Source organism: Kitasatospora humi, from assembly GCF_020907985.1.
Classification (GTDB): Bacteria; Actinomycetota; Actinomycetes; order Streptomycetales; family Streptomycetaceae; genus Kitasatospora; species Kitasatospora humi.
The window spans coordinates 223,599-281,128 of the sequence record NZ_JAJJPA010000004.1; the positions used below are offsets into that span (position 1 = coordinate 223,599).

50 protein-coding genes and 1 tRNA gene (2 of these 51 cut by a window edge) are annotated in these 57,530 nt (G+C 72.0%); 32 read left to right on the top strand and 19 right to left on the bottom strand.

The window, feature by feature from the left end:
• A protein-coding gene (locus tag LN042_RS06735) for a MerR family transcriptional regulator (protein ID WP_230049380.1) crosses the window boundary here: on the bottom strand, positions 1-261 show its beginning. The gene continues 561 nt to the left of window position 1, outside the view; the window shows 261 of its 822 coding nt (coding positions 1-261); it begins with the start codon at positions 259-261; the stop codon falls past the left edge of the window.
• Positions 262-442: 181 nt separating this feature from the next.
• Between LN042_RS06735 and LN042_RS06740 the strand changes: the two genes are divergently transcribed.
• Positions 443-655, top strand: coding sequence for a hypothetical protein (locus LN042_RS06740; RefSeq protein ID WP_230049382.1), 213 nt, complete (start codon positions 443-445; stop codon positions 653-655).
• 75 nt (positions 656-730) lie between these two features.
• Here the strand turns inward: LN042_RS06740 and LN042_RS06745 are convergent, their stop codons facing one another.
• The 4 genes from LN042_RS06745 to LN042_RS06760 all read right to left on the bottom strand — a co-directional run bounded on the left by LN042_RS06745 (position 731) and on the right by LN042_RS06760 (position 4,863).
• Positions 731-1,024 (bottom strand): hypothetical protein, encoded by a 294-nt coding sequence (locus LN042_RS06745; RefSeq protein WP_230049384.1) that lies wholly within the window; start codon positions 1,022-1,024, stop codon positions 731-733.
• Positions 1,025-1,333: 309 nt separating this feature from the next.
• Positions 1,334-1,663 carry an FmdB family zinc ribbon protein gene (locus tag LN042_RS06750; protein WP_230049386.1) on the bottom strand — a complete coding sequence of 110 codons (330 nt, stop codon included), beginning with the start codon at positions 1,661-1,663 and terminating at the stop codon, positions 1,334-1,336.
• A 142-nt stretch (positions 1,664-1,805) separates the two neighbouring features.
• Positions 1,806-3,104, bottom strand: a complete 1,299-nt coding sequence (locus LN042_RS06755; protein WP_230049388.1) for an MFS transporter — start codon at positions 3,102-3,104, stop codon at positions 1,806-1,808.
• Between the two features lie 274 nt (positions 3,105-3,378).
• The gene (locus LN042_RS06760) at positions 3,379-4,863 is read right to left on the bottom strand and encodes a potassium/proton antiporter (protein ID WP_230049390.1); all 1,485 of its coding nucleotides are present in this window, start codon (positions 4,861-4,863) and stop codon (positions 3,379-3,381) included.
• 309 nt (positions 4,864-5,172) lie between these two features.
• On the opposite strand from LN042_RS06760, the gene LN042_RS06765 reads away from it, so the two are divergent.
• The gene (locus LN042_RS06765) at positions 5,173-7,908 is read left to right on the top strand and encodes a penicillin acylase family protein (protein WP_230049392.1); all 2,736 of its coding nucleotides are present in this window, start codon (positions 5,173-5,175) and stop codon (positions 7,906-7,908) included.
• 67 nt (positions 7,909-7,975) lie between these two features.
• Here the strand turns inward: LN042_RS06765 and LN042_RS06770 are convergent, their stop codons facing one another.
• Positions 7,976-8,563, bottom strand: coding sequence for a 5-formyltetrahydrofolate cyclo-ligase (locus LN042_RS06770; protein WP_230049394.1), 588 nt, complete (start codon positions 8,561-8,563; stop codon positions 7,976-7,978).
• A gap of 38 nt (positions 8,564-8,601) precedes the next feature.
• Between LN042_RS06770 and LN042_RS06775 the strand changes: the two genes are divergently transcribed.
• From LN042_RS06775 to LN042_RS06820, 10 genes are all read left to right on the top strand, one after another.
• A complete protein-coding gene (locus LN042_RS06775) occupies positions 8,602-9,429 on the top strand; it encodes a GGDEF domain-containing protein (RefSeq protein WP_230049396.1) in 828 nt (275 codons plus the stop codon).
• 55 nt (positions 9,430-9,484) lie between these two features.
• Complete coding sequence (gene galU / locus LN042_RS06780) at positions 9,485-10,402, top strand: UTP--glucose-1-phosphate uridylyltransferase GalU (RefSeq protein WP_230049398.1); 918 nt, start codon at positions 9,485-9,487, stop codon at positions 10,400-10,402.
• A gap of 52 nt (positions 10,403-10,454) precedes the next feature.
• Entirely contained in the window at positions 10,455-11,792 is a 1,338-nt protein-coding gene (glp, locus tag LN042_RS06785) for a molybdotransferase-like divisome protein Glp (protein ID WP_230049400.1), read from the top strand.
• 173 nt (positions 11,793-11,965) lie between these two features.
• Entirely contained in the window at positions 11,966-12,403 is a 438-nt protein-coding gene (gene moaC, locus LN042_RS06790) for a cyclic pyranopterin monophosphate synthase MoaC (RefSeq protein ID WP_230049506.1), read from the top strand.
• On the top strand, positions 12,400-12,903 hold the full coding sequence (locus LN042_RS06795; RefSeq protein WP_230049401.1) for a MogA/MoaB family molybdenum cofactor biosynthesis protein: 504 nt from the start codon (positions 12,400-12,402) through the stop codon (positions 12,901-12,903). Before moaC ends, LN042_RS06795 begins: the two co-directional genes overlap by 4 nt.
• 14 nt (positions 12,904-12,917) lie before the next feature.
• Positions 12,918-13,502, top strand: a complete 585-nt coding sequence (locus tag LN042_RS06800; protein WP_372495679.1) for a GNAT family N-acetyltransferase — start codon at positions 12,918-12,920, stop codon at positions 13,500-13,502.
• A 153-nt stretch (positions 13,503-13,655) separates the two neighbouring features.
• Positions 13,656-14,633 carry a divisome protein SepX/GlpR gene (gene sepX / locus LN042_RS06805; RefSeq protein WP_230049403.1) on the top strand — a complete coding sequence of 326 codons (978 nt, stop codon included), beginning with the start codon at positions 13,656-13,658 and terminating at the stop codon, positions 14,631-14,633.
• 76 nt (positions 14,634-14,709) lie between these two features.
• Positions 14,710-14,783, top strand: a tRNA-Ala gene (locus tag LN042_RS06810).
• A gap of 382 nt (positions 14,784-15,165) precedes the next feature.
• Entirely contained in the window at positions 15,166-16,116 is a 951-nt protein-coding gene (locus LN042_RS06815) for an SDR family NAD(P)-dependent oxidoreductase (protein WP_230049405.1), read from the top strand.
• 49 nt (positions 16,117-16,165) lie between these two features.
• Complete coding sequence (locus tag LN042_RS06820; protein WP_230049407.1) at positions 16,166-16,453, top strand: hypothetical protein; 288 nt, start codon at positions 16,166-16,168, stop codon at positions 16,451-16,453.
• 91 nt (positions 16,454-16,544) lie between these two features.
• Here LN042_RS06820 and LN042_RS06825 read toward each other — a convergent pair whose 3' ends face one another.
• Positions 16,545-17,720 (bottom strand): oxygenase MpaB family protein, encoded by a 1,176-nt coding sequence (locus LN042_RS06825; protein WP_230049409.1) that lies wholly within the window; start codon positions 17,718-17,720, stop codon positions 16,545-16,547.
• Positions 17,721-17,780: 60 nt separating this feature from the next.
• Between LN042_RS06825 and LN042_RS06830 the strand changes: the two genes are divergently transcribed.
• A complete protein-coding gene (locus LN042_RS06830) occupies positions 17,781-18,359 on the top strand; it encodes a hypothetical protein (RefSeq protein ID WP_230049411.1) in 579 nt (192 codons plus the stop codon).
• On the opposite strand, the gene LN042_RS06835 is transcribed toward LN042_RS06830, so the two are convergent.
• The 3 genes from LN042_RS06835 to LN042_RS06845 form a co-directional block, all read right to left on the bottom strand.
• Positions 18,347-19,510: an LpqB family beta-propeller domain-containing protein gene (locus LN042_RS06835; RefSeq protein WP_230049413.1), complete on the bottom strand. Its 1,164-nt coding sequence runs from the start codon at positions 19,508-19,510 to the stop codon at positions 18,347-18,349. The genes LN042_RS06830 and LN042_RS06835 overlap by 13 nt on opposite strands.
• Before the next feature lie 106 nt (positions 19,511-19,616).
• The gene (locus LN042_RS06840; protein ID WP_230049416.1) at positions 19,617-20,159 is read right to left on the bottom strand and encodes a DUF6197 family protein; all 543 of its coding nucleotides are present in this window, start codon (positions 20,157-20,159) and stop codon (positions 19,617-19,619) included.
• A 98-nt stretch (positions 20,160-20,257) separates the two neighbouring features.
• Positions 20,258-21,472 (bottom strand): aminoglycoside phosphotransferase family protein, encoded by a 1,215-nt coding sequence (locus LN042_RS06845; protein ID WP_230049418.1) that lies wholly within the window; start codon positions 21,470-21,472, stop codon positions 20,258-20,260.
• A gap of 94 nt (positions 21,473-21,566) precedes the next feature.
• Here LN042_RS06845 and LN042_RS06850 point away from each other — a divergent pair, with 94 nt between their 5' ends.
• From LN042_RS06850 to LN042_RS06880, 7 genes are all read left to right on the top strand, one after another.
• Complete coding sequence (locus LN042_RS06850; RefSeq protein ID WP_230049510.1) at positions 21,567-22,553, top strand: ABC transporter ATP-binding protein; 987 nt, start codon at positions 21,567-21,569, stop codon at positions 22,551-22,553.
• Positions 22,550-23,272 carry an ABC transporter gene (locus LN042_RS06855; RefSeq protein WP_230049420.1) on the top strand — a complete coding sequence of 241 codons (723 nt, stop codon included), beginning with the start codon at positions 22,550-22,552 and terminating at the stop codon, positions 23,270-23,272. Before LN042_RS06850 ends, LN042_RS06855 begins: the two co-directional genes overlap by 4 nt.
• Before the next feature lie 57 nt (positions 23,273-23,329).
• Positions 23,330-24,682 carry an FtsW/RodA/SpoVE family cell cycle protein gene (locus tag LN042_RS06860; RefSeq protein WP_230049422.1) on the top strand — a complete coding sequence of 451 codons (1,353 nt, stop codon included), beginning with the start codon at positions 23,330-23,332 and terminating at the stop codon, positions 24,680-24,682.
• Positions 24,679-26,172, top strand: coding sequence for a penicillin-binding transpeptidase domain-containing protein (locus LN042_RS06865; RefSeq protein ID WP_230049424.1), 1,494 nt, complete (start codon positions 24,679-24,681; stop codon positions 26,170-26,172). The genes LN042_RS06860 and LN042_RS06865 overlap by 4 nt, the downstream gene beginning before the upstream one ends.
• A gap of 132 nt (positions 26,173-26,304) precedes the next feature.
• Complete coding sequence (locus LN042_RS06870; protein ID WP_230049425.1) at positions 26,305-27,792, top strand: APC family permease; 1,488 nt, start codon at positions 26,305-26,307, stop codon at positions 27,790-27,792.
• Between the two features lie 229 nt (positions 27,793-28,021).
• A complete protein-coding gene (locus tag LN042_RS06875) occupies positions 28,022-29,332 on the top strand; it encodes a glycosyltransferase 87 family protein (RefSeq protein ID WP_230049427.1) in 1,311 nt (436 codons plus the stop codon).
• Between the two features lie 105 nt (positions 29,333-29,437).
• Positions 29,438-31,072, top strand: coding sequence for a N,N-dimethylformamidase beta subunit family domain-containing protein (locus tag LN042_RS06880; protein ID WP_230049429.1), 1,635 nt, complete (start codon positions 29,438-29,440; stop codon positions 31,070-31,072).
• A 56-nt stretch (positions 31,073-31,128) separates the two neighbouring features.
• Here the strand turns inward: LN042_RS06880 and LN042_RS06885 are convergent, their stop codons facing one another.
• Positions 31,129-32,892 carry a penicillin-binding transpeptidase domain-containing protein gene (locus tag LN042_RS06885; RefSeq protein ID WP_230049431.1) on the bottom strand — a complete coding sequence of 588 codons (1,764 nt, stop codon included), beginning with the start codon at positions 32,890-32,892 and terminating at the stop codon, positions 31,129-31,131.
• 138 nt (positions 32,893-33,030) lie between these two features.
• A complete protein-coding gene (locus LN042_RS06890; RefSeq protein ID WP_372495680.1) occupies positions 33,031-34,887 on the bottom strand; it encodes a dolichyl-phosphate-mannose--protein mannosyltransferase in 1,857 nt (618 codons plus the stop codon).
• 102 nt (positions 34,888-34,989) lie between these two features.
• On the opposite strand from LN042_RS06890, the gene rsmI reads away from it, so the two are divergent.
• The 6 genes from rsmI (at position 34,990) to LN042_RS06920 (ending at position 41,694) form a co-directional block, all read left to right on the top strand.
• A complete protein-coding gene (gene rsmI, locus LN042_RS06895) occupies positions 34,990-35,835 on the top strand; it encodes a 16S rRNA (cytidine(1402)-2'-O)-methyltransferase (protein WP_230049433.1) in 846 nt (281 codons plus the stop codon).
• A gap of 270 nt (positions 35,836-36,105) precedes the next feature.
• Complete coding sequence (locus LN042_RS06900) at positions 36,106-36,594, top strand: hypothetical protein (protein ID WP_230049435.1); 489 nt, start codon at positions 36,106-36,108, stop codon at positions 36,592-36,594.
• Between the two features lie 69 nt (positions 36,595-36,663).
• The gene (locus tag LN042_RS06905; RefSeq protein WP_230049437.1) at positions 36,664-37,539 is read left to right on the top strand and encodes a TatD family hydrolase; all 876 of its coding nucleotides are present in this window, start codon (positions 36,664-36,666) and stop codon (positions 37,537-37,539) included.
• A 130-nt stretch (positions 37,540-37,669) separates the two neighbouring features.
• Entirely contained in the window at positions 37,670-38,554 is an 885-nt protein-coding gene (rsmA, locus tag LN042_RS06910) for a 16S rRNA (adenine(1518)-N(6)/adenine(1519)-N(6))-dimethyltransferase RsmA (RefSeq protein WP_230049438.1), read from the top strand.
• Positions 38,551-39,468 carry a 4-(cytidine 5'-diphospho)-2-C-methyl-D-erythritol kinase gene (locus LN042_RS06915; RefSeq protein WP_230049440.1) on the top strand — a complete coding sequence of 306 codons (918 nt, stop codon included), beginning with the start codon at positions 38,551-38,553 and terminating at the stop codon, positions 39,466-39,468. Before rsmA ends, LN042_RS06915 begins: the two co-directional genes overlap by 4 nt.
• A 411-nt stretch (positions 39,469-39,879) precedes the next feature.
• Positions 39,880-41,694 (top strand): ABC-F family ATP-binding cassette domain-containing protein, encoded by a 1,815-nt coding sequence (locus LN042_RS06920; RefSeq protein ID WP_230049442.1) that lies wholly within the window; start codon positions 39,880-39,882, stop codon positions 41,692-41,694.
• 185 nt (positions 41,695-41,879) lie between these two features.
• On the opposite strand, the gene LN042_RS06925 is transcribed toward LN042_RS06920, so the two are convergent.
• Complete coding sequence (locus tag LN042_RS06925) at positions 41,880-43,799, bottom strand: FUSC family protein (RefSeq protein WP_308191772.1); 1,920 nt, start codon at positions 43,797-43,799, stop codon at positions 41,880-41,882.
• 304 nt (positions 43,800-44,103) lie between these two features.
• Here LN042_RS06925 and LN042_RS06930 point away from each other — a divergent pair, with 304 nt between their 5' ends.
• The 4 genes from LN042_RS06930 (at position 44,104) to LN042_RS06945 (ending at position 49,690) form a co-directional block, all read left to right on the top strand.
• Positions 44,104-44,667: a DUF2563 family protein gene (locus tag LN042_RS06930; RefSeq protein WP_230049444.1), complete on the top strand. Its 564-nt coding sequence runs from the start codon at positions 44,104-44,106 to the stop codon at positions 44,665-44,667.
• Between the two features lie 58 nt (positions 44,668-44,725).
• A complete protein-coding gene (locus tag LN042_RS06935; RefSeq protein ID WP_230049516.1) occupies positions 44,726-46,378 on the top strand; it encodes a WXG100 family type VII secretion target in 1,653 nt (550 codons plus the stop codon).
• Between the two features lie 171 nt (positions 46,379-46,549).
• Positions 46,550-47,986, top strand: coding sequence for a S8 family serine peptidase (locus LN042_RS06940; protein WP_230049447.1), 1,437 nt, complete (start codon positions 46,550-46,552; stop codon positions 47,984-47,986).
• A gap of 303 nt (positions 47,987-48,289) precedes the next feature.
• Positions 48,290-49,690, top strand: a complete 1,401-nt coding sequence (locus LN042_RS06945; RefSeq protein ID WP_230049448.1) for a S8 family peptidase — start codon at positions 48,290-48,292, stop codon at positions 49,688-49,690.
• A gap of 104 nt (positions 49,691-49,794) precedes the next feature.
• On the opposite strand, the gene LN042_RS06950 is transcribed toward LN042_RS06945, so the two are convergent.
• The 5 genes from LN042_RS06950 to LN042_RS06975 form a co-directional block, all read right to left on the bottom strand.
• Positions 49,795-50,088 (bottom strand): GntR family transcriptional regulator, encoded by a 294-nt coding sequence (locus tag LN042_RS06950; protein WP_230049450.1) that lies wholly within the window; start codon positions 50,086-50,088, stop codon positions 49,795-49,797.
• A 282-nt stretch (positions 50,089-50,370) separates the two neighbouring features.
• Positions 50,371-51,434, bottom strand: a protein-coding gene (locus LN042_RS38225; protein ID WP_443667699.1) for an IS630 family transposase whose coding sequence is annotated in 2 segments (ribosomal slippage) — positions 50,371-50,987 and positions 50,987-51,434 — 1,065 coding nt in all. Because the reading frame shifts where the segments join, the coding sequence is not laid out codon by codon here.
• A gap of 206 nt (positions 51,435-51,640) precedes the next feature.
• On the bottom strand, positions 51,641-52,327 hold the full coding sequence (locus LN042_RS06965; RefSeq protein WP_230049456.1) for a hypothetical protein: 687 nt from the start codon (positions 52,325-52,327) through the stop codon (positions 51,641-51,643).
• A gap of 1 nt (position 52,328) precedes the next feature.
• On the bottom strand, positions 52,329-54,581 hold the full coding sequence (locus LN042_RS06970; RefSeq protein ID WP_230049458.1) for a DUF6571 family protein: 2,253 nt from the start codon (positions 54,579-54,581) through the stop codon (positions 52,329-52,331).
• A 9-nt stretch (positions 54,582-54,590) separates the two neighbouring features.
• Positions 54,591-55,031, bottom strand: coding sequence for a WXG100 family type VII secretion target (locus LN042_RS06975; protein WP_230049460.1), 441 nt, complete (start codon positions 55,029-55,031; stop codon positions 54,591-54,593).
• 649 nt (positions 55,032-55,680) lie between these two features.
• Between LN042_RS06975 and LN042_RS06980 the strand changes: the two genes are divergently transcribed.
• Complete coding sequence (locus LN042_RS06980) at positions 55,681-56,088, top strand: DUF6083 domain-containing protein (RefSeq protein ID WP_230049462.1); 408 nt, start codon at positions 55,681-55,683, stop codon at positions 56,086-56,088.
• Here the strand turns inward: LN042_RS06980 and LN042_RS06985 are convergent.
• Entirely contained in the window at positions 56,013-56,636 is a 624-nt protein-coding gene (locus LN042_RS06985) for a hypothetical protein (RefSeq protein WP_230049463.1), read from the bottom strand. The genes LN042_RS06980 and LN042_RS06985 overlap by 76 nt on opposite strands.
• Before the next feature lie 220 nt (positions 56,637-56,856).
• On the opposite strand from LN042_RS06985, the gene LN042_RS06990 reads away from it, so the two are divergent.
• Positions 56,857-57,530: the 5' end (the start) of an MFS transporter gene (locus LN042_RS06990; RefSeq protein ID WP_230049465.1), read on the top strand. 829 nt of this gene lie beyond the right edge of the window; the window shows 674 of its 1,503 coding nt (coding positions 1-674); its start codon is at positions 56,857-56,859; its stop codon lies beyond the right edge, outside the window.

The following is a 57,530-nucleotide window of genomic DNA, read 5'->3' on the forward strand; positions in this document are numbered from 1 at the left end:
GGCCCGCCGCAGCCGCAGCATGCCGCGCAGTTCCTCGGGGGCGATCTTCTCCTCCACGATGTCCCGCACCTGCTGGAGGGTGAAGCCGAGGTCCTTGAGCGCGATGACGCGGTTGAGCTGGGCGAGTTGGGCGGCGGCGTAGTAGCGGTAGCCGGTGGCGGGGTCGACATGGGCAGGTCGCAGCAACCCGGTCGCGTCGTAGTGACGCAGCATCCGGATCGAGACGCGGCCGTGCCGGGCGAAGTCTCCGATGGTGAACATGATGGCTCCGAGTTCAGCGCCTGACACGGTGTGAGGGTCAAGAAGCTATTGATGGGCGCGGCCGAGGGAGCCGTCGCGATCCCTCCGCCCCGAGCAGTCGGCCAGGCTTGCCCGGTTGTCGGCCGCGACCACCGGAGTCCCGTCGGTCCGGGCACGACGGTCGCCGCCCTACCCTGGAGGGGTGACCGAGCAGCCCAGCACCCCCGACCAGCCGGCCGACGACGACGAGCAGACCGCAGCCGGGAAGCCCGAGCCCGCCGCTGCGAAGATCGTCTTCGGGGACCCCTTCGACCGGCAGACCAGCGACGACACCGACGCGGCATGGGGGGAGTCTTCGGGGGCCCGGGGCCTGGACTGGTACCTGAGCCAGCGCCCGCCGCACCACGGCGGCTGAGCGCGCACCACGGCGGCTGAGCGCGCATCACGCGGGGCAGCACGCATCACGCGAGGCAGCGCGCATCACGAGAGGTCACGGCGGTCGCGCCGGGCAGTCGGTACGGACCGAGAAGTACTGCAGCTGGCGAGGTGCCAGCGCGGCCAGCGGGAGGGAGCCCGTGGCCAGCGCGGCCGTCGCGCAGACGACCAGGCCGGTGAGCATCGCGCCGGGGCGGTAGCAGGCCACCTGGCGCAGGCGGTGGCGACCGCCGCCGCCCCGGCGGATCGGGCGGAAGTCGGGCACCGGGCGGCGCGGCGGCAGCGGGGCGGGCTCGGGGGCGGGCGGCCGGTGGGTCCGGCGGTGGCGGGGAGTGGTCGATCCGGTCATGGGACCAGGTTCGGCGTGCCCCGGGCCAGTCGGTAGCGGCACCCCGCAGCCTGTGGACAACCCCGGGCCTGTGGACAACCCGGAACGCCCGCCAGGAGCCGCCAGGAGCCGTCAGCAGCCATCAGGAGCGACCAGGCCCAAGGACGCCGGCCCGTCCCGGTGGGACGCGTGCGGCCCCGACGATGAGTGCGGCGCCGTCGACGCCCACCGCGCCCACCGCGCCCACCGCGCCGACAAGGGCCGTCAGGCCCCCGGGCGCGACGAAGGCCTCCCGGGCAGTCCCGGGAGGCCTTCGGAAAGCGTGGAGCGTCAGCCGGCCGACGAGGACGCCGAGGCGGTCGACGCGGCGCCCGCGCTGCTGGAGCTCGACGAGGAGGACGGCGACGACGACGAGGACGACGAGGACGACGACGAGGAGTCGCCGGACGACGACGTCGACGACGACACCGAGCTGCTCGACGAGGAGCGGCTGTCCGTCCGGTAGAAGCCCGAGCCCTTGAAGACGACGCCCACCGCCGAGAAGACCTTGCGCAGGCGGCCCTGGCAGTTCGGGCAGACGGTCAGAGCCTCGTCGGTGAACTTCTGCACCACCTCAAGGCCGTTGCCGCACTCGGTGCACTGGTACTGGTACGTGGGCACTGTGTCTTCCTCCTGGCACTCTCGCCTGATGAGTGCTAACGACGGTCCATGATGCGGCATTCCGCAGGATCAGTCCAGTGTGGCCGGCCCGGCGCGGCCTGCCACGTGCGTTCGACGCCCGGTCACGGCCACCGGTGCCCGGTCACCCGGCCGCCGGCTCCGCCACCGGGGCAGCCGCTTCGCCGCCCCTGGCAACGGTACGGCTCGCCGCGCCCGGACCCGTCAGGAGCCGCCGCAACGTGACCAGCGCCACCAGCCCGGCACCCGCCCCGGCCACCGGCACCAGGAAGCCCAGCGACGGCCCGCCCAGGTCGATCAGCTGGCCGGCCACCGTGGAGCCGACCGCCAGGCCGAGGCCGATCGCCCCGGTCAGCCAGGTGAACGCCTCCGTCTTGGCGCCGTCCGCGACCAGCGCCTCCACCAGCGTGTAGCCGGTGATCAGGGTCGGCGCGATCGCCAGACCGCAGAACAGCCCGGCGATCGTCAGCGCGGTCAGGTCGGGCATCGCCCAGAGCGTCGAGCAGCCCAGCACCAGCAGGCCGTAGCCGGCCAGCATCCGCTGCTGCGGGGAGCGCCGCCAGGCGATCAGGCCGTAGAGCACTCCGGCGGTCATCGAGCCGCCGGCGAAGACGCCGTAGACGACGCCGCTGAGGTCGCCCTGTCCGACGTGCTCGGCGAAGGCGGTGACCGAGACCTGCATGGCGCCGAAGACCGAGCCGACGCCCAGGAAGGCGCCGACCAGCAGCCGCACGCCCGGCGAGGCCAGCGCGGACACCCGCTGCGCCCCGGGCTCGGGCAGGTGCCGGGTCGGCGCGGTGGCCCGCTGGGCGGCGAAGAGCAGCCCGCCGAGCACGGTCAGCACGGCCTCCGCGACCAGTGCGGCGGCCGGGGCGACGGTGGTGGCGATGGCGCCGGCCAGCACCGGGCCGACCACGAAGGTGAACTCGTCGGTGACCGACTCGAAGGCGAAGGCGGTGGTCAGGTAGACCGGACGGTCGGCCAGTTTGGTCACCCACCGGGCCCGGACCATCGCGCCGATCTGCGGCACCGTGGCACCGGCCGGCGCGGCGGCCGGGAAGAGCGTCCAGACCGGCGCGTGGCCCAGTGCCAGGGCGATCAGCGCACCGACCGAGACGGCGTGCACCAGCACCACCGGCACCAGCACGGCGGCCTGGCCGAGCCGGTCGGCGAGCCGGCCGGTCTGCGGGCCGACCAGCGCCTGCGCGGTGGCGGCGGTGGCCGCGACGGCACCGGCGATGCCGTAGGAGCCGTTGGTGTCGAGCACCAGCAGCACGATGCCCAGGCTGAGCATCGCGTAGGGGAGCCGGGCCACGAAGGCGGGGAGCAGGAACGTCCAGGCACCGGGGGTGCGCAGCAGTGCGGTGTAGCCCACGCGGGTGGGGGCTTCGGTGGTGTCGTCGACCGTTGGGCGGGCCGCCACGGTCGGTCCTTCCTGCTGCCTGGTAGCGACCGCCGGGGCGGCGGAAAGCGAAAACCCCGACGGCGCCGAGAGTCGTCCTCTCGTGCGTCGACCGGGGTTGATACCGGGTCCGAGCCGCGGCCCTCCGACGAGGGCCGCACGCCCCGAGAAGGGGGGCCGCCGGACCGCGGCCGCCGAGCGGTCGCGCCAACTCTGCATCAGGCAGAAAGTTGCGGGTGGATCTGGTAGTACGTCCGGCCCATGGTACGGGACCGTCAACCGGTGCCGGGAAGGATCACTTCCCGTTCAGCCATCCTGCCAGCTTGCCGCCCCGGTCGACGGCCCGCAGCCGCCGCTCGGTGGCCTCGCCCACCGCGTCGGTGGTGACCACCAGCAGCTCGTCGCCCGACCGCAGCACCGTGCTGCGGTCCGGCACGAAGCTCTTGTCGTCGCGGACCACCAGGGTGACCGCGGCGCCGGCGGGCAGCCGCAGCTCGGCGACCTCCACGCCGGATATTCGGGAGCCCGGCGCCAGCGCCACCGAGAGCAGGTGCCCGCGCAGCCGCTCCAGCGGTGCCGACTCGACGTCCAGGTCGTGGCCGAGCGCACCGGCCCCGATCCGCAGCCGGCGGGCCAGCCAGGGCAGCGTGGGGCCCTGCACCAGGGTGAAGACCACCACCAGGACGAAGACGATGTCGAAGGCCTCCCGGGCGTTCGGCACACCGCCCACCAGCGGGATGGTGGCCAGCACGATCGGCACCGCCCCGCGCAGCCCGGCCCAGCTGAGCAGCGCCTGCTCGCGCCAGGGCAGCCGGAACGGGGTGAGGGTGAGCAGCACCGAGAGCGGCCGGGCGAGCAGCACCAGCACCGCGCCGATGACCAGCGCGGGCAGCACCGCCGAGCCCATGGTGGCGGGCGTGCAGAGCAGGCCGAGCAGGACGAACATGCCGATCTGCCCGATCCAGGCCAGGCCGTCGGCGAAACCGCGCACCGCCGGGCCGTGCGGCAGCTTGGCGTTGCCGAGCAGCACCGCGCTGACGTAGACGGCCAGGAAGCCGGAGCCGTGCAGCAGCGCCCCGGCCGCGTAGGCGAGCGAGGTGAGGGCGAGCACGGCGATGGGGTAGAGGCCGGAGGCGGGCAGCGCGAGCTGCCGCAGGGCGTACGCGCCCAGCTTGCCGACGGCCAGGCCGACGGCGGCGCCGATCGCCAGCTCCATGAGGATGGTGCCGAGCAGCACGTACCAGGTGTCGAGCGGCCCGGTGCCGGCGAAGGCGACCACCAGGATGACCACGGGGGCGTCGTTGAAGCCGGACTCGGCCTCCAGCAGGCCGCTGAGCCGGGCCGGCAGCGGCACGGTGCGCAGCACCGAGAAGACGGCGGCGGCGTCGGTGGAGGAGACCACCGCGCCGAGCAGCAGCGACAGCCGCCAGTCCAGCCCGACCAGCAGGTGGGCCCCCGCGGCGGTGACGAAGACGCTGATCCCGACGCCGACGGTGGCCAGCGCGGTGGCCGCCGGCAGCACCGGCCGGATCTCGCGCCAGTTGGTCTTCAGGCCGCCCTCGGCCAGGATGACCACCAGGGCGGCGTAGCCCAGCACTTGGGTGAGTTCGGCGTCGTCGAAGGTGACGCCCAGTCCGTTCTGCCCGATCGCCATGCCGATGCCCAGGTAGAGCAGCAGGCTGGGCAGTCCGGATCTGCTGGCCAGGCGCACCGCGACCACGGCGACCAGGAGGATTGCGGAGCCTTCGAGCAGCAGCTTGTTCAGGTGGTCAACGGTCACGCAGGGGCACCTCGACGTCTCGGGCGTCCGTCGGGCAGCGCGGTCGGGCAGCCGTGACGGGCGGGGGCGGGGAGGGTCACTGTGGTGGGCGACGGGGTGAACGGGCCCGGTGGGGCTGTGGACGGGCAGGGTGACACATGGTTAGCCGCGGGATCGTTACCCTGACTAACATTTTACGCGATCTTTGCACTGGCCCTGACGGTGGGTCGGCACGCGGTGGCCCACGGGCCAACCCGGACGGAGCGCCTCACCCGCGCCGGGTAGGGTCCCTGTGGTTACGTTGCCCCGCTCCCTGCACCTAGGACCGAGATGCCCCGCTCGCGACGCTCCAAGAAGTTTCGGCGCGCCCGACTGCTAGTGCTATTGCTCGTCGTGCTGCTGGTGGCCGGTGCGTCGGCCGGCGGATGGTACGCGGTGAACACCGTGCGCGCCTCTTTCCCGCAGGTCAGCGGCACGGTCCAGGTGCCGGGCCTGAGCAGCTCGGTGCAGGTCAAGCGGGACGCCCAGGGGATCCCGCAGATCTACGCCGACACGCCCGAGGACCTGTTCAAGGCCCAGGGCTACGTCCAGGCGCAGGACCGGTTCTGGGAGATGGACGTGCGCCGGCACATCACGGCCGGCCGGCTGTCGGAGATGTTCGGCTCCAGCCAGGTCGACAACGACGCGTTCATCCGCACCATGGGCTGGCGCGAGGTGGCGCAGAAGGAGTACGACACCGTCCTCAGCCCGGACACCAAGAAGGACCTGCAGGCCTACTCGGACGGTGTGAACGCCTGGCTCTCCAAGCACCCCGGCGGGGCCGCCGCCTCGCTGGAGTACACCCTCCTCGGCACCGTCAACAGCGGTTACAAGCCGGAGCAGTGGACGCCGGTGGACTCGGTCGCCTGGCTGAAGGCGATGGCCTGGAACCTCTCCGGCAACGTGCAGGACGAGATCGACCGCTCGCTGCTGAGCCAGACCTTCACCCAGGACCAGATCAACCAGCTCTACCCGGACTACCCCTACGACCGGAACCCCACCATCACCCAGGGCGGCACGGTCGGCGCGGACGGCACCTACAAGCCCGCGGGGTCCACCGGCACCACCGGCGCGGTCCAGCAGGGCTCCGCGGTGACCAAGGGCCTGCAGGACGTCTCCGGCAAGATGGGCAAGCTGCCGCAGCTGCTCGGCCCGCAGGGGCAGGGCATCGGCTCCAACTCCTGGGTGGTCTCCGGCAGCCACACGGTCAGCGGCAAGCCGCTGCTGGCCAACGATCCGCACCTGGGTCCCGGTCTGCCGAACGTCTGGTACCAGATGGGCCTGCACTGCCGGACCGTCAGCCCGAGCTGCCAGTACGACACCACCGGCTTCACCTTCGCCGGCATGCCGGGCGTGGTGATCGGCCACAACCAGTCGATCAGCTGGGGCTTCACCAACATGGGCGCCGACGTGGCCGACCTCTACCTGGAGAAGATCACCGGTCCCGACACCTACCTGAAGGACAACCAGGACCAGAAGTTCGCCACCCACCAGGAGACCATCAAGGTGGCCAACGGGGCGGACCGCACCATCACGGTGCGCGCCACCACCAACGGACTCGGCAACCAGTGCCCGCTGATCTCCGATCAGAGCACCGAGGACCAGAACGTCGGCACCTACGCGCCGGTCGGCAACTCGGCACCCGACCGCGGCACCTCCGGCTACGGCGTGGCGCTGTGCTGGACCGCGCTCAATCCGGGCAGGACCATGGACGCGGTCTTCGAGATGGACCGGGCCACCGACTTCACCGCGTTCCGCGCGGCGGCCAAGGACTTCGCCGTCCCCGCGCAGAACCTGATCTACGCCGACACCCAGAACCACATCGGCTACCAGGCGCCGGGCGTCATCCCGGTCCGCGGCAAGGGCGACGGCCGCTACCCGGCCCCGGGCTGGGACTCCGGCTACGACTGGAAGGGCTACCTGGACTTCAAGTCCCTGCCCTGGGTGGAGGACCCGCCGTCCGGCTACATCGTCACCGCCAACCAGCCGGTGGCCGACCAGAGCTACAAGCCGCTGATCACCAACGACTGGGAGTACGGCACCCGGGCCAAGGAGATCGACGACCAGATCAAGGCCCGACTGGCCAACGGCGGCAAGATCTCGCCGGACGACATGCAGTCGATCCAGCTGGACAACGCCAGCGTGATGGCCAAGACCCTGGTGCCGCTGCTGCTCAAGGAGCAGGTCACCGACCCGTACGTGCGCCAGGCCCAGGACCTGCTCAAGGACTGGAACTACAACCAGGACGCCGACTCGGCCGCCGCCGCCTACTACAACGGCGTCTGGCGCCAGCTGCTCACCCTGGCCTTCGGGCAGAAGTTCCCGGCCTCGGTGCGCGCCCAGGGCGACTGCCTGCTGGTCGCGCAGAAGGTGGACGCCAATCAGCCGGCCGGCTCGGTCGGCGGTGAGACGAAGATCGTCACCCAGTGCGGCACCCGCAAGCCCAGCCAGGCTCAGCCGGACGGCGGCGACCGCTGGATGGAGGTCGTCCGGCAGCAGCTGGCCGACCCGAACAGCTCGTGGTGGGACTACGTCGACTCCAACCACGTGCAGCAGCACGGCCTGGACAACCTGCTGAAGGAGGCGATGAAGGACGCCCGCCAGGACCTCACCGCCCACCTCGGCAAGGACATCTCCACCTGGAGCTGGGGCCGGCTGCACGAGCTGAGCCTCAACGAGCAGACCCTCGGCGTCGACAACTCCTCGATCGCCTCGGGGCTGATCCACCGGCTGCTCAACCGCGGCCCGTTCCAGCTGTCCGGCGGCTCGGCGGCGGTCGACGCCACCGGCTGGACCGCCGCGGCCGGCTACGACGTGGACTGGGTCCCGTCGATGCGGATGGTGGTCGACCTGAACGACTTCAACGCCTCCCGTTGGATCAACGTGGGCGGTGAGTCCGGGCACGCCTTCGACGACAACTACGACGACCAGACCGGCCTGTGGGCCCAGGGCAAGATGCTGACCTGGGCGTACTCCAGCCAGGCAGTGGACCAGGCGACCAGGAACACGCTGACCCTGCAGCCCTGAGCCACCCCGCCCGAGGCCCGCCCCGACTCCTGGAACCCAGGCTCCGTCAGGGCGGGCCTTCGCGCGGTCAGAACCGGTGCACGCCGTCCGACGTCACCACCGCGTGCACGGGGTGGTCGTGCGGCTCCACGGGCACGCGCTCCAGCAGCTCCTCCGGGTAGAGCAGGGTGACCAGCAGCGGCGTGGCACCGGCGGCGGTCAGCCGGGCCAGCACCCGGTCGTAGGAGCCGCCACCGCGGCCCAGCCGCAGCCCGCGCCGGTCCACCGCCAGGCCCGGCAGCAGCACCACGTCGGCAGCGGTGACCGCGTCCGGGCCCAGCCGCTCGCCGGTCGGCTCCAGCAGGCCGCGCGCCGCCGGGGCGAGCCGGTCCGGGCCCTGGTAGGCGGCCCAGTCCAGGTCGTTGTCCGGCAGCAGCACCGGCAGCAGCACCCGGGTGCCGCGCCGGTGCAGCCGGTCGAGCAGCGGGCGGGTGCCGGGCTCCGCGCCCACCGAGACGTAGGCGGCCACCACGGCGCCCGCCGGCAGCAGGGTCAGCGCCCGCTCGGCGATGGCCGCGGCCGCCGTCGACCGCCGTTCGGGGGACAGGGCGCGCCGGGCGGCGAGCAGCCGTGACCGCAGCGCGGCCTTGTCGTTGTACAAGAGATCGTCGGACACGGCTCCGATCCTCCCCCAGCCCGCCCCCAGGGAGTCCCATGTCCCTCCTGATGCCTGCCACAGCCCTGCTCAGCGTGGTGTCCGCCGGGACCGGCTGGGTGCTGTGGGCCCGCCTGCGCCGCCTGCGACAGGCCACCGCCGGCGAGGCGGCGGGGTTGCGCCGGCGGCTGGCCGAGCTCCAGGAGCGCTGCGACGAGCTGGCCCGGCTGGCGGCCCGCGACCCGGTCACCGGGGTGTGGAACCACCGCCACCTGCAGCAGACCCTGGAGCGCGAGGTGGAGCGCTGCGCCCGCCGCCGGAAGCCGGGGGAGCGGGGGCCGGAGCTGGCCGTGGTGCTGCTGGAGGTCGAGGGCTTCGACGCGGTCACCGCCGAGCACGGCCGGGGCCGGGCCCGGGCCGTGCTGCGCGACCTGGCCCAGCGGCTCACCGTCGAGGTGCGGCGCACCGATGTGCTCGGGCTGGTCGGCGGCACCGAGTTCCTGGTGGTGCTGCCGGACACCGGCGCGGCCGGGGCGGCCAAGGTGGCCGAGCGGCTCTGCTGGGCGGTCCGGCGGCACCGGCTGCTGGACTTCGCGGTCGACCCGGTGGACTCCCGGGAGCGGCCGCGGCCCACCGCCAACGGCCTGCTGGCCACCGCCGGCATCGCGGTGCTGCCGGACGACGGCGGTCACCCGGTGCCGCTGCTGCGGGCCGCCGACCGCGCCCTGGCCGCGGCCAAGCAGCAGGGGGGTGGACAACGGCGCGTATCCGGTTCAGGACGGCACGGTAGTGTGTCGGCCTGTGCCGCGCCGGGCCCCAGCGCCCGGTCCGGCCCTACCCGCAGTGTCGCGGCCGTGGTTGTCCCCGGCGAGGTTCGTCGTTCATAGCCGACCGACCCCTCCGGCGGTCAGCTCGGCCCTCCGCCCTCAGTAAGGTCAACGCATGACGACGAACTCCCGTATGCCCGTCACCAAGGCGGTTGTGCCCGCTGCCGGCCTCGGAACCCGCTTCCTCCCGGCCACCAAGGCCACGCCCAAGGAGATGCTGCCGGTCGTCGACAAGCCCGCGATCCAGTACGTCGTCGAGGAGGCCGCCGCGGCCGGACTCTCCGACATACTCATGGTCACCGGCCGCAACAAGCGCGCCCTGGAGGACCACTTCGACCGGGCTTACGAGCTGGAGGAGCTGCTCGCCCGCAAGGGCGACGAGGACAAGCTGCGCCGGGTCCAGGAGTCCGTCTCGCTGGCCAACATGCACTACGTCCGCCAGGGCGACCCCAAGGGCCTGGGCCACGCGGTGCTGGTGGCCGAGCAGCACGTGGCCGGCCAGCCCTTCGCGGTGCTGCTCGGTGACGACCTGATCGACCCGCGCGACCCGCTGCTGGCCCGGATGATCGAGGTCCAGCAGGAGCTGGGCGGCTCGGTGGTGGCCCTGATGGAGGTCGACCCGAAGCAGATCCACCTCTACGGCTGCGCCGCGGTCGAGGCCAACGGCCTCGGCGACGACGTCTTCCACGTCACCGACCTGGTGGAGAAGCCGGACCCGGCCGAGGCGCCCTCGAACTACGCCGTGATCGGCCGCTACGTGCTCGACCCCGCGGTCTTCGAGGTGCTGAAGAAGACCGAGCCGGGCCGCGGCGGTGAGATCCAGCTCACCGACGCGCTGCGCACCCTGGCTACGCTGAACGCCGAGGAGGGCGGTCAGGTGCACGGCGTGCTCTTCTCCGGCCGCCGCTACGACACCGGTGACCGAGCCGACTACCTGCGCGCGATCGTCCGGCTGGCCTGCGAGCGCGAGGACCTCGGCCCGGAGTTCCGCGGCTGGCTGAAGCAGTTCGTGGGGAGCGAGATGCAGGCCTGAGCGCCTGCCTCCAGCGAGTGCAGGCTCGGGCCTGCCGGAAGGCGGTAGCGGGATGACGACCGATCAGCACGGCCACCACCAGGAGCGCCGGCAGCAGGCGGACGCCTGTGCCACCGAGGCCCCCGGCCGACGGTACTGGACGGTCGACGAGCACCTGGCGGACGTGCTGGCCGCGGTCACCCCGCTGCCCCCGATCGAGCTGCGGCTGCTGGACGCCCAGGGCTGCCGGCTGGCCGAGGACGTGCCGGCCGGCAGCGACCTGCCGCCGTTCGACAACAGCTCGATGGACGGATACGCGGTGCGCACCGCCGACACCGTCAACGCCACCGAGCGGTACCCCTCGGTGCTGACCGTGGTCGGCGAGGTGGCCGCCGGCGCCGGCCGGCTGCCCGCGGTCGGCCCCGGCCAAGCCGTGCGGATCATGACCGGCGCCCCGGTGCCGCCCGGCGCCGAGGCGGTGGTCCCGGTGGAGTGGACCGACGGCGGCACCGGCACCGGCGAGGCCGCCCGGGCCATGGCCCCGGCCCGCGCCGACGAGGAGGTGCGGATCCGTCAGGAGGTCCGCGGGGGCGCGCACATCCGCCGCCGGGGCAGCGACATCGCGGCCGGCAGCACGGTGCTCCCGGCCGGCACCATGCTCGGCCCCACCCAGCTCGGCCTGCTGGCGGCGATCGGCCGCGGCAGCGTCAAGGCGCGGCCGCGCCCCCGGGTGGTGGTGCTCTCCACCGGCAGCGAGCTGGTGCCGCCCGGCGAGCCGGTCGGACCGGGTCAGATCTGGGACTCCAACAGCTTCACCCTGACCGCCGCCGCCCAGCAGGCCGGCGCGATCGCCTACCGGGTCGGCGGGGTGCCGGACGACGCCGAGCGGCTGCGCGCGGTGCTGGACGAGCAGCTGGGCCGGGCCGATCTGATCATCACCTCGGGCGGGGTCAGCGTCGGCGCCCACGACGTGGTCAAGGAGACCCTCCAGGACCACGCGGGCATGGACTTCCGGACCCTGCGGATGCAGCCCGGCAAGCCGCAGGGCTTCGGCCGGCTCGGCGGCCCGGACGGCGTGCCGCTGCTGGCCCTGCCCGGCAACCCGGTGAGCGCCTACATCTCGTTCGAGCTGTTCGTGCGGCCGGTGATCCGCACCATGCTGGGCGCCGCGGACGTGCACCGGCCCCGGGTGCTGGCGGTCTGCACGGCCGCGCTGCGCTCCCCGGCCGGGCGGCGGCAGTTCCTGCGCGGCCGCTACCTGGCCGACCAGGGCGCGGTGGAGCCGGTCGGCGGCGCCTCCTCGCACCTGGTCGGGGCCCTGGCCCGAGCCGACTGCCTGATCGTGGTGCCGGAGCGGACCGAGGCGGTGGCGGCCGGTGACGTGGTCGACGTGGTGCTGCTGCGCGACTGAACGGCGCCGCCCGGCTGACGGCGCCTCAGCCCATCGAGTGGCGCCGAGCGCGGTGCGGTGGGCCGGGAGCGGTACGGTAGCGGCCGGAATTCGCCCCGTCCTGCTGGAGAACTGACGTGACCACACCCCCCGGCGACCGCCTGACGCATGTGGACGAGACCGGCGCCGCCCGGATGGTCGACGTCTCCGAGAAGGAGACCACGGTGCGCACCGCGGTGGCGGCCGGCCGGGTGACCGTCTCGCCCCGGGTGGTCGAGCTCCTGCGCGGCGAGGGCCTGCCAAAGGGCGACGCGCTGGCCACCGCCCGGATCGCCGGGATCATGGGTGCCAAGAAGACCCCCGAGTTGATCCCGCTCTGCCATCCGATCGCCATCTCCGGCGTCCAGGTCGACCTGGCGGTGACCGACGGGGCGGTGGAGATCACCGCGACGGTGCGCACCGCCGACCGCACCGGCGTGGAGATGGAGGCGCTGACCGCGGTGGCGGTGGCCGGACTGACCCTGGTCGACATGGTCAAGGCGGTGGACAAGGCCGCCGCCGTCCAGGACGTCCGGGTGCTCAGCAAGTCCGGCGGCAAGAGCGGCGAGTGGGTCCGCGGCGGTGCCGCGTGAGAGCGCTGGCGATCACCGTGTCCAACCGCGCCGCGGCCGGGGTGTACCCGGACAGGGGCGGGCCGCTGCTGGTCGAGGGACTGCGCGCGATGGGCTTCGAGACGGACGGCCCGCAGCTGGTGCCGGACGGCGAACCGGTGCTGTCGGCGCTGCGGGCCGCGGTGGCGGCCGGCTACGACGTGGTGCTGACCACCGGCGGCACCGGGATCTCCCCGATGGACCTGACTCCGGAGATGACGGCACAGGTGATCGACCGTCAGGTGCCGGGCATCGCCGAGGCGATCCGGGCCCACGGCCGGGACAAGGTGCCGACCTCGGCGCTCTCCCGCGGCCTGGCCGGCCTGGCGGGCCGGACCGTGATCGTCAACCTACCCGGCTCCACCGGCGGGGTGAAGGACGGCCTGGCGGTGCTGGCTCCGCTGCTCCCGCACGCCGTGGACCAGCTGGCCGGCGGGGACCATCCGCGCCCGGCGGCCGGTGCCGAGGGGAGCACCAGCTGAGCGGCGGCTGGCCGGTGGAGCTGCGCGAGGGCGAGGTGGTGCTGCGACCGATCCGGCTGCGGGACCAGCGGGCCTGGCAGGAGGCGAGCCGGCGGAACCGGGACTGGCTGCGGCGCTGGGAGGCCACCGTGCCGCCCGCGCCGGCGGGGCGCGCCGTCGGACCGCGGCCGACCTACCGGCAGATGGTGCGCTACCTGCGCAGCGAGGCGGCGGCGGGCCGGATGCTGCCCTTCGTGCTGCTCTACCAGGGGCGTCTGGTCGGCCAGTTGACGGTGGGCGGGATCACCTGGGGTTCGATGTGCTCGGCCAACATCGGCTACTGGATCGACGAGGCGGTGGCCGGGCGGGGCATCATGCCGACCGCCGTGGCGATGGCCGTCGACCACTGCTTCCAGGGTTTGGGGCTGCACCGGATCGAGGTGTGCATCCGGCCGGAGAACCGGCCCAGCCGCCGGGTGGTGGAGAAACTCGGCTTCCGCTCCGAGGGGATGCGGCCGCGCTACCTGCACATCGACGGGGACTGGCGCGACCACCTGGTGTACGCGCTGACCGCGGAGGAGGTCCCCGAAGGACTGCTCCGGCGTTGGCGTTTGAGGTAATTGAATAAGTGTTCGAAATTGATATCGATATGGCATCGGCACGCGGTCAAGCGGTCACAAATACCGGCAAAATAGTCAGAGAATCAGTTTGGCGGGACGACACGCCGCGCCAAATTGCTGACGCCCTTACCCAACGCCCGTACGGTGTGAAACGTGAGCAGTAGCGGCCTCATCTACGCGGTCATCGTAGGGGCCTGGGCTGCCTATCTGGTGCCCATGTGGCTCCGCAGGCAGGACGAGCTCAACGAATCGCGCCCGACAGAACGTTTCAGCACCGCCATTCGCCTGCTGGCCGGGCGCTCGGCGCTGGAGCGGCGGGCGTCCCGGGCCCTGGGCGAAGACGACCCCACCGACTCCGCCGCCGACGGTGCGTCCGACGGCGGTGCCACCGGCGTGCCCGGCGAGATCCCGGCGGCGCTGCCCGCCGCCGAACCGGTCCGCACCGGACGGCTCGACCGCCGGGCCCGGCTGCTGGCCCGCCGGCGCCGGATGGTCACCCTGCTCTTCGGTGCCTTCGCGCTCGGCACGGTGGTCGCGGCGGTGGCCGGCGTCGCGTTCCTCTGGGTGCCGGCGCTGCCCGCCGTACTGCTCACCCTCTACATCGGCCACCTGCGCCGCCTGGAGCGCCAGCGCTGCGAGGTCAAGCTCGACCGGGCGCGGGCGGCGGCGGCCGCCGCGGCCGTGCGCGAGCGCGAGCACGCCAGGGCCCGCGTCGCCGGGACGGCCCCGCTCGCGGTGGCCGAGGAGGCCACCGAGCCGATCGAGTCGGCCCGGGCGCTCGCCACGGCCCAGGCGCTCGCCTCGGCCGCGGCCGCCGCCGAGGCGGAGCGGCCCGAGTCGGCCGCCCGGCAGGACCTGGTGGAGACGACCGACCACGAGGAGTGGGTCGACGGGCTGCGTGAGCGGGCCGCCGCCGGGCCGGACTCCTGGGAGCCCGTCCCGGTGCCGCTGCCCACCTATGTGACCGCCCCCGTCGCCCCCCGGGTCAACCGCGGCCTGGACCTCGCGGCCCCCGGCGCCTGGACGGCGTCGGCGGGCGCCCCCCGCCCCGCGGAAGCCCCCCGCACCCCGCTGTTCGACCAGTACCAGGACCCGGCCGCCCACACCCGCCCCCGCGCCGCCAACGAGTAGCCGGGGCGGCGGTACCCCTCCGACCAGGGGGGTGGTCACGAGCCCCCTCGAAAAGGTGCTAGAGTTTCTTCTCGTTGGGGCTGTGGCGCAGTCCGGTAGCGCACCTCGTTCGCATCGAGGGGGTCAGGGGTTCGAATCCCCTCAGCTCCACCTGACGACTGTTCACGAGTCAGCCTCGTGAAGGGTCACGAGATCCCGCTCGGTCCGCAAGGACCGGGCGGGATTTCTGTTTTTGGCGGGCCTGTTCGAGATGCGGGCGATCCGGGGGTGGGGGCGGCCCATGCCGGTGGGGTTGCCAACGGCGGTGTGACGTAGATCGCTTCGGGTTTCGCATGAACCGCTCGTCAGCCCGGGGGTGGGGAGGGCCCGTTGAAAGCGGGGCGGCCGGGGCGGGTTGTCGGTGTGCTGTCGTCGATCTGTCGGCGATCTGTGGGTGGCTGCTGCGACCTTGAGTGGTGGGTGGTCGCCGCGCATCGGCGCTCCGGCTCGACCGTGCCCGTCCAGTCGCCCTGAGCCTGAGGAGCCTGCCGCCATGACCTCCGATCCGCCTTCCCGGAGTTGGGACGTTCGTCGTCTGCCAGGTGCCGAGGGCAGGACCTTCCTGGTCACCGGTGGAAACGCGGGGATCGGCTACTTCACCGCGGAACAGCTCGCCGGAACCGGGGCCGACGTCGTGCTCGGCGGTCGGGACCCCGCGAAGGCCGAAGCCGCCATGGCCTCGATCCGCTCCCGGGTCCCCGGCGCGCGCGTGCGTCACCTCCGGCTGGACCTCGCCGACCTGTCGTCCCTCAGGGCCTCTGTGGACGCGTTGGAGCTCGAACAGCTCGACGCGGTGGTCTACAACGCCGGAATCGCCCTCGACGAGCCACCGCGTCGCGAAACCCAGGACGGCAACGAGCTCATGTTCGGGACCAACCACCTCGGGCACTTCGCGCTGACCCAGTGGCTGGCGCCGCTGCTGTCGGCCGCGCCGGCAGGCCGCATCGTGACGGTCGGCAGTTTCGCGGCCAGGTCCGAGCGACTGGACCTGGACGATCCGCAGTCCACCAAGGACTACCGGCCAAAGCGCACCTACGGGCGGTCGAAGCTGGCGCAGATGCACTTCGGCTTCGAGCTCGACCGCCGCTTGCGGGCCGCCGGCAGCACGGTGCTCAGCGTGGTGGTCCACCCCGGCGGCGCGCTGGATTCCCTCACACCCGCCCGCCCGCCGGTGCACGTGACGACCGTCGGCGAGCGGCTGAGCGGCCTGCCTGCCGGCCTCTTCGTCCAGGGCAAGCACGCCGGAGCCTGGCCCGCGGTGCGGGCCGTCCTCGACCCGCAGGTGAGGGGAGGACAGCAGTGGGGACCGAGGGTCTTCGGCCTGCGGGGCAAGCCACGGCCGGAGCCCCGCTACGACAACCTGACCGACACCGCGGTCGCGGCCCGGCTTTGGGCCGTCAGCTGCGACCTGGCCGACGTCGACCCGAACCTCGGCCTCCCGTAGGCGTCCCACCGCCGAGACAGCGGTCCGGTGTCTGCCGCCCACTGGGCTGGTGGCCGGCTGGGGCGAGCCGTTCCCGCGCTGGAGCCCGTTCGTCGGCAGCCGTCGGGTGCCCCCACCCGCCGCCGTGATCCCGGTGCTGCTGGGCGGCCCGGCCCTGGTGGCGATGTTCGACCTCATGCCGCTCGCCTGGGCGGGCATCCTGCCCGAGGCGGGGTCCAGCAGCGGATGGTGGATGGCTCTGGCCCGGCTGCGCAGCGGCCCGGCGATGCCGTGGGGGCCGATCGTGCCGGCTCTGGCTCGGGCCCTGGCCTACTACCGGCGGCGCCGACCTGCCTGACGGGCCCGCCGGTCCGGCCCGCCGAGCCCGGTCTCCAATGGACCGTTGGCCGACGGGCGCCCGGAGCGGACCAGGGCGCCCGCGACACGGATCACATGACGTTGCTCTGGTAGGCGGTGGCCCCCTGCACGTTGGCGGCTATGGCGGTGTACGCCTGGATGTTCGACGCCCGTTCCAGCTCCGCGGCGCCCGGCACCAGCGACTGGTAGCGGCGGGCCTGGGCATGCCCCGCCGCCAGGGCCGGCAGTGCGGTGGCGGCCCCGGAGCGGGGGATGCCGAGGGCGTCGGCGATCGCGTCCCCGTGGAAGTGGCGGGCCAGGGCGTTCATCAGGTCCTGCGCCGACTCCTTGGTGAAGGTCGACCGCGGGGCCTGGGCGAGGAACTCGGCCGTGGCGTCGTAGAGGGCCCTGTTGAGCACCCGGCTGTTGGCGTCGGGTGCGTCGCTGGTTGAGTCCAGCAGGTCCGCGAGCGCCGACGCCTCGGCGTGACTGCGGGTGCCGAGGAAGAAGCCCTCGTCCAGGCCCAGGAGACGGGCGACGTACCACCAGTACTCGTAGAGGCTCCGCTGCTCCTCCTCGGTCAGGACGAATCCCACGGCGGCCAGGAAGGAGTACGGCACCACGGTGAAGTCCAGCCAGGTGCGGGCGACGTCCACCTGGTTGATCGGCAGGCCCCAACGCCCGGTGTCCCAGCCGTGCTTGAGCGCCGTCGCCCGGATCCGGGCGTGCAGCAGGCGTACTTGGACGGTCTGGAGGTAGCCGGTCGCCCCTCGAAGGAGTCCGCCCGGGAGGATCGCGCTGATCTTCCACAGGCTGGTCTCGGCGAGCCGCCGGGCCGCCATCGTGTCGAGCTGCCCGGTCTGGACGAGGAGCCGGGCGATGCTCGGCGAGCTGTAGGTGTGGGACAGCGAACCGGCGGAGAACGCGAGCGTGTTCCACAGCGGCGGCACCAGGTGCGCGACCCGGTCACCGGCCGCCAGGGCCTCCCGGTCGACCCAGTCGGGCAGCGTTTCGAGCTGCTGCAGCAGTGCCCCGATCGCCGGCGGCGGGTCGCCCAGGGTGCTCAGGCCGTCGGCGAGCCCCTGGTTGAGGAGCCGGCGGCCGTCCTTGCCCAGGGCGTCCAACTCGGCTGTCACGGCGTCGGCGAGCGGGTCGCCCACAGTGAGCATGCGGGCCATGTGCTCGGCCCGCTCGCCGTGCGCTGCCTTCGCCGCCTCGAAGTTGACGAGGCGCTCGGGGAGCGGGGCGGTGGTGTGGGTCGTCGTCATAGATGTGTGATCCGGTCCGGTGAAGGTGTGTCAGTTCGAACTGTCTGAAAGGCTACGGGCATGCGATTCGATGCCGTTCCGATGCCGCCCGCCGTCGCCGCCCGGCCGCGGGACGAGCGGGGCTACCCGGTGCCCGCGATCACGCCCTGGGAGGACGGGGAGCCGACGTTCGCGCTCACCGACTACGAGCGCAGCGCCCGGTGCGCGCGCCGGCGGGAGTGCTCGGTGTGCGGGGAGCTCATGGAGCGGGGGCCGGTGTGGCGGGTGGTGGGCACCACCGAGGCCGAGGCGATCGGGCGGGCGCTGGCCGCCGGGGCGCCGTACCGCAACATGGCCCCGACCCTGGAGGGGCCGGGGCACCGGGCCTGCATGCTCTACGCGTCGATGGTCTGCCCGTACCTGGCCCGCCCCAACGCCCGGCGCTCGCGGGACGTGCAGGGGGCGGAGGAGGTGACGGGCGAGCTGGTCCGCGGCAGGGCCCGGGGCACCATGGGGGCGGTGGTCGGCTTCGCGGACTACGAGTTCGCGATCACCGCCACCCGGGTGCTGTTCCGGTTCCTGGACGTGGTGGAGTTCCTGCCGCACCAGGAGGCGGCCGACCAGCTGGCCGCGCTCCGGGCCGAGCTTCAGGGGCGGTAGGCGGGCAGGCCCGGCATGGCGGCGCCGCCCGGGTGCGGGAGCAGCTCGCCGTCGGCAGGCATGGCGGCGGTGCCGTTCGGGGTGCGGACGGTGACCTCCTTGCCGTCCGGCGAGAAGGCGGGCTCGGTGTAGTCGGTGGTGGCCCCCGGGGTGAGGTCCTGGGGGGTGATCGTGTTCTGGCCCAGCCGCACCTCGAAGAGGTGGTCGTGGCCGCCGACCGAGCGGACGAAGACCACCTCGTTGCCGTCCGGTGAGAGCGCCGGCTCGGAGCCCTCGGTGAGCTTGTAGCCCTGCTGGCGCGTGTAGTCGTCGCGGATGTAGACCGAGCCGTCGGCGGTGTTCTCGTAGGCGATGCTGCCATGGGTGCCGCCCACGTTCGCCCAGGTGTTGGCGGTCTGCGGCAGGGTGACCGGTCCGTTGTCGCCGGGGGCCCCGGCGCTGAGCGGCAGCACCGTGGGGGTGCCGTTGACGGCGTCGCCCCGCACCTGCATCAGCTTGGTGGTGCCGCCCCGGTCGGCGGTGAAGATGATGGTGTCCCGGTTCGGGAGGCCGATCTGGGGATCGGGCATGGTCATCATCCAGGTGGGGTGCGACCAGGTCTGGCCGCCGGGGTTCTTGGCGGCCACGATCTGGTCGGTGCCGTCCGGCTTGGCGGTCACCAGGTCGCCGTTGCCGTTGACGAACACCGCCCTGCTGCCGTCCGGGGCCCAGGCGAGGTCGCGCACCCGGGTGTGGAAGTCGACGACGGAGTCGGGCATCTGCACCAGGTTGGTGCCGTTGCTGATGGTCAGGTGCGGGGTGCCGGTGCCGCGGGTGGGCGCGCCGGGGCCGCTCGGCGTGGCGCTGCCGCCGGGAGCCGGGGCACCCGTGCGGGTCGCGGACGGCCTCGGGGTGGTGCCGTTTCCGGTGGGCGTCGAGCCGGCGGCGGGCGTCTGGGCTCCGGGGGCCGACGGGGTGGCGGTGGCCGACGGGACGGCGGCGGGTGACGACGCGGCGGGCTCGGTGGCGGTGAGCGTCGCGGCGGGCGAGGACGCGGCCGACGGCGCGGCGCCGTCCGGCCCGCAGGCCGTCAGCAGCAGGGTGGAGCCGACGCTCAGCGCGGCGGTGAGGGCCAGAGCGGCGGCGGAGCCGCGACGACGGCGAACGGCCATGGGAACTTCCCCCCGGAAGGTGCGGTGTTCAGCTGGTGTGGGCACCAGTCTGGCGGCCGCAACGTCCGGTTCCGGTCGGGCGGCCGTCACAGCTCTGTCACAAGCCCTACAAGCCCAGGGTGCGGGCCCGCAGCGCCGCCCGTTCCAGCAGCCGGTGGATGTCGGCCTGCCGGGTGGTGGGCCGGTCGTTGTACTCGTCCGGGGAGTTGACGGGGCGTCCGGTGGCGTGCAGCACCTCCATCACCTGGACCCGCGCCGTCTGCACGGTGGCCGGGCGGCCGTAGCCGTGGGCCAGCACGGCCGCCTGGGCGCCGAGCAGGCAGACCCGCCCGTCGGCGTCCCACAGCGCGCCCTGCAGCCAGCCGGCGGCGGCGAGGTAACGGGAGGTCAGCTCCAGGTGCTGGGCCGCGCTGACCGGCACCGGCCGGGCGGGGCGGCGGGCCAGCCGGTCCAGCGCGGTGCGGCGGGGGAGCGGGTGCCCGGCGTACCAGGGCTGCACGGTCCGGCCCAGCGGGCAGACGTACGCCACCGGGTGCCGGGCCGGGGCCGGCAGCCCGGCGAGGTAGGCCTCGATCTCGGCGATCAGGCCGGTGGCATCGACGGTGAGGTCGACGACGGGTGGGGTTGGTGGCAGCAGGGTCGGATGCACGGCAGGTCTCCTCTGTCCGTATTTGTGCCGTTTCATCCTGCGGGTCCGGGGTCGCACGCGCACGCAAGCCCCGGGTCCGTGTCGCCTCCGGGGCGGCCTCAGACGGCCGCGAGGGCCGCCAGCGCGCTGCGGATCTCCGCCGCCGGGTCACCCGCGTGGTAGGGGTGCTCGCTCGGTTCGATGGCGTCCAGGAACTCCTGGTAGCGCACCGCGTAGCCGAGGTGCCCGAACGGCGCGGCCAGTCGCAGCGCCCGCTCCGGATCGCAACCCGGCACCAGGGTGCGCCAGCTCTCGCACCAGGCGGCGGCCGCCTGGGCCCAGCGCTCCTCGGAGCAGAACTCCTTCGGCCGCAGCCCGTCGATCGCCGGGTGCCCGTAACAGGCGTCGGCGAAGTCCACCAGCACCGTGCGGCGGCCGTCGGAGCGCCAGTTGCCGGGGTGGAAGTCGCCGTGCAGCACCACGTCGGGCAGCCCACATGCGGTCAACTGCTCCACCAGGTGCGGCAGACGGGCGACCAGGGCGCGAGCGTCGGCCAGTTCGGCGGCGGTCAGCTCGGCGGCGGCCGGGCCGTCGAGGAGCGCCTCGACGGCCGGGACCAGGGCGGCCGGGGTGCGGTCCCGCAGTCCGGCCGGGGCACCGCCCGGGTAGCTCGCGGCGAGTGCGGCCTGGGCCCGGACCAGCCGCGGCACCGCGTCGGCGACCACCTCGGCGGACGGGCCCCAGCAGTCCTCGCCGGGCACGTGGTCGAGCAGCAGCAGACGCCGGCCCGGATCGGCGGCCACCACCGTCGGGGTCGACTCCGGGTCCACCGAGGCGAACAGGGCGATCACCGCGGCCTCGTCCACCGCGAACTGCCGCCCCGTCTTCAGCCAGACCGGCCCGGCGGCGGTGGGCAGCCGGAACAGCCCGGCCAGGTTCCAGGTCTTCACCTGCTCGACCGGACCCGTGGGTTGGCGGCCGGCCGCCGCCAGCGCCTGCTCCGCCCAGTCCAGCGCGGCCCGCACCCCGGCGGCGGTGGCGTACCCGGCGCGGTGCGGCTGCGGACGCAGCGCCTCCCGCTCGGCCGGCGTGGCGGGCCGCAGCACCAGGTCGGCGGGCGGCTCGGCCAGCAGCTCGGCGTGGTAGCTCACCAGGCCGCCGCGTCCGCCGCCCCCGCCCCGGACGTCCAGCAGGCGCAGCACCACGGTCGGCACGCCCAGCAGTTCGGCCAGGTGCTGGTTCACCGGCGCCACGTCGTGCCAGCGCGGCCGGTCCACCGGGAACGGTCCGACCACCCCCAACTGCCGTTCGTGATGGGTCAGCAGGACGTTCACCGTACGATCGGTAGCACTGTTCACCGGGGCAGTCTGCTGGTCGAACGGGTGGTCGGCGAGCGAATTTCGAAGGGGGGTGCGGCGAGTGACCGGGCTGCGACTCGCTGGGGTGGGCAAGCGCTACCGACGCGGTGGACCATGGGTGTTGCGCGATCTGGAGCTGACGTTGCCGGCCGGTGCGCTGGTGCGGATCGAGGGCGCCAACGGCAGCGGCAAGTCCACCCTGCTCAAGCTGGTCGGCGGGATCGAGCCGCCGAGCCGGGGGCGGATCGAGACGTCCGGTCGGCGGGCCTACGTGCCCGAACGGTTCCCGCCCGCGCTGCCGTTCGACGCCGGCGACTACCTCTGCCGGCTGGGCCGGATCCACGGGCTGAGCGCCCGGACGGCGGCCGAGCGGACCGCGTACTGGTTGGAGCGGTTCGGGATCGCCGACCGGGCCGGCACCCCGCTCAACCGGCTCTCCAAGGGCACCTGCCAGAAGGTGGCCGTCGCCCAGGCACTGCTCGCCGAGGCCGATGTGCTGCTGCTGGACGAGGCGTGGACCGGGCTCGACCAGGCCGCCCGGGCGGTGCTCGACGAGGCGGCGGCCGAACGCGCCGGACAGGGCGGCACGGTGCTCTTCGTGGACCACGATCCTCCGCCGTCCTCCGGCCCGGGGTACCCCCATCGCCTCGCCGGGCTGACCACCGCCGCCTACCTGGTCCAGGACGGGCGGGTGACGGCGCGTGAGGTGCCGGCGGCGTCGGCCCCCGGCCCGGGGGCGCCCCCGGGGGAAGACCGGGGACGGATGCAGCTGCTGGTCGCCGCCACCGCCGAGCTGCCCGAGCTGCTGCCCGGCACCCCGGAGCGCAGGCCGCAGCCGGACGGCACGGTGCGGCTGCTGGTGGCCGCCGAGCACTCGGACGCGCTGTTGCGCCGACTGCTCGGTGGGTCCGCGCCGGCGCACATCCTGGAGGTGACGCGCGTGGCGGCACAGTCGGGTCCGGAAGCGAAGCCGCTGGTGGCACGGGCGAGTTCGGAGACTCGGACGGTGGCGGAGCGGGCGAGTGCGGAGCCTCGGACGGCGGCGGAGCGGGGATGACGGCGCTGACCCGCTATCAGGTGGAGCTTCTGCTGCGCTCGCAGCGCTGGCTGCCGCCGTTCCTCGGCTACGCGCTGCTGCTGGCCGTCGGCGTGCAGACCGGCAGCCCGCTGCTGGACAGCCTCGGCGTGAACGCCGCACTGCTGGTGCCCGTGACCGCCTGGTACGCCCGGAGCACGCTGGCCGATCCTCCCCCAGCCTCCGGCCGGGGGTACCCCCATGCGGCCCGGGCGGTGCTGGTGGCCGCGCGGGGCGCGGCCCGCGTCCAACTCGCCGCGCTGCTCGCGGCGCTGCTGGCCGGACTGCTGCTGGCGGTGCTCGGAACGGCGGCGGTCTGGGCGCTCAGCGGGCCCACCGCCATCCCCCAGCCCCCGGCCGGGGGGACGCCCACGCCGGGCCACCAGGTGTCCGTGCCGGGTGCCCTGCTGGCCGGCCTGCTCGCCGCGGTGACCTGTGTGCTCACCGGGCTGGCCGTCGGCGCGCTCTGCCACCGGCCGGTGCTGCTGCGCGCCGGCTACGGGATGCTGGGCGCGCTGGGGCTCTCCGTGCTGGTGCTGGTGATGCCGGGCTCGCCGGCCAACCAGGCGGTGCGGGCCCTGGTCACCGGCTCCCGGCTGGCCCGGGTGGAGCTGCCGGTGCTCGCGCTGGTCACCGCCGCGGTGCCGGCCGCTCTGGTCGGGGCCGGCTCGGCGTGGCTGGCCGGACGGCGGACCGAGTGATGTCTATCGTGACGTCATCCTGACCAGCCCCCAGCCGTCCACCGCCGGAGGCCCCGCATGGCCTTCCCCGCCGCCGTCGCGGCCGACCGGCCCCGATCGGCAGGGCCGCGCCCGTCCAGCGGCCGGACCGTCGAACTGTTCCTGGTGCTGGGGGCGGTGGGGATCGCGGTGTTCGGATACGTCGAGGTCGGCGCCGAGTTGGACGGCCGCCCGCCCGCCGACGCGCTCCGCTACGGCGCGGCCCTGGGCGGCCTGGCGCTGCTGGCCCACCTGCTGGTGCGCTGGAGGGCGCGGTACGCCGACCCGCTGTTGCTGCCGATCGGCGTGCTGCTCAACGGGATCGGACTGGTCGTCATCTACCGGCTGGACCGGGCCACCCCGCACAGCTCGGCGGCGCCCACCCAACTGCTCTGGTCGACCCTGGGAGTGGGGCTCTTCGGGCTGGTGCTGGTGCTGCTGCCGGACCACCGGTGGCTGCGCCGCTACGCCTACAGCGGTGCGCTGGTCGCCCTGGTGCTGCTGGTCCTGCCGATCTTCTTCCCGGCGGTCTACGGCTCGCGGATCTGGATCACCGTCGGCTCGTTCTCCATCCAGCCCGGGGAGTTCGCCAAGGTCCTGCTGGTGATCTTCTTCGCCGCCTACCTGGCGGTGCACCAGGACACCCTGGCGCTGACCGGCCGCCAGGTCTGGCGGCTGCGGCTGCCGCCCGGGCGGGTGCTCGGGCCGGTGCTGCTGGTCTGGGCGGTCTTCATCGGGGTGCTGGTGCTGGAGACCGACCTCGGGATGTCGCTGCTCTACTTCGGCATCTTCGTGGTGATGCTCTACGTCGCCACCGCCCGCATCGGCTGGATCGTCATCGGCCTGCTGCTGGCCGCCGCCGGCGTGACGGTGGTCGGCTGGCTCTCGCCGCACGTGCACGCCCGGGTCGAGCAGTGGCTGCACCCGCTGGCCTCCATCCAGGCCGGGCAGGGCGCCAACCAGATCGCTCAGTCGCTGTTCGCCTTCGCCTGGGGCGGCCTGCTCGGCACCGGTCTCGGCAAGGGGCACTCGATCCTGATCGGCTTCGCGGCCAAGTCCGACTTCATCCTGGCCACCATCGGCGAGGAGCTCGGCCTGACCGGCCTGCTGGCGCTCTTCCTGCTCTACGCGCTGCTGATCTCCCGCGGCTTCCGGACCGGAATCGCGCTGACCGACCCGTTCGGCAGGCTGCTGGCGATCGGGCTGGCCACCATCATCGGACTGCAGCTCTTCGTGGTGGCCGGCGGAGTGCTGGCGCTGATCCCGCTGACCGGAGCCACCCTGCCGTTCATCGCGCAGGGCGGGTCGTCGGTGGTGACCAACTGGATCATCGTGGCCCTGCTGGTGCGCCTCAGCGACCAGGCCCGCCGCACCCTGCTCAGGGTCGCATGACGCCCGACGCCTCCGGGCGGCGCCCCGGCATCCGGATCACCGCCCGCCGGGCCGGCACCTTCTGCCTGCTGCTGGTGGTGCTGCTGGCGGCCCAGGCCACCCGGGTGCAGTACTTCCAGGCCAAGGGCTACAACGACAACACGGCCAACCAGCGCAAGGCGATCCTGCGCTACGGCCAGCCGCGCGGCCCCATCCTGGTGGGCGGGCAGCCGGTCACCGGCTCGGTGGCCACCGGCGGCCGCTACGACTACAAGCGCACCTACACCGACGGCCCGACCTACGCCGCCGTCACCGGCTTCTCCTCGCAGCTCTACGGCAACACCCAACTGGAGGGCACCGAGGACGCGCTGCTCAGCGGCACCGACGACCGGCTGGACGGCTGGGCGGTCTGGAACGCGATCACCCGCCACCAGAACCCCGGCGGCGCGGTCCACACCACCATCGACCCGGCCGCCCAGCGGGCCGCGATGGCCGGGCTGGACGGCCAGAAGGGCGCGGTGGCCGCGATCGAGCCGGCCACCGGGCGGATCCTGGCACTGGCCAGCACACCGTCCTACGACCCGGGCAGCTTCGCCGGCTCGTCCAGCGCGGACCAGCAGGCCTGGACCGAACTGCAGAGCGACAGCGACCAGCCGATGCTCAACCGGGCGCTGCGACAGACCTACCCGCCCGGCTCGACCTTCAAGGTGGTCACCGCGGCCGCCGCCCTGTCGGCCGGCGTGGTCACCGACATCAACGCCCCCACCACCGCTTCCCATCCGTACGTCCTGCCGGGCACCACCACCCCGCTGGTCAACGACACCGGCTCCTGCGACGTGGCGGGCCTCGACCTGGCCACCGCGATGGCGCTGTCCTGCAACAGCGTGCTCGGCTACCTCGGGGTGCAGACCGGCCTGAACCGGATGGTCGCGGTGGCGCAGGACTTCGGCTTCAACGATCCCAGGCTGGACATCCCGGTGCGGGCGGCCCGCAGCAACTTCGACACCGCGATGGACCGGTCGCAGCTCGCGCTCTCCTCGATCGGCCAGTTCGACACCGCGGCCACTCCACTGGTGATGGCCATGGTCGCGGCCGGGGTCGCCGACAACGGCACCGTGATGTATCCCCAGCTTGTGGACAAGCTCACCCAGTCCGACGGCAGCACCGTGCAGCTGATGCGGCCGCGCCCGTACCGGCAGGCGATGAGCCCGGCGGTGGCCGGCCAGGTCCAGCAGCTGATGACCGACGTGGTGACCAACGGCACCGGCGGCCCGGCGGCGATCCCGGGCGCCACGGTCGGCGGCAAGACCGGCACCGCGCAGCACGGTGTGCGCAACAGCGCGGTGCCGTACGCCTGGTTCATCTCCTGGGCCAAGCCGAGCGGCTCCTCGGACGTGCCGCCGGTGGCCGTGGCGGTGGTGATCGCGGACAGCACCGCCACCGATGTCACCGGCGGTTCGCTCGCCGCGCCCATCGCCAAGGCGGTGATGCAGGCGGTACTGAGCCCGTAGGCAGCGGGGATCCGTAGACCCGGAGGTTCCGGGTCCGCAGGCCCGTCGCCGCGGGGACTTCGGGTGACTTGTTCACCCTGGGGTATATTTATACGGAAGTCGTTATAAGTAAGACAAGAAAGCGCAGCGAACGTGTCCAGTACCACCACCGGCCTCGGCCACAGCCTGCTGCGCCGAAAGCCCGTCGCCGCCCTGATCGCCGAGAGCGCCGGCAAGGGCGGCAGCGGACAGCTGCGCCGGTCGATCGGCCTTTGGCAGCTCTCCGCGATCGGCATCGGCGCCACCGTCGGCACCGGCATCTTCTTCGTGCTGAGCTCCGCCGTCCCCGAGGCCGGCCCGGCCGTGGTGCTCTCCTTCGTGCTGGCCGCGGTCACCGCCGGTCTGACCGCGCTCTGCTACGCCGAGCTGGCCTCGGCGATCCCGGTCTCCGGCTCCTCCTACTCGTACGCCTACGCCACCCTCGGCGAGGCCACCGCCTACGGCGTCGGGATCTGCCTGCTGCTGGAGTACGGGGTGTCCGCCTCGGCGATCGCGGTCAGCTGGGGGCAGTACCTGAACAAGTTCACCGACCTGGCCTTCGGCTTCCGGATCCCGGACTGGCTGGCCGCACCGCCCGGCGACGGCGGCTACTTCAACCTGCCCGCCGTGGTGCTGGTCGCGATGGTCACCTTCCTGCTGGTCCGCGGGGTGAGCGAGTCCGCCCGGGTCAACGCGATCATGGTCGGCGTCAAGATCGTGGTGCTGGTGGCCTTCGTCGCCATCGGCCTGACCGGCTACCACTCCGGCAACCTGCACGACTTCATGCCCTTCGGCTGGTCCGGGGTCGGGGTGGCCGCCTCAAGCATCTTCTTCTCCTTCATCGGCCTGGACGCGGTCTCCACCGCCGGTGAGGAGGTGCGCAACCCTCGCCGCAACCTTCCGCTGGCCATCGTGATCTCGCTGGTCGTGGTCACCCTGCTGTACGTCGCGGTGGCGCTCACCGCGATCGGCGCCCAGCCCTGGAGGAAGTTCGACGGGCAGGAGGCCGGGCTGGCGCAGATCCTGCAGGACCTCACCGGGCAGAGCTGGCCGGCCCTGATGTTCGCGCTCGGTGCGATCGTCTCGATCTTCAGCGTCACCCTGGTGGTGATCTACGGGCAGACCCGGATCCTCTACTCGATGGGCCGCGACGGGCTGCTGCCGGCCAAGTTCGCGAAGGTCTCCCCGCGCACCGGCACCCCGGTCTGGAACACCCTGGTGGTCGGCACCGGCGTGGCCCTGCTGGCCGCCTTCGTGCCGCTGGACATCCTGACCGACCTCACCTCGATGGGCACCCTGGTGGCCTTCGCGGTGGTCAGCATCGGCGTCATCATCCTGCGGCGGACCAACCCGGGCCTGGAGCGCGGCTTCAAGGTGCCGGGCTACCCGGTGGTCCCGGTGCTGAGCGTCGGCTTCTGCGCCTACCTGATCAAGGGGCTGCACCCGATCACCTTCGTGTTCTTCGGTGCCGCGCTGCTGATCGCGGCGGCCGGCTACTTCGGCTACGGCATCCGGCACTCCCGGCTGGGCGCGGCGGAGGCGGAGGCTGAGGCGGCGACGGCGCGCGAGCCGGAGCCGGTGGCGGTCGGCGCGGCCGAGTAGCACCCGGGCGAACCGGCGCCCGGCGGGTGCTGGGGTCACTCGCGGGAGCACCCGACGAGCCGGCCTCGCCGGCGCCGCATCACCCGTGTGGCCCGCCCGGGGCGGCGGCGCGTCACCTGTGTGGCCCGCCCGAGGTGGTGCCGCGTCAGCCGTGTTGCCCGCCCGAGGGGCGCCGCGTCACCCGTGTGGCCGCAGACGGCCGGTAGTGCGCCGCCCTACCCTGCCAACCATGGTGAGCGCGCGTACCGCCGGACGACCCCGCCTGCCGCACCAGAGGCCGGCCGGGTGGGAGCCCGGACCGTCCACCGGGTGGGGGCGGTTGCGTGCCACGGCCACCCGGGCGGGCCGCCGCCGTTCGGTGCGGCTGCTGCTCTGCCTGGTCGCGGCCGGCTGGGCGGCCGCCTTCCCGCTGCTCTCCCGGCTGGCCAACCAGCGGCTCTGGGGCACCCTCGCCGCCCCCGCGTACCTGCTCGCCGGGGCGGCCGTGCTGCTGCCGCGGCGGATCGCCGCCCGGGTGGCCGCCGCCGTCGCGCTGCTCGGCGCGGTGCTGCTGCCGCTGGCGGTGCTGGCGGTGCGCAGCCGGGCGCAGTCGGAGGTCGGGGTGGTCGAGCGCTCCGCCCGGCTGCTGCTGCACACCGGCACCCCCTACCTGCCGCACCCGGCGGCCGTCACCGAGTTCGACCCCTACCTGCCCGGGATGGCGCTCTTCGGGCTGCCCCGTGCGCTGCTAGGGCGCGCCGGCCCGGCGGCGCTGCTGCTCGGGGACGCCCGGCTCTGGTTCGCGCTCGCCTTCCTCGGTGGCCTGGCGGGCAGCTGGCGGTTGCTCGGCTGCCGCCCGTGGCGCTCCGTGGTGCTGCCGCTGCTGCTGCTCACCGGCTCTCCGGTGATCGCGCTCAGCCTGGCGGTGGGCGGGGTGGACCTGCCGCTGATCGGCATCTGCTGCCTGGGTCTGGCGCTGGCCGCCCGGGGCCGGGCCACCGCGGCGGGCGCGGTGCTGGCACTGGCCTGCGCGCTCAAGTGGACGGTCTGGCCGGCGTTACCCGTCGCCGTGCTGCTGCTGCGGCGGCGCGGCGGGTGGCGGCCGGCCGTGCGGGCGGCGGTGATCGCGGTGTCGGCCGTGCTGGCGGTGCTGCTGCCGTTCGCGCTGACCAGGCCGCAGGACCTGTGGCTGCAGGTGGTCCGGTACCCGCTGGGACTGACGGCGGTGCACACCCCGGCCGGCAGCCCGCTGCCCGGCAAGCTGCTCGCCGACCTGGGGCCGGCCGGGCGGGTCGCCGCGCTGGTGCTGCTGCTGGTGGGCGGGTCGGCGGTGGCGGGCTGGGTGCTGCTGCGGCCGCCGACCGGTGCGGTGGCCGCGGCGGACCGGCTGGCGGCGGGGCTGACCGTGGCCTTCCTGATGGCGCCGACCGCCCGGTTCGGCTACCTGGCGCTGCCGGCGGTGCTGGTCGGGTGGCCCCGGCTGGCCGTCCGGAGCCGGAACGGGCGGGGTGCGCGGCGGGCCCTTACGGTGGAGCGGGAGAGCAGCACCGTCTGCCGCTGAACCGGGCTGACGGTCCGTGAGCAGCACGGGAACCGGCGTTCGGGCGCCGGACGTTCCCGGTGGTGTCGACCCGGCGTCAGCCCGCCCGAGCCCAGGAGGATCCGCATGCCCGAGCAGCGTCCGGACGAGCAGCAGCCGGCCGGGGAGCGGCCGGTGCGGGGGCGGTGGCGGCCCGGGCGGCGGCGCTTCCTCGGGCTGGCGGGGGCCGCGGCGGCGGGCGCCGGCCTGGCGGCCTGCGGGACGGGCGGGCCGACCGGCGCCAAGGCCCGCGTGGCGGCCGGCACACCGGCCGCCACCGCCTCCTCCTCGCCGCACGCCGCCGCCACCGCACCCCAGCGGGAGAACGACCGGCCCGGCAGCCCCGATTGGCGGATCGGCAACGCCGGACCCGACCGGGCGATCGAGGGTTGGGCGGACCGGGTGAGCGTGCTGCCTGGAGAAACGTTTGGCCTGCACGTCTCCACGACCGCGCCCGGCTACCGGGTGACGGCCTATCGGATGGGCGACTACGGGGGCGCCCGGGGCCGTCAGGTCTGGCAGTCCGACCGGCTGCCCGGCAGCCGGCAGTCCGCCGCCTCGACGGACCGGGCGACCAGGATGGTGGCCACCGACTGGGCGCGCAGCACCCAGGTGGACACCACCGGCTGGCCGGAGGGCAGCTACCTGCTGCGGCTGGACGCGGATGGCGGAGCCGGCCAGCGCTACGTGCCGATCACCGTCCGGTCGGCGAGCACCGCGGGCAAGCTGGTGGTGGTGAACGCGGTGGCCACCTGGCAGGCCTACAACGAGTGGGGCGGCTACAACCTCTACAACGGGCCGAACGGCGCCTACGCGACCCGCTCCCTGGTGGTCTCCTTCGACCGCCCGTACCAGTACGACAACGGCGCCGGGCTCTTCCTGGTCTATGAGGCGCCGCTGATCGCGCTGGCCGAGAAGCTCGGGCTGCCGCTCGCCTACACCACCTCCACCGACCTGGCCGGCACCCCCGACCTGCTCAAGGGCGCCCTGGCGGTGCTCTCGCTCGGGCACGACGAGTACTGGTCGCCGGAGCAACGCGCCCACGTCACCGCGGCCCGCGACGCCGGGACCAACGTGGCCGTCCTGGGCGCCAACTGCTGCTTCCGGCGCGTCCGGTACGAGCCCTCGCCGACCGGCCCGGACCGGCAGGTGGTCTGCTACAAGACCGCCTACCAGGAGGACCCCGGGTTCAGCGCGGGCAAGCCGCCCACCAACGACTACCGGGCGGAGCCCGGCGCCGACCCGGAGAGCTCGCTGCTCGGGGTGATCTACGACGGCTACCCGGTGGACGCGCCCTACGTGGTGACCAACCCCGGGCACTGGCTGCTGGAGGGCACCGGGGCCAAGGCGGGGGACAGCTTCGCCCATCTGGTCGGCGTGGAGTACGACCGGGTGAACCCGGGCTTCAGCACGCCCCGGCCGATCGAGGTGCTGGCGCACTCACCGGTGGTCTGCGAGGGCCGCCACAGCTACAGCGACACCGCCTTCTACGCCGCCCCCAGTGGCGCCGGGGTCTTCGCCAGCGGGACCATGCGCTGGGTGGAGGCGCTGGACGCCACCGGTGACGGCAGCTCGGGGGCCGACCACTCGATGGACGCCCGGGCGGGCGCCTACACCCAGCAGGTGACCACCAACCTGCTGAAGGCGTTCGCGGCCGGCCCGGCGGGCAGGGCCCACCCGCCGCAGGACAACGTGACGGCGGTCTACGGGTCCGGGCACTGAGGAAAGCGCTGACGGCCGGTCAGCGGACCGGCCGTCAGCGCACCTCGGTCGCCCGGTCAGCCGTTGTTGCCGACCTTCAGCACCTCGGCCACCGCCGGGGCCGCCGCGTCGGCGCCGAAGTTGCCCTGCAGCACCTCGGCACTGACCGCCAGGTTGTCCCGGTAGCCGGTGAACCAGCTGTTCGGGGTGACGTTCGGCTGGGTCTCGGCGGTGCCGGTCTTGCCGCCGATCAGGTTGCCGGTGATCCCCTGGAAAGCCTTGAAGCCGGTGCCCGACGGGTCGGTGACCACGCTCTTCATCAGCGCCCGCAGCTTGTTCAGCACGTCCGGGGAGAGCTGCTTGGCGGCCGGCTGCTGCTGCATGCCGTCCACCAGGATCGGCTGCTTGAAGGTGCCGCTCTCCACCGTGGCGGCGATCGAGGCCATCGCCAGCGGGTTCATGGTGATCTTGCCCTGGCCCATGAACTCGCCGGCCGTCTCGTCCTTGCTCTGGCCCGGGCCCGGGATCCTGCCGTCGGCGTCGGTGATGCCGGTCTTCCAGTTCTGGCCGATGCCGTAGTAGTCCAGCGCCGTCTGGGCCAGGTCACCGGACTTCAGGGTGGCCAGGCCCTGCTTGATGAAGGCGGTGTTGCAGGAGACCGTGAAGTCCTGGGTGAAGGTGTACTCGTTGTGCGCGTCCGGGAAGTCGTTCTTGTAGGTCTGGCCGGTGGTGATGTGGTCCGGGCAGGGCATGTTGGCGTTCGGGTCGATCCCGGCCTGCAGCAGCGCGGTGGCCGTGATGATCTTCATCGTGGAGCCCGGCGCCGTGACGCCCATGAAGGCCAGGTTGAAGCCGGTGGCCGGGGCGTTGGCGATCGCCAGTACGTGGCCGGTGCTCGGCTCGATCGCCACCATGCCGGCGTTCGGGATCTTGCCCTGGCCGTTGGCGTACTGCTCGTCCACCGCCTTCTGGGCGGCCGCCTCCAGGCCGGCGTCGATGGTCAGCTTGATCGGCTTGCCCGGCTTGGGGTCGATGATGGTGAAGAGCGGCTCCGGCTTGTTCTTCCCGGCGTCGTCCGTGATCACCACGCCGGTGCCGGCGTCGGCCGGGTCGCCGGTGGTGGTGCCGGACTGGAACTTCTGCAGGACCCCGGCCAGCGACGGGAACTGGGCCAGCGACTGGCCGTTGCGGTCGGTCACCTTGGTCGGCGGGTTGAACACCTGCTGAGTGGTGATCGTCTCGCCCGGCCCCAACTGCGGGTGGAGCACGGTCGGCGCCCAGTGCACGGCGGCCTTGCCGTCGCTCATCTTCACCATGCCGACGTAGCCGGTGTAGTTCCAGACGTTGGTGGTGTTGGCGAACTCCACCTTGGACTTGAAGTTCATCAGCACCTGGTCGGCGGGCGCACCCGACGGGGACGCCGAGGCCGACGGCGACCCGGCGGCGGTGGGCTTCGCGGACGGCGCGGTGACCGAGCCGGGCGGCGGCGCGGTCGCGGAGGCGAACGCCGACGGTGTGGTCTGGGCACCCGGCGTCAGGGTCAGCGCGCTCGGCTTCAGGTTGTTCTGGAACGCCGTCAGCGCGGTCAGCGCGGTGGCCGGGTCGTCGGTCAGCTTGCTGGCCGCGTCCAGGTTGCCGGAGGACCAGGCGGCCAGGAAGTCCTTCTCCCCGGTCGCGGCCAGGTCGGGCGACGGCGGCTCGGCGACCACGTGGCGGGGCGGTGCGGCCGAGCTGCCCTTGCTGCTGCCGGATCCGACCAGCGAATACGCTCCATAGCCGCCGGCGGCCACGATGACGACCGCGACGGCACTGATGACGGCGGCCTTGGCGCCCTGACGCATGGTGCTGCTCCCGGAGGACGAGTGAATGGGACAACACAGCCTAAGCACAGGATTTCGGTGGTCCTGCCGGAGGAGGGTGCTCGTGACACAGCTGGTACACACCCTGACAGTCCGTCGGTTCAAGGGTGCGGTCCGTTGCTAGATCCAGCTGGTGAACCACATCCGGGCGCGCCAGTCGTCCATCGGAATCACCTGACCGGTGTACAGCGGGTAGAAGTAGAGGAAGTTCCAGACGATCAGCAGCACCAGCACACCTGCCGCCGCGCTGCCCACCAGCCGCCGTTCGGGGGTCGCCCCGGCTGGTCCGATCAGCGCGCCGACCAGCATGGTCACCGCCAGCACGATGAACGGCACGAAGGCCACCGCGTAGAACAGGAAGATGGTCCGGCTCTGGTACTCGAACCACGGCAGGAACCCGGCGCCGAGCCCGCAGAGCACCGCCCCGGCCCGCCAGTCCCGGCGCAGCGCCCACCGGTACAGGCAGTAGGCCAGCGCCGCCACCCCCGCCCACCAGAGCAGCGGGGTGCCGATCGCCAGCACCTCCGAGGCGCACTCGCTCGCCGAGCAGCCGCTCTGCCCGAACTTGGGCGACTGGTAGTAGAAGGAGACCGGGCGGCCGAGCACCAGCCAGCTCCACGGGTTGGACTGGTACAGGTGCGGGCTGTGCAGGTTGACGTTGAAGTCGTACATCTGCGAGTGGTAGTGCCACAGGGACCGCAGGCCCTCCGGCACCCAGGTCATGTCCACCCGGAACGGCATCTTCACCCTGCCGGCCAACGGCAGCGTGACGTACTCGGTGGAGATGCCGCGCCGGCCCACCGCCCAGTCCCGCCCGTAGCCGCCCATGCCGGGCTTCGTGCTACTGGCCAGCCAGCCCGACCAGGAGGCCAGGTAGACGCCGGCCGAGACCACCACGATCGAGGCGAAGGCGGGCAGGCCGTCCCGGAGCAGGGTGGTCCGGTACGGCCGCCGGGCCCCGGCCAGCCTGCGCGCGCCCAGGTCCCAGAAGACGGTCATCAGGCCGAAGAAGGCCGCCACGTACATCCCGCTCCACTTGGTGGAGCAGGCCAGTCCGACGCACACCCCGGCCGCCAGCCGGTACGGGCGCAGCCCCAGCCGCATCCGGTGGGCCAGTGCGGCGTCCGGGCCGTCGCCCAGGCGGCGGGCGATCCGGGCCCGGGTGCGGTCCCGGTCCAGCAGCAGGAACCCGAACCCGGCCAGGATCCAGAACATGACGATCAGGTCGAGCAGCGCGGTGCGGCTCATCACGAAGTGCAGGCCGTCCACCGACAGCAGCAGCCCGGCCACGCAGCCCAGCAGGGTGGAGCGGAACAGCCGGCGGGCGATCCGGGCGATCATCAGGATCGAGGCGGTGCCCAGCAGCGCCACCATGAACCGCCAGCCGAACGGATGCATGCCGAAGAAGTGCTCACCCAGGCCGATGATCCACTTGCCGACCGGCGGATGGACGACGAACGCCGGATCGGACTTGAACGGGATCACCTGCGGGTGGCCGACGATCTGGGCGTTGGCGGTGTCCGGCCAGTTGGTCTCGAAGCCGCCGTGCCAGAGCGCGTAGGCGTCCTTGGCGTAGTACGTCTCGTCGAAGATGATCCCGTCGGGGCTGCTCAGGTGCCAGAACCGCAGCAGCCCGCCGAAGAGCGCCACCAGCAGCGGCCCCAGCCACCCCGACCAGCGGCAGAGCCAGGACCACAGGCCGTCCGGGAGACGGATCCCGACCCGCAGCAGCAGCGGCGAGGGAGCCACCACCGCCGGGGTCACCCCGGGCCCGTCCGGCATCGGGGGCACCAGGCGCTGCGCCGCCGGGACCGGCGCGGGCGCCCGGTAGCCGAAGGCGGCCAGCCGGCGCACCCAGGGAGCGCGGGCTCCGGGTATCGCCGCGTCGCCGAGGTCCTGCTCGTCCACCGGGCCGACTCCCGCGGTGGTCTCGACCACCGTCGTCTCGGCCCCCGTCTCGCCAGTCACCCGCCACATCGTAGGGGCGGGAACCGGGAGCCGAGGCCTCGTGCCGGGCAGCTGCCCGGAACGTCCCGATACGCGTTGGGCCGGTCGCGCCGGGCCTGACAGGATGGCCCTGTGACAGGAGTACTCGTTCTCGCAGGCACCCCCATCGGCGACGTCTCGGACGCCCCGCCCCGGCTGCTCACCGAGCTGGCCGAGGCGGACGTGATCGCCGCCGAGGACACCCGCCGCCTGCGCCGGCTCACCCAGGCGCTCGGGATCACCCCGGCCGGGCGGGTGCTCTCCTACTTCGAGGGCAACGAGGTCGGCCGCACCCCCGAGCTGGTCGAGGCGCTCACCGGCGGAGCCCGGGTGCTGCTGGTCACCGACGCCGGGATGCCCTCGGTCTCCGACCCCGGCTACCGGCTGGTCGCCGCGGCCGTCGAGGCGGGCATCCGGGTCACCGCGGTGCCCGGCCCGTCCGCCGTGCTCACCGCCCTGGCGCTGTCCGCGCTGCCGGTCGACCGCTTCACCTTCGAGGGCTTCCTGCCGCGCAAGACCGGCGACCGGGCCCGGGCCCTGGCCGAGATCGCGGCCGAACCGCGCACCATGGTCTTCTTCGAGGCCCCGCACCGGATCGCCGAGACCCTGGCCGCGATGGCCGAGGCGTTCGGCGCCGACCGCCCGGCCGCGGTCTGCCGGGAGCTGACCAAGACGTACGAGGAGGTCAAGCGCGGTCCGATCGGCGAACTGGCCGCCTGGGCCGCCGACGGGGTGCGGGGCGAGATCACCGTGGTGGTCGGCGGCGCCCCGCCCGCCGCCCCGGCGCAGCTCACCCCCGCCGAGCTGGCCGCCCGGGTGGCAGACCGGGAGGCGGCGGGGGAGCGCCGCAAGGAGGCCATCGCGGCGGTCGCCGCCGAGCTCGGACTGCCCAAGCGGGAGGTCTTCGACGCGGTGGTGGCTGCCAAGCACACCGCGTGACGACCGCGCGCGGACGGACCTCGCCCGACCCGATCCGGGCGCGTACCGTGGAGTGATGGACGTCAGAGGCACCCCCACACAATCGGGCGCCAGGTAAAGCGAGGACCTGAGAAACCCCGGCTGAGCTGCGGCTTCGTCGGCCCTTCGTACAGGGATCCCCAACTCCCCGCCAATTCTCGGCAAGTCGGGCATCGCAACGGGCCCGTTGGGCATTCCATCGGATGGAAAGACCCGCCCGGACGACCGTCCGGCGGGCGCAGGGAGACCGCGATGAGCGACACAATCGGTAGCCCGCAGCAGGGCGGCGGCACCCCGGCAACCGGCCCTTCGACGTTGCAGGCCGATGCGGCCCGGGGACCCGTCCCCACCGTCCGTGAGGCGTACTCCTTCGTCTGCCTCAACTGCGGGTACGGCTGGGAACAGGCGTACCAGATCGAGCACCACAAGGACCGCGACGGCAAGCAGAAGATCCTCTACCGCGCCAACGGGGTCCGGGTGCCCTCCCCGCTGCTCCAGCCGACCTGCCCCGGCTGCGGCGGCCACACCGTGCGGATCATGCGGGAAGGCCGGGTGGCCAGCACCCGCAGGTCCTCGACGTACGCGGCGCCAGGTTACGCGTTCTACGCCGAACCGCCGGACGCGCTCGTGTCCAACCCGTACGCGCAGTACGCCGGGCTGGCCGGACCCGCCGACGACGGTGCCCGCAGGCCCCGTCGGCTGCGGCGGCACTGGTACCAGTTCTGGCTGCCGCGCTCGTAGCGTCCGTCTGCGGACCCCCGGCACCCAAGGGCCCCGTCGGCGCGGCGGGGCCCGGCTAGGCTCTGGGCCATGGCTGCCAAGGACGACCGCTCCACCCCGCCCCCGCTGCCCGCCCCGCTCGCGGTGCCGGTGGCCGACTCCCACACCCACCTCGACATGCAGTCCGGCACCCCGGCCGAGGGGCTGGCCAAGGCGGCCTCGGTGGGCGTCACCACGGTGGTCCAGGTCGGCTGCGACCTGCCCGGCTCGCGCTGGGCCGCCGAGCTGGCCGCCGAGTTCGAACAGGTGCACGCGGCCGTCGCGCTGCACCCCAACGAGGCACCGCGGATCGTGCTCGGAGACCCGGACGCCTGGTCGGGCCGGCGGCGCCCGCCCGGCGGCTCGGCCGCGCTGGACGAGGCGCTGGCCGAGATCGACCGGCTGGCCGCCCTGCCGCAGGTGCGCGCCGTCGGCGAGACCGGCCTCGACTACTTCCGCACCGGCCCCGAGGGGGTGGAGATCCAGAAGGAGTCGTTCCGCCGCCACATCGAGATCGCCAAACGGCACGGCAAGGCCCTGGTGATCCACGACCGGGACGCCCACGAGGACGTGATCGAGGTGCTGCTCGCCGAGGGCGCCCCCGAGCGGACCGTCTTCCACTGCTACTCCGGCGACGCCGCGATGGCCAAGCTCTGCGCCGAGCACGGCTGGTACCTGTCGTTCGCCGGACCGGTCACCTTCAAGGCCAACCAGCCGCTGCGCGACGCACTGGCCGTCACGCCGCCGGACCGGATCCTGGTCGAGACCGACGCCCCCTTCCTCACCCCGCACCCCTACCGCGGCCGGCCCAACGCGCCCTACCTGATCCCGGTCACGGTCCGCTCGATGGCCGAGACGCTGGGGCTCGGCGAGGACGAGCTGTGCACGGCGATCGCCGCCAACACCGCCCGCGCCTTCGGCTACTGAGCTCCTGCCCCGGCCGGGCCTTCGGCTGCTGAGCCCCTGCCGCGGCCGGGCCTTCGGCTGCTGAGCCGCTGCCCCGGCCGGGCCTTCGGCTGCTGAGCCCCTGCCCCGGCACGGCCGGTAGCCTTACCCGGTGAGCACCACTGATCCCGCCTCCTCCGACAGTCACCTGCTCGGCGCCGCCGACATCCGCGAACTGGCCGCCGCTTTCGGGGTCCGCCCCACCAAACAGCGCGGTCAGAACTTCGTGATCGACGCCAACACCGTGCGCCGGATCGTCCGCGCCGCCGGGGTGATCGCCGAGGACGCGGTGGTCGAGGTCGGCCCCGGTCTCGGCTCGCTCACCCTGGCGCTGCTGGAAGTCGCCGCCCACGTCACCGCCGTGGAGATCGACCCGCTGCTGGCCCAGCACCTGCCGACCACCGTCGCCACCCGGATGCCGGCCGCGGCCGACCGCTTCGACCTGGTGCTCAGCGACGCCATGGAGGTCACCGAGCTGCCCGGGCCGGCCCCCACCGCACTCGTCGCCAACCTGCCGTACAACGTCGCCGTCCCGGTGCTGCTGCACATGCTGGCCACCTTCCCCAGCATCGAGCGCACCCTGGTGATGGTGCAGTCCGAGGTGGCCGACCGGCTCGCCGCCAAGCCCGGCAGCAAGGTCTACGGCGTGCCCTCGGTCAAGGCCAACTGGTACGCCGACGTCAAGCGGGCCGGCGCGATCGGCCGCAACGTCTTCTGGCCCGCCCCGAACGTGGACTCCGGCCTGGTCTCGCTGGTCCGCCGCCGGCCGCCCACCACCACCGCCAGCCGGGCCGAGGTCTTCGCCGTGGTCGACGCCGCCTTCGCCCAGCGCCGCAAGACGCTGCGCGCCGCGCTGGCCGGCTGGGCCGGTTCGCCGGCCGCCGCCGAGCAGGCCATCGCCGCCGCCGGGATCGACCACACCCTGCGCGGTGAGATGCTGACCGTCGAGCAGTTCGCCGCCATCGCCGAGCACAAGCCCGAGGAACCGTCCAAGTGATCACTGTCCGGGTGCCCGCCAAGGTCAACGTCCAGCTGGGAGTCGGTGGCCTGCGCGCCGACGGTTTCCACGACCTGGCCAACGTCTTCTTCGCGGTCGCACTCGGCGACGAGGTCACCGCCACCCCCGGCCAAGGCGTCACGCTCAGCTGCACCGGACCGGACGCCGGCGTCGTGCCGCTCGACGACACCAACCTGGCCGCCCGCGCCGCCCGCCTGCTCGCCGCCCGCCACGGCATCGAGCCCCACGTGCACCTGCACATCGACAAGGCCATCCCGGTGGCCGGCGGAATGGCCGGCGGCAGCGCCGACGGAGCCGCCGCCCTGGTCGCCTGCGACGCGCTCTGGCAGCTGGACACCCCGCTGCCGGTGCTGCTGGAGCTCGCCGCCGAACTCGGCTCCGACGTGCCGTTCGCGCTGCTCGGCGGCGTGGCCCTGGGACGCGGCCGGGGCGAGCTGCTGGAGGAGCTGCCGGTCACCGGCACCTTCCACTGGGTCTTCGCGGTCGCCGACGGCGGCCTCTCCACCCCGGCCGTGTTCCGCGAGTGCGACCGGCTGCGCGAGGCGGCCGGCACCGGCTCCAGCGCCGCCGAGGTGCCCACCCCCGACCCGTCCGCCGAACTGCTCGCCGCCCTCGCCGCGGGCGACCCGGCCGCCCTGGCCGACGCGCTCACCAACGACCTCCAGGCCGCCGCGCTCTCGCTCCGCCCCGCCCTCGCCGACTGCCTGCGGGCCGGCCTGGACGCCGGCGCGCTCGCCGCCCTGGTCTCCGGCTCCGGCCCCACCTGCGCCTTCCTGGCCAAGGACGCCGCCGGTGCGCAGGCCGTCGCCGACGCCCTGACCGCCTCCGGCACCTGCCGCACCGCCCACGCCACCCACGGCCCGGTACCGGGCGCGAGGATCGTCGCGGCCTGACCGGCACCGGCATCACTCGCTGGGTGCTCGCCCGCTCCTGCCTCGAACGAACCCGCTGCTGCCTTGAACGCCCAGGCGGGCAGGTGCCTTGAGCACCCAGGCGGGCAGGTGCTTTGAACGCCCAGGCGGGCAGGTGCCTTGAGCACCCAGGCGGGCAGGTGCCTTGAGCACCCAGGCGGGCAGGTGCTTTGAACGCCCAGGCGGGCAGGTACCTTGAACACCCAGGCGGCCAGGTACCTTGAACGCCCAGGCAGGCAGGTGCCTCGAACGCCCAGGCGGGCAGGCGCCTTGAGCACCCAGGCGGGCACGGCACACCCCCGCGCCACCCACCGCCGACCACCACGCGGGGTCAGCCGCGCCGTCCCACTACCCTTGGGGGTTCAATCACCCAACCCCGGGAGCGCAGCGCACGTGGCCGTCAACCTCGCCACCATCGAGTCCGTCACGAAGGTCTACGGCACCCGCGCCCTCCTGGACGCGGTCACCCTCGGCGTCAGCGAAGGGGACCGGATCGGCGTGGTCGGCCGCAACGGCGACGGCAAGACCACCCTGATCCGGATGCTCGCCAAGCTGGAGGAACCCGACGGCGGCCGGATCACCTGGAGCGGCGGGCTGCGCATGGCCGTCCTCACCCAGCACGACTCGCTCGACCCCGAGGCGACCATCCGGCACGAGGTGATCGCCGACCGCGCCGACCACGAGTGGCTCGGCGACGCCCGGATCCGCGACATCATCGAGGGCCTCTTCGGCGGCCTCGACCTGCCCGGCTTCAGCAACGGCCTGGACACCGTGATCGGCCCGCTCTCCGGTGGCGAGCGCCGCCGGATCGCCCTCGCCAAGCTGCTGCTCGGCGAGCCGGACCTGATCGTGCTCGACGAGCCCACCAACCACCTGGACGTCGAGGGCATCGCCTGGCTCGCCCGGCACCTGCAGAACCGCCGCTCCGCACTGGTCTGCGTCACCCACGACCGCTGGTTCCTGGACCAGGTCTGCACCCGGATGTGGGACGTGCAGCGCGGCGAGGTCCGCGAGTACGAGGGCGGCTACTCCGACTACGTCTTCGCTCGCGCCGAGCGCACCCGGATCGAGGCCACCGAGGAGCAGAAGCGCCAGAACCTGGCCCGCAAGGAACTCGCCTGGCTGCGCCGCGGCGCCCCCGCTCGCACCTCCAAGCCGCGCTACCGGATCGAGGCCGCCAACGCGCTGATCGCCGACGTGCCCGAGCCGCGCGACAAGAGCGAGCTGATGAAGTTCGCCAACGCCCGACTCGGCCGCACCGTCTTCGAGGTCGACGACGTGACGGTGACGGCCGGCGAGAAGGTGCTGCTGGAGCACCTCACCTGGAACCTCGGCCCCGGCGACCGGATCGGCCTGCTCGGCGTCAACGGCGCCGGCAAGACCTCGCTGCTGCGGGCCCTGCAGGCCGCCTACGCCTCGCAGGGCGATGTGCAGCCCGCGTCCGGCGTCATCAAGGTCGGCAAGACCGTCCGGCTGGCCTACCTCTCCCAGGAGATCGCCGAACTCGACCCCGCCACCCGGGTGTTGCAGGCCGTCGAGCAGGTTCGCGGCCGGGTCGACCTCGGCAAGGGCCGCGAGATGACGGCCGGTCAGCTCTGCGAGCAGTTCGGCTTCGGCAAGGACAAGCAGTGGACCCCGGTCGGCGACCTGTCCGGCGGTGAGCGCCGCCGCCTCCAGCTGCTCCGGCTGCTGATGGACGAGCCCAATGTGCTCTTCCTCGACGAGCCCACCAACGACCTCGACATCGAAACCCTCAACCAGCTGGAGGACCTGCTCGACGGCTGGCCCGGCTCGATGATCGTGATCAGCCACGACCGGTTCTTCATCGAGCGCACGACCGACGTGACCTACGCCCTGCTGGGCGACCGGCGGATGCGGATGCTGCCGGGCGGCGTCGACGAGTACCTGGAGCGGAGGGCCGCCGTCGCGGCCGTCGTCGCCGCTGCGCCTGCTGCGGCTGCTGTTGCGGCGCCGGCTGCTGCCGCGCCGGCCAAGTCGGGCGCGGAGAGCCGGGCAGCGAAGAAGGAACTGCAGCGCATCGAGCGCCAGTTGGCCAAGCTGGAGCAGCAGGAGAGCAAGCTGCACGACCAGCTGGCCGAGCATGCCGCCGACTTCTCCAAGGTCGCCGAGCTGGACGCGCAACTGCGCAAGGTACAGGAGGAGAAGGAGGAGCTGGAGCTCAACTGGCTGGAGCTGGCGGACTCCTGACGGTTGGTCGGGTGGTGGTCGGTTCGGGGTTGCCGTTGGGCGGGGCGGCTGGTTCGGTTCGCGGGGTGGCTGCTTGGCTTGGTGGGGTGGCTGGTTCGGTTTACGGGGTGGCTGCTTGGCTGGTCGGTTCGCGGGTGGCTGTTTCGCTTCGCGGGGTGTCTGTTTCGCTTCGCGGGGTTGCTGGTTCATCCGCCCAGCAGCTGCTCCAGTTCGCCGGCCGCCTGGAGCAGCGCGCTGCGCTCCGGATCGTGCGGGCCCGGCGGGCGGGTGGGAACCCCCGAGGGCGGGCGGTGCTGACGGGCCGCCGCAGCCAGTTGCTCCAGGGCGGTGAGCACCCGGCCCACCTCCGCCGGCTCACTGCGCCGCCCGCCGTAGCGCAGCTGGGCCGCGTAGGCGGCCACCGCGCCGCTCAGCCTCTCCAGCGCCGCCGTGGCCGGCAGCCAGGCCTCCGCCCGCTGCCCGGCCGGCGGTGGCTCGGTCAGCCCGTGCAGCACCTCCTGCCGAGCGTCCGCCAGTGCCCGGTAGGCGGTGCGGCGCAGCCAGACCTGGGCGCGGGCGTCCTCGACGGGCGGCTGGGTCACCGAGGTCAGGTAGGCGCGCAGCGTCTCGGTCGCCGTCACCAGGCGCGGCTCGATCCGGTGCGGAGCCCGTTCCGGCCACAACAGATAGCCGAAGACCAGCACGATCACGGTCGCCAGCACGGTGTCCAGCACCCGTGGCCCCACCTCGGCCGACCCGCTGCCCCCGCCCAACTGCACCAGCACCAGGGCCAGCGGCGTCATCACCATCGTGTTCAGGCCGTAGTGGGCAGCCGCCGACCAGGGCAGCAAGGCCACGCAGAGCGCCACGACGGCGACCAGCGCCCAGCGTTCGGTGGTCAGCGAGAGCAGGGCCGCCGTCAGCACCACCCCCAGCACCGTGCCCACCGCGCGGCTGACCGCCCGCAGGAAGACCGAGCCCAGGTCCGGCTTGAGCACGAAGGCCACCGTCATCGGCACCCAGTAGCTGCGGGTCAGCGGCAGTGCGGCGGTGAGCAGTTCGGCCACCCCGATGCACAGCGCCACCCGGGCGCCGTACCGCGCGGCCCCGCGTGACAGCAGCCGCACCCGCAGCCGCCACGGGTCGGGCGGCGGCACCGGGGCCGTCCGGACCACGGTGGCCGGGTCCGCCGGGCGACCGGCCACGGCGTCGGCCGCGGTGCGCAGGGCGTCCGCGAGGGCCTGGCGGGCGGGGGTGTCGGGGTGCCAGGCGGGGAGCGGGGGCGCCGGTGCGTGCGCCGCCAGGGTTTCGGCCAGCTGCTCGGGGAGGGCGGCCACCTCCGGGGGCACCGGCCGGCGGGCCCAGAGCAGCCCGCTGGCCGCCTCGGTCGCGGCCAGCGAGCCCTCGTAGGCCCGGCGCAGCGCTGACAGTCGGGCGCTCTCCCGGGCGCCCGGGCGCGGTGGTGGCAGCTGGTCCTGCAGCTGGTTCAGACGTCCCGTCAGGGATCGGCGCGCCGCCGGACCTTGATCCGTGCCCAGCTCGCGCAGCAGCGAGCCGAGCGCCCGGTAGACCTCGGCGAGCTGCAGCCGGCGCGGGTCGTTGTGCGCCTGCGGCCGGTAACGCAGCCCCAGCACCACCACCAGGCCGGCCCCCGCCAGCATCATCGGCCCCGCCGCCCACCACGGGTGCGGCGGCGCCATCCCGGCTCCCAGCGCGGTCGACACCAGCAGCAGCAACCCCGCCGCCGAGCCGCGCGGCCCCGTAGCACTCAGCGCACCCGAGACGAAGGCCACCGCGGTCAGCACCAGCACCGCGAGCGCGCTGCGCAGCTGCCAGTGCAGCACGGCCCCGCCGATCAGCATCCCGGTCGCCGACGCCGCCAGGGCGCTGCCCATCCGCACCAGTCGCAGCCCGGTCGGCTCGACCCGGTCGTTCAGCGTGGCGTGCATCGCCCCGAGGCCTGCGAACACTCCGAGGTCCAGCCGCCCCGCCGCCAACCCCGCGCACAGCGGCACCGCCATCCCCGCCGCCGCCCGGGGCACCAGCACCCACGGCACCACCGGCCGCGCCGGCCGCGCGGCCCGGGCCCACCAGGAGGGGCGTGCGGGGGAATCACTGCTTGTCACATCGATCAACGCTGCCACACTCTCGGGCTACTCGTGGCAACCGGCCTTGACGGCGTCCCTGGCGGCGGTGAGAGCTCCGGGGCCAGCCGCGGCGGCTGGCGGAACGTGACAAGTCCGTACCGATAAGGCCCGTGCGCCCCAAGGGGCCTGCTGCACTGACACAGCCCCTCGCTAAGATGTGAACCAGCCGCTACAGCCTGTTCGTAAACGGGCGGAGGCCGGCTCGAAACGGGACTTCGAAGCTTGACGACGTGGTGCAGCGCGGTGGCCATGTGCCGGTCCGTGCACGGGGGAGGTGCAGTTCATGAACGCAGTGCCCAACGAGTGGTCGGCCCTTGCGGCGAAGAACGCTTACTTGGACACAGCGCACCAGCTGGAGTTGAGCGGTGTATCGCCTGCAGACCTCAAGGTCGAGGTGGAGACGCTCAGCGAGTTCAAGAAGAAGGTCGACGCCATGCTGACGTCGCTCGACGACTCGGACGCGGCCCAGCCGAAGATCAGTCAGCAGAGCCTGGACCAGGGGCACCTGGGCGCCTTTCCGGACGCTACCAACCTGCTGAACGCGTACGACGTGGTCCACCAGAACCTGCAGACGCTCTCGGCGACACTGTCCCAGCAGATCAAGGCGATGAGCATCGCGCTCAACATCAACATCAACGGCTACCAGGAAGTTGATGACGAGCAGCGGCGAGCGCTCTGGAACATCTACGCCGAGACGAACAACCAGTACAACTCCGGTGTCAGCCCGACGGGAGTCGTGAAGCCGCTGGACCCGCAGGCCACGGCGTCGACCACAGCGGATTCAAGTTCGGGGACGCCTGCATCGTCCACTGACTCCACGCAGACCCACTCGGGCGTTGTCGCGTGATCCGGGAAGTCGGTCGAGGGTCTGATACGCAGCAGCAGGGCAACACGGGGAGTGTGTAATGCCAAATCCGCAGACGGATGATCTTTACAGCTACTTCGACAGCATGACGCACGAGCAACTGCTGGCCATGGTGAAAGGCACTGACCCGAGCCTGCTCTCGACGCGCAGCGGCAAGCTCTCCAGTGCGGCCGCCACGCTCAATGACATCGCCGGACAGCTTTCTTACAACTCACAGCACTTGGAGTGGAGCGGCACTGCGGCCGACAGCTTCCGGAGCTGGGTCACTCAGGTCTCGACCGCCACTGAGCAGCTGAGCACCTATGCGAGCGCCACCTCCGATCAGCTGTCGGCGGCTGGTACCGCTCTCGGCACTGCAAACGCCATGCCGGGCGTGCCGGTGAACGAGACCAACATCATGAACCGGTACAAGGCGCAGAACTCCCAGTACATCAGCGACCAGGCGGACCAGCAGAAAGCTGCGGCCGACCCCAATTGGGTCACCCGGGCCCAGGCCAACCAGGCTCAGGCCACTCTCGACAAGGCTCACGACGACGCCGTGAGCCACATGGTCAGCCTGTCCCAGGCGTACCAGGCGTCGACGTCGGCCATCCAGCAGCAGACTCCGCCCTTGTTCCCGCCGAGCCCGACGGGTGTCATGGGGCCGCCGCCGCCGGCGAAGACAGCAGACGGTGGTGGCAACTTTTCCTACGGTGGGTCGAGTGGCTCTGGCGGCTCCCCAAGCGGTGGCGGCCGTCACACGGGTACGCTGCCATCGCCTGCGGGTGCTGCGCCGAGCAACCCGTCGCCGACCCCGCCCGTCCTGCAGCAGCCGGCCCCCGGCCCCCGGCCCCCGGCCCACCGCCCGGTACCGGGACCGCAGCCGAGCCCCATTCCGCAGCCCCCGAGCAGTCCCTCACCGACTCCGCCCGCCACCCCAACTCCGGTACCCGGCACGGGCCTCGACAGTGCCCCGCCGCCGGCGCCCCAGCTGCCTGTCACCAGCGGGCCGACCAGCACGCTGCCGGGTGGCCCGGGTACCCCGGGTCCGACCGGCACCGGTCCGGGGGGTCTGCCGGGCGGTTACCCCGGGGGATTCCCCGGGCCGACGAGCGGCAGCAACTTCGGCAGCCCATCTGGCGGAAGCTCCTATGGGAGTTCCTACGGGAGCCCCTACGGAAAGTTGCCTGGTGGCGGCCGCGTTGGCGGCAGCCCATCGCCTTTCGAGGAGGGGATCAGCGGCGGCGCCAGCCGCCCTGGCATGCCGTCAGGTCGTGGTCAGTTCAGCACCAATGCGATCGGCGCGCAGGAAGCGGAAGCCGAAGCAGGCGGTGGACGGACCGGTGGTAGCGGCTCCATGCTGGGCCGTGGTGGCATGGGCGGCGGCATGGGCGTTGGCGCCGGGGGCCGTGGAATCGGCGGCGGTGGCGGCCGTGGCCGAGGTCTCGTGTCGAGGCCTGGTGGCGAGGTCGGCGGGCGTCGCGGTCCCACTGCCGAGGGCGAGTTCACGCCCGGCGGCACCGGGATCGGTAAGGCAAGCAGTGAAGCCCGTGCGGGAGCTGCCGAGGGAGAGGGCGGCTTCATGCCTGGCGGCGGCGCCCACGGCACGAAGAAGCGCAAGAAAGACCACGGCCACCGGGCGGACTACCTCGTCGAGGACGAGGAGAGTTGGACCGGTGGAACCCCGGAGAGTAATCCGGACGTGATTGAGTAGGACTGGATCGCCTGCCCGGTCACTGGGTCAGCCCCGGTGACCGGGCAGCTCTTTGTTCGGTCCGGCCGGTGCCCCGGCAGAGATGGTGATGAGGAGAGCGTGATGCGGCGAACCGGCATGAGGACGCGAGGGCTGAGCACAGCCGCCCTGCTGGCACTGAGTCTGTCCCTGATGGGTGCTTTCGCCCCGGCGGCCCAGGCTTTCGATAACCCCCGCCAAGCCGAGTGGTATGTGGATGCATTGCACCTGCCTGAGGTGTGGCAGACCGCCAACGGCACTGGGGTCACTGTGGCGGTGATCGACTCCGGCGTAAAGGCAGACCACCCGGATCTGGTCGGTCAACTCCTTCTAGGTAAGGACTTCAGTGGCTTGCCCGGGGGTGCGGAAACCGATCCCGTTGGCCACGGCACCAAGATGGCCAGCATCATCGCTGGGTCAGGAAAAGGTGTCAGCGGACACGGCGTCATCGGGCTCGCTCCTGGCGCGCGTGTCCTCCCCATCAAGGTCAACGCAACTGATGACGCTGGAACGACGATCTCGGCTCCGGCCTTTCTCAAGCAGATTGATCAGGCCATCATGTATGCGGTGGACCAGGGAGCCAAGGTGATCAACCTGTCTCTGGTCGTCCAAAGTTCTGACATCTCACCGGCCGACGCTGCGGATCTCCAGAAAGCGGTTGATTACGCGATCAGCCATGGTCGACTGGTAGTCGCTAGTGCAGGCAACAGTGGGCAAGAGGGCAACCCGATCACCTACCCGGCGAACGCGGCCGGTGTCGCCGCCATTGCCGCAATCAATCAGCAGGGTGGCAGTACGAATGAGTCCGAACAAGGAAAGTACATCGCGCTAGCGGCTCCAGGAGTGGACACGGTGGATGCGTGTACCGGACCCACGGGCTACTGCGACACTCACGGCACATCCGACTCCGCCGCGATGGTCTCTGCTATGGGTGCCATCGTCTTCTCCCAGCACCCAGACTGGACTGGGAATCAGGTTCTCCGAGTCCTGATCAACACGGCTAACAAGCCCAACAACGGCTTGATGCATGATGACGGTATTGGCTTCGGTAACGCCAGCATCAGCAAGGCCATCAAATTTACCGGTGATCCAGGTCCGGCTGACGCGAACCCCCTTGTCCAGGCCGGCGTCAGCGTCACCCCACCGCCCACCGCTTGGCTGCCCGGCACCGCCCCCTCTGCGTCGCCCTCCGCCGCAGGCTCCGTGCAGCCCAGTGGCACGGCCAGCGGCGCCGCACCCAATGGTGCCTCCCCGGCTCCGGCTACCTCGTCCGCCAAGTCCGCAGCGTCCTCGTCATCTTCAGGGTCCTCCAACCTTCCTCTGATCATCGGTGGCGCAGTTGCCGCCGTCCTGATCGTCGGCGGCGTCATCTTCTTCGTGGCTCGCCGCAAGCGCTCCGCCGCCGCTCCGGAGGAGGCTGAGGCCCCCTCCTACCCATTGCCCGCCCAGCAGCCGCCCTACAGTCAGGGCACCCCGCCCCCGCCGCCCGGCTACGCTCCGGGCACCCCGCCGCCTTCGGCCCAAAGCCCCGCGCCGTACCAGACTCCGCCCCCGCCGGCCGCCAACCCGTATCGCGAGCCGCAGGGCTGAGTTCAATACCCGCAACCTGACAGGTATCGGTTCCTTGTGAGGCGTTGGCATGGCGGGACGTGGCACTGGTGACCGAAGAGTCCGTGATCGTCGATCAGGTCCGATGCGCCAGTGCGGAGTAGCAGGGCTGTGGTAAGCCACTGGCAATAGTCCGACCTGCGATCCCGTTGGCCACGGGAGCTTTCCCATGGTGCCGAGTGGAGCGGCTTGTCCTGCCCGGTCACTGGGGCAGCCCCGGTGACCGGGCAGCTCTTTGTTCGGTCCGGCCGGTGCCCTGGCAGAGATTGTGATGAGGAGAGCGTGATGCGGCGAATCGGCGCGAAGACACGAGGGCTGATCACAGCTGCCCTGCTATTGCTGAGCCTGTCCCTGACCGGTGCGTTCGCCCCAGCGGCCCAGGCTCTCGACAACCCCCGCCAGGGGGAGTGGTACTTGGACGCTATGCACCTGCCGCAGACCTGGCAGAGCGCCAACGGTACCGGAGTCACCGTTGCCGTGATCGGCAGTGGAGTGAATGCCGACCACCCGGACTTGACCGGACAGGTGCTCCCGGGGAGGGACTACAGCGGTCTGCCCGGGAACGAGAACGTGGACTCCATGAGTGAGGGCACCAAGGTGGCCAGCATCATCGCGGGTTCTGGTAAGAGCTTCAACGGCAAGGGTGTGATGGGTTTCGCTCCGGGTGCGAAGATACTTCCGCTTAAGGTCAACAACACGACTGACGTCGGCACGGCGAGCTCACCCGGCACGGAAATCTCATCGGATCAGCTTCTGGTGCAGGTTGACCAAGCAATTGATTATGCAGTCAGCCGCGATGCCAAGGTGATCGACATTTCGCTGGCCCTCCTTAGGCAATCAATCACTGCGAGAGGCGTCCGCAATCTGCAGGACGCTGTCGATCGTGCGATCAGCCATGGCACCCTGGTGGTGGCACCGGCCGGTGACAACGGCCAGCAAGGCAACGACGTGACTTACCCTGCCAACACTGCAGGAGTTGCTGGAATCGCGGCATTCAACCAGCAGGGCGGTGCCACGAACGAGTCCGAGCACGACAAGTACATCGCCCTGGCGGGCCCTGGGGTGGACGTAATTGGCGCATGTGCTGAGCCGAGCGGCTACTGCACCACGCACGGCACCAGCGACGCGGCCGCCGGGGTCGCCGCCATGGGGGCCATCCTATTCTCGCAGCACCCGACGTGGACGGGTAACCAGGTTCTCCGGGTTCTGATCAACAGTGCCTTCAAGCCCAACGACGGATCGTCACACAGCGAATACATCGGCTTCGGTAATGTGAGCGTCAGCAGGGCTGTCAAGTACACCGGGGATCCAGGCGCGGCCGACGTCAATCCACTGGTCGATGCAGGTATCAATGTCACGGGGCCACCCAACGCCTTCATGCCCGAGCCCGACGTGCCCACCCCCTCCGCAGTCAGCTCGTCAGCCCCGAGCACCCCGAGCCGGCCTCTCACATCCTCATCGGACCCCGACGGCATCTCCATCCTCGTCGCTGCCGCAGTCGTGGATGCAGCGGTCGTCGCCGGCCTCATCACCCACCTGGTCGTCCGCAAACGCCGCCGCACTCCATCGCCCACCCTCAAACGCCCGACGCGCCCGATCCCGAGCGAGGAGCTACACCGCAGCCCTGACATCCCGCCGTCGCCCTACCAAACGCCCGCCACCCCGCCCCAGAACGAACCGGGCTGACGGGACGAAACTGGCGGAGTCCGCGGGCGGACAGGCCTCCGTAGCGCGCGCACGGAGAGGAGACACGACGGCTGGATTAGCACCGCCGTCAAGTCGGCGCAGGTTCACGGAGTGGGCCCTGGCGCCGCGACGCCGCGACCCGACCATGTGGTCGGCGAGGCGCCAGTTGACTCGGTGGGCGGCTGCTTGACTACGAAGGATCCCTGGCCGCGTACAGTGACGATCAGCCCGCGTTCACGAAGGTTCTGGGTGGAACGCCGAGCGGTGAGTCGTGCCACGCCGTCCTCGTCGACGAGGTGGTTCTCCGAGGGGATCGGTCTGTCCGGCGCCAACTCGCTGGGTTCGATCTTCCCGGCGATCACCTCGGCCAGCTGGACGTGGAGCGGTGCTGCCCTCATGAGGCTCAGCGTCTGCCCAGGTTCGCCGCCATCCGGGTCGCTGAATGCCCGTGTGACGCGCTGCGTATCGCGGGATCCCGCGGTATGCGCTTGCCCCTGCCAGCGGTCGACGACGTCGAGCCCGGACCGTCGAATGATGCGCCCTCTGCCCTGAGTTGGGCGCGGCAAGCGCAGCACGCCCTACTGGACTCCGCCCCCGCTGTCCGCCGACTCGCACCACGCTCCATGGAGCTGCAACCAGCGTTATTGAAGTTGAAAGCGTGATGTCGGCCTGAGGTGTAGTCAGCCGTCCGCGATCAGGCCGGTGGCGGCGAGGCACCCGTCGATGAGGTGGGGTCGGTACTGGATCTGCTTCAGGCTGCGCTTGACGGCTCGGGCGAGCTGGTCGAGGTTGGCTGCGGCGAGGTTGCCGATGGTGCGCTTGACCAGCGACCAGATGCCTTCCTGCGGGTTGAGGTCTGGTGCGTACGACGGGAGTTGGAAGACGGTCAGCCAGTCCTTATTCGCCTCGATGAACTCCCGCAGCGGCGGCATCAGGTGGGCGCGCAGGTTGTCCCACACGAGCACGATCGGGCCGCCGAGCTGGACGTGTGCGCGAATCAGCAGATCGCGGTAGTCCTGCCAGGTCAGGCCCTTCTTCTCGCCCTTGCGGCCGTGGTAGACGTGGAAGCTGTAGAACATCCGGGAGCACCTGCCGGGGCTGTAGCAGCTCAGCCCCGCCATGGAGATCCGGCCACCTCCCCGGCCGCGCACCCGCACGATGGGGGTGCGGCCGACCCTGCCCCAGGTCCTGGCACGCGGCGGCCTCATCGACTGCCCGGCTTCGTCCTCAAAGACGAGCCAGGCCCCGCGGGCCGCCGCGGCGCTTTTACCCGCGGCCACGTGTCCTTCTTCCAGAGCTCGATCACCGAGTCGTCGCGCTCGATGGCCCGGCGGGCCGGCTGTTGCCAGGACCAGCCATGCCGCTTGAGCAGGGCCCAGGTGCCCTCCACGGTGTAGGAGACGTGGAACAGCCGGCCGATCAACGTCTTCACCCGTGCCAGAGTCCACCGCTGGTCCACCCAGCCGTGGGCCAGCGGGCCACGCTCCAACTCCCGCTCCAGCCGCTCGATCTGGGCATCGGACAGTCTCGGGCGACCGGGCGAGCCCTTCGAGGTGATGCCCGCCGCACCGCCCTCGCGCCACTGCCGACGCCACCGTTCCACCGAGCGCACGCTCACCCGCAGCGCCGCCGCGACGTCCCTGCTCTTGTCGCCGCCCTCGAAGCGTTCCACGGCTTGCAGCCGGATCCGCTCCCGCGCGGCCCTCTCGGCGTCGGTCAGGCCGCCGCCTTGCGCATATCTCACAGCACACGACTACCGGTGCCGACCCTCCGCCGGAGAGCGAACATTACTGCTTCACCCGTCCGAGCGACATCACGCTTTCAACTTCAGTAGCGTCCCGCAAGGAATCAACGCCTGGTGGAACGCTGCCATTTTCGTGCCGCATGTCAATCGTCGCCGACGATCTCAAGAGCGAGCAATCACCCGCGACCCAACACCTTCTGAGCCGCCTACGGCGTTGCCTCCTTGGGGGCAGGCGGAACGGTCGGTGCCTTGTCGGCGAGGTGGACGGTGTTGGCGCACTGGTACTGCGTCGCGACGGTGCGGGCGAGCTTCAGTGCGATGTCGGCGTAGGCCTGGCGCACCCGGGTCCGTGAGTACTGCGACTGCCTCGGATCCCCGTCGATGCTGATCCACACGAATGGCGACGCGGGTTGGTCGGCCCTGTCGACCGGGATCTGGAGGTCGCACCGCAGGTAGAAGTTAAGTGTGTCGTACCGGTCGTCGATCCGCGCTTGGCCGTCCGGGCCGAAGTCCAGGGCCCGATAGCCCGTCGCGTTAAATCCCGACATCGAGAGGCCATCCACACTGGGTTTGACGTTCACTTCGAGGACAGGGCCTCCCGCCCACCGCACGCCGCAGGACTCCATCTGGGAGGCGATGTCGGCCGTCAGCGGGGCGTGGACGACACTCCCTGTCAAGGCGACGGCCGTCCCGTTCGTCCCGACCAGCGGCCGGAGGTCGTCCGGGCCGAGCGCGGACCAGCAGGCCGACTGCGGCAGCACGACGGACTGCCAAGGCTTCCAACAGAAGGCCGTCACGCCGGCCGCGACCAGCACGGCGGCGACGGCCCCGGCCCACAGGCGCCGACGGGCCACATGGCCCGTCGGCGGCGTTTCTTCCTGCTGCCCGGTCATATCAGTTCTTCACACCCAAGAGGTACTTCGAGGTACCGTCAGCAAAGCCGGCCTTGGCACCGTTGAACGCTGCGTTGGCCAGGTCATTGGCGTCGGTGGTGTCTATGCCCTGCGACTGGGCCGCCGACAGGACCGCGTTCTGAGCGGCATTGCCGGCCCCGGTCTCGGCGGCACCGCCGGCCTGGAGGACCTGATCGGACGCTAGCCCGTGCGTGTCGACCTTGTAGCAGGAGGCCACACTCTGGATGATTCCGCTGGCCTTCGTGTTGAGCGCGTCGCCCCCCGGCATGTCACCGATCTTCTTGCCGCCGGTCATGTCCCAGAGCTTCTGTGCCCAGCCCGCGTCGCGGTCGATGGCCTTGTTGTAGGCGGCGTCGCTCTGCTGGTGCTGCGTGTAGATCGCATCCGCCTTGCCGCCGGTGATGATCGCCGCCACCGTTCCGCCCGGGCCGGCCGCGCTCGCCACCGCAGAGTCAAGGTACTTGTGGTCGGTGGAGTGCAGCATGATGTCGCTCACATGGGCGGTGGTGTAAGCCTGTTGTGCCTGCGCGATGGTGCCATAGGCGTCAGGGTCGTGGCCGAGCGCCCCGAGGAACCGCGCAGTGGCTGACGCATCCAGCGTCGGCTGGGGATGGTTGGGATCCGCAGGCGTCTCGTACAGCGGCAGCCCTTCCTGTGGGGGCGCGAACGCCGTCTGTACCTCACCCATGTAGGCGGCGGTCATGTGGCCGAGGCTGGCGTTCATCGAGTGGAAGACGGCACCGTTCCCAGTGATCAAGCTCGGACCATCGACGGTTCCGAAGCGGTTCACAACCTGCTGCATCACCGCGGTCATGGCAGGGGTGTGCAGCGGGTACGGCGCGCCCTCGGCGTCGTACGGCTGCCCGATGGTCGCCGCTTCGAGTGCGTGGCCGAGCGCGGTCGCCTCCAGGTCGCAGGCCTTGCCGCCCAAGGTGGCGTCCTTGGTCGTGATGTCCTGGAGGATGGACTTGAAGCCGGGATCCGTGAGCTTGGTGAGGTAGTTGTTGGCGTCGCTGGTGACCGCCTTGACCGTCCCGTCCTGGTTGTAGAGCGTCGGGGGGTCGGAGAAGAACTTCGTCGCCGCGTCCGGACTGTGCCCGAGGGCCTCCAGCATTCCCGACATCGGATTGAGGCCGCCGTCCCCCGGGCCGAGGAAGAAGGTCTGCCGCAGGGGGTTGGCCTTCATGATCGCGTCCGACCACATGTGGGGGTCCTGCTCGCTGAGCTGGGTCATATGTTCGGCGATCGGCTGCAGGAAGTGCGCGTCGTAGTTGCCGGTCCGCAGGATGTTCGACAGGATCTGGTAGCCGTACGGGTTGCCGCCCTGCAATTGGTCGGGCAGCAACTGGTATTGCGTGGCGCCTGCCTTGCGCAGTCCGGCTTCCCAGGCATCGGACAGGTGCGGCACGTTCTGGGTGTTGGTCGCGTTGGCCAGTGCCGTGCCGAGGTTGGCCTGGAGCTGGGTTAGGTTGTCCTTGCTGGGCGTGCCGTAGTAGCTGTACTCGCCCATCGCGCCGTACGCCTTCAGGAAGCCGTCCGGGCCCAGGTCGTTGTAGAAGTCTGTGTTGAACTGCGGGTCGTTGGCGTGGGCCTTTAGGATCGCGTTCAGCTGGGCGACCTGCGCGTCGGTGGCCTTGCTGCCCAGGCTCAGCAGGTCGGCGGCCTGCTTGGCCTCGCCCTCCACAAGACCGCCGGGTGGGGCGCAGTTGAAGCTCTGGGTGCTGGTCCCGGTGTCTGCAGCCAGGGTGAACGCGAGGCCCTGGTCTGCTGCTGTCGCGCGGTCCAGCGCCGCCTGTATTTGCTTGCTGACGCCGTCAGCCCTGTCCTGCCACGTTTTTTGGTAATCTTGATCATGCTTCTCGGCGTCAGTGGTAGCCGGCGGCCAGTGGACCACACCGTTGGCATCCACGGTGAGTCCCTGCTGGGTTCCGCTCTGGACGGCCTGCTGGAGGGCCTGCTGGGCGCCAGTGAACTCGGTGTGCGCGTCACGCAGGGCTTTGGCTAGCGAGCTGGCCTCGTCGAACGCCATGTCGATCTGGTTGCGGGTATCGGTCAACACGCTCGCGGCGGCGTCCGCTGCCGTCCCTTGCCACCCTGAGCTCTGGAGCGGGCTGATCACCTGGTTCTGGAACTGCGTGGAGAAGTCCCAAGAACGGACCAACGTCTCGAAGTCAGTGGCCGCACCATCCAGGTTGGTGAAGTTGGTGTTCTGGAGTTCGTAGAAGTTCACCATGATGAGACGTCACTTCTGCTGGAGATGCGCTGCGTTGGCGCTATCGGCATTGCTGTAGTTCTGCGCGTTGGCGTGCAGGTTCTGTGAAATGGTGTCCAGTCGGGCGGCCAAGGCCTGGGACTGCTGCTCCCAGATGGTCCAGGCTGTGCTCAAGGCGGCGCTGCTGTCCCAGCCCTGCATGGCACCGACGGCAGTACCGACGTTGCTCCACGGCTTGTCGCATTCGCTGCGCACCATGCCTCGGAGTACGGAGGCATTTTGACTGGCCGTCTCCAGCACGCTGGGATTCACCGACAAGCTCTGGCCGCCGCTCTGGGCCGGCGTCCCGATGGTGACGGGACCTTCCGCGGCAGCGAGGTCAGGAAACTGCTTCTTCGCCTGGTCAGTGAGGTTACCTGAGCTGTCGAACAGCCAGGGATTGATCCGGCGTTCGAAGTCAAGGTCAGCCATCGATGAGCCCCCCAGTACGGTCCCAGTCGTGCGCTTTAGCAGCAAGTAGCGACAAGTGTACTAACAGTACGCCAATAGGCTGATGCGCTCTACCGTCTTGCCCGTGCAAGGAGACTGCCCGTGACGTGCGCACCGCTGCCCCCCGTGATCTCGTGGGTGCGAGAAGGGCGCTCGGTAGTGGTCCGAGGCTGCCGAACAGCCCGGTGGCGGATGACAGCACCACGGGACGGTGGGCGTTCGGCCTGTCAGGGTCGAGTGGGCGCCCCGAAAAGGGGAGGAGCATGGCACTCCCAGCGGTGTTGACCGGTAGGCCGGGCGAACTGGAACGCGGCGGCGGCGTGTCGTTGGTGTTCGATCCGTCGTTATGCCATCGGGGCGGGCTGTCGCTGGTGGAGTCCGGCGCCCGCTGCTGAGGGCTGAGGGCGGTGTGATGGCAAGGCAGGCGCAGTGCGAGAGGTGCGGGAGCGAGGCGGCGGGCCGCTGGTGTGAGGTCTGCGCCGAGCTGACGGGGTGCCAGTGGTGCGGGCGGAACGGGGGCGGTTGGCACCGGGGGGCGCGGGCAGTGCTGTGCGGGTACTGCGTGCTGCTCGTGCCGGCGTCGGAGTGCGGTGCCCGGGAGCCGGTGTTGATCGGGGAGGTGATCCGGGCGGTGGGGAGCTACTTGACCGAACGGGGCCAGGTCATGGCCGAGGCCGCCGCCGCGGATCGCGAGCCGACCGGCCGCTGCCGCTACTGCCAGCGCGAGGCGGCCTGGCATCCGACGGTCCGGGGCCGCTGGATCCTGCTCGACCTGGACGACCATCCGGCGCACTGCGTTCCGAACGGCCGTCGCTGGCAGGTGGATCCGCGCGGCACCGTCGCCACCGCCGCCGGGGGCGCCGCCGGCCGGATGTGCCGGATCGCCCACTGGGACGTCTGCCCGGGGCTGCCCGCTCCGAGGGACGTGTACCTGGAGTCGGTGCGGCACCGACTGATCACCGGTCAGAGCCGGAACAGGCCGCCGATGGACGGAAGGATCTTCCGGACGTCCGCATCGCCGTGTTCGGACTCGAAGTAGGCGACCGCCGAGAGCACCAGCAACCGGTTGATCCGCGGATCGTGGACGCGCACGTCGTAGCGGGAGTGGACGCCGGCGCGCCGGGTCAGTTCGAACCCCTCCGAGGTGCTGCCCCGGTAGCGCAGGCTGTGCGGCAGCACCACATCCGTGAGGACGTTGTCCATGACGTTGCCCAGTACGGCCGCGTGTCGTGCGCGGCTCCCCAGGCCTGTGGGCCGGCCCTGCAGTGCTTCCAGTCCGTCCTGGGCGAAGGTCCACTCCTCGTCCGTCGACAAGCCCCCGCCGCGCAGTTCCCACTGCTTGCTGCGCAGGCGGACGCGACCGAGCCGGCGGCCGTCGACGGCGAGCGCGATGCTGTTGGCGACATGGCCGAGGAGCTCGTCGAGTCGCGGGCCGCCGTACACCTGGTACGGCTTCAGGGAGTCGGGTGCTTCCGGCTTGCGGAGCCGGGCTATCGGGGTGTCCTTGCCGGTCCGGTGGATCAGCCAGGTGGTTTCCCGATGGCGGTAGGCGAAGCTGACGCTGAACTCGTTGAGCGTGTGGATCACTGGTGCTGACGGCCCCTCTGGCTGCTCGTGTCCGGGGCGGCCATCATCGCGCAGGAAGCGCGGAGCCACCCAGGGGAGGGCGGCAGTCGGCGCGGATCGCGGTGAGAACCGAATGTTCTTCCGGCATCGCGCACCACCCCGGAGTGTGCACGAACTGTTCGCGCCCCCATCACCCACCTGGCGGCTGCGGGTGGCCGGTCCGTCGCGGCATCGTCGAGGTATGGCGATTGACGCGAAGTCAGCACAGGACGACCCGGGCCTCGGTGGGACCGAGGGGCTGGGGCGAGTGGCCGCTGCCGCCTTCGCGGGGACGGCGATCGAGTACTACGACTTCTTCCTGTACGGGATGGCTGCGGCCCTGGTCTTCGGGCGGGAGTACTTCCCGGCGCTGGGTCCGGTCAATGCGCTGCTCGCCGCCTTCTCGGTCTACGCGGTGGCGTTCGTGGCCCGGCCGGTCGGCGCGGTGGTCTTCGGGCACTTCGGGGATCGCCTGGGGCGCAAGGCCGTTCTGGTGGTGTCGCTGCTGCTGATGGGGCTGTCGACGACGGCGGTCGGCCTGCTGCCGGGATACGGGCGGTGGGGCGTCTGGGCGCCGCTGGCGCTGGTGGTGCTGAGGTTCTGCCAGGGGTTGGGGCTGGGCGGCGAGTGGGGCGGGGCGGCCCTGCTGGTCGTGGAGCACGCCCCGCCCGATCGGCGCGGGCGGTATGCGGGGTATCTGCAACTGGGCCCGTGTGCCGGCTCGACGTTCGCCACGGCCGTCTTCCTGGCCGTCTCCCTCGGCCTGCCGGCCCGGGAGTTCGCGAGTTGGGGGTGGCGGCTGCCGTTCCTCGGGTCGCTGCTGCTGGTGGGGGTGGGGCTGTTCGTCCGGCTGCGGATCGCCGAGACTCCGGTCTT

Bases quoted from the DNA above. Each gene is read 5' to 3' on its own strand.
- LN042_RS06965 (WP_230049456.1), bottom strand. From the start codon at position 52,327: ATGACCGGGCAGCAGGAAGAAACGCCGCCGACGGGCCATGTGGCCCGT.
- LN042_RS06745 (WP_230049384.1), bottom strand. From the start codon at position 1,024: ATGACCGGATCGACCACTCCCCGCCACCGCCGGACCCACCGGCCGCCC.
- galU (WP_230049398.1), top strand. From the start codon at position 9,485: ATGACGACGAACTCCCGTATGCCCGTCACCAAGGCGGTTGTGCCCGCT.
- LN042_RS06945 (WP_230049448.1), top strand. From the start codon at position 48,290: ATGCGGCGAATCGGCGCGAAGACACGAGGGCTGATCACAGCTGCCCTG.
- glp (WP_230049400.1), top strand. From the start codon at position 10,455: ATGACGACCGATCAGCACGGCCACCACCAGGAGCGCCGGCAGCAGGCG.
- LN042_RS06905 (WP_230049437.1), top strand. From the start codon at position 36,664: ATGGCTGCCAAGGACGACCGCTCCACCCCGCCCCCGCTGCCCGCCCCG.
- LN042_RS06775 (WP_230049396.1), top strand. From the start codon at position 8,602: ATGTCCCTCCTGATGCCTGCCACAGCCCTGCTCAGCGTGGTGTCCGCC.
- LN042_RS06860 (WP_230049422.1), top strand. From the start codon at position 23,330: ATGGCCTTCCCCGCCGCCGTCGCGGCCGACCGGCCCCGATCGGCAGGG.
- LN042_RS06855 (WP_230049420.1), top strand. From the start codon at position 22,550: ATGACGGCGCTGACCCGCTATCAGGTGGAGCTTCTGCTGCGCTCGCAG.
- LN042_RS06825 (WP_230049409.1), bottom strand. From the start codon at position 17,720: ATGACGACGACCCACACCACCGCCCCGCTCCCCGAGCGCCTCGTCAAC.
- LN042_RS06830 (WP_230049411.1), top strand. From the start codon at position 17,781: ATGCGATTCGATGCCGTTCCGATGCCGCCCGCCGTCGCCGCCCGGCCG.
- LN042_RS06940 (WP_230049447.1), top strand. From the start codon at position 46,550: ATGGGTGCTTTCGCCCCGGCGGCCCAGGCTTTCGATAACCCCCGCCAA.
- moaC (WP_230049506.1), top strand. From the start codon at position 11,966: ATGGTCGACGTCTCCGAGAAGGAGACCACGGTGCGCACCGCGGTGGCG.
- LN042_RS06975 (WP_230049460.1), bottom strand. From the start codon at position 55,031: ATGGCTGACCTTGACTTCGAACGCCGGATCAATCCCTGGCTGTTCGAC.
- LN042_RS06765 (WP_230049392.1), top strand. From the start codon at position 5,173: ATGCCCCGCTCGCGACGCTCCAAGAAGTTTCGGCGCGCCCGACTGCTA.
- LN042_RS06970 (WP_230049458.1), bottom strand. From the start codon at position 54,581: ATGGTGAACTTCTACGAACTCCAGAACACCAACTTCACCAACCTGGAT.
- LN042_RS06950 (WP_230049450.1), bottom strand. From the start codon at position 50,088: ATGAGGGCAGCACCGCTCCACGTCCAGCTGGCCGAGGTGATCGCCGGG.
- LN042_RS06875 (WP_230049427.1), top strand. From the start codon at position 28,022: ATGGTGAGCGCGCGTACCGCCGGACGACCCCGCCTGCCGCACCAGAGG.
- LN042_RS06930 (WP_230049444.1), top strand. From the start codon at position 44,104: ATGAACGCAGTGCCCAACGAGTGGTCGGCCCTTGCGGCGAAGAACGCT.
- LN042_RS06885 (WP_230049431.1), bottom strand. From the start codon at position 32,892: ATGCGTCAGGGCGCCAAGGCCGCCGTCATCAGTGCCGTCGCGGTCGTC.
- LN042_RS06880 (WP_230049429.1), top strand. From the start codon at position 29,438: ATGCCCGAGCAGCGTCCGGACGAGCAGCAGCCGGCCGGGGAGCGGCCG.
- LN042_RS06890 (WP_372495680.1), bottom strand. From the start codon at position 34,887: ATGTGGCGGGTGACTGGCGAGACGGGGGCCGAGACGACGGTGGTCGAG.
- LN042_RS06935 (WP_230049516.1), top strand. From the start codon at position 44,726: ATGCCAAATCCGCAGACGGATGATCTTTACAGCTACTTCGACAGCATG.
- LN042_RS06835 (WP_230049413.1), bottom strand. From the start codon at position 19,510: ATGGCCGTTCGCCGTCGTCGCGGCTCCGCCGCCGCTCTGGCCCTCACC.
- LN042_RS06865 (WP_230049424.1), top strand. From the start codon at position 24,679: ATGACGCCCGACGCCTCCGGGCGGCGCCCCGGCATCCGGATCACCGCC.
- LN042_RS06900 (WP_230049435.1), top strand. From the start codon at position 36,106: ATGAGCGACACAATCGGTAGCCCGCAGCAGGGCGGCGGCACCCCGGCA.
- LN042_RS06815 (WP_230049405.1), top strand. From the start codon at position 15,166: ATGACCTCCGATCCGCCTTCCCGGAGTTGGGACGTTCGTCGTCTGCCA.